The 57,671-nt window shown below is 72.0% G+C and carries 33 protein-coding genes (2 of these 33 only partly in view); 15 read left to right on the top strand and 18 right to left on the bottom strand.

Going from position 1 to position 57,671, the window contains the following annotated elements; translation table 11 throughout:
* Nucleotides 1-958, top strand: partial view of a lysophospholipid acyltransferase family protein gene (locus OG622_RS21110; protein WP_371578101.1) — the 3' portion only. 122 nt of this gene lie to the left of the window's left edge; only the last 958 of its 1,080 coding nucleotides appear in the window; its start codon lies beyond the left edge, outside the window; the stop codon is at nt 956-958.
* A gap of 150 nt (nt 959-1,108) precedes the next feature.
* Here the strand turns inward: OG622_RS21110 and OG622_RS21105 are convergent, their stop codons facing one another.
* From OG622_RS21105 to OG622_RS21095, 3 genes are all read right to left on the bottom strand, one after another.
* Complete coding sequence (locus OG622_RS21105) at nt 1,109-2,341, bottom strand: DUF5667 domain-containing protein (protein ID WP_371578099.1); 1,233 nt, start codon at nt 2,339-2,341, stop codon at nt 1,109-1,111.
* Nucleotides 2,342-2,628: 287 nt separating this feature from the next.
* Nucleotides 2,629-3,405: an ECF subfamily RNA polymerase sigma factor, BldN family gene (locus OG622_RS21100; RefSeq protein ID WP_371578098.1), complete on the bottom strand. Its 777-nt coding sequence runs from the start codon at nt 3,403-3,405 to the stop codon at nt 2,629-2,631.
* Between the two features lie 385 nt (nt 3,406-3,790).
* Complete coding sequence (locus OG622_RS21095) at nt 3,791-4,729, bottom strand: HAD family hydrolase (protein ID WP_371578096.1); 939 nt, start codon at nt 4,727-4,729, stop codon at nt 3,791-3,793.
* A gap of 197 nt (nt 4,730-4,926) precedes the next feature.
* Between OG622_RS21095 and OG622_RS21090 the strand changes: the two genes are divergently transcribed.
* From OG622_RS21090 to OG622_RS21065, 6 genes are all read left to right on the top strand, one after another.
* A complete protein-coding gene (locus OG622_RS21090; RefSeq protein WP_371578094.1) occupies nt 4,927-5,214 on the top strand; it encodes a glutaredoxin family protein in 288 nt (95 codons plus the stop codon).
* Nucleotides 5,215-5,531: 317 nt separating this feature from the next.
* On the top strand, nt 5,532-6,299 hold the full coding sequence (locus OG622_RS21085; protein WP_371578093.1) for a redox-sensing transcriptional repressor Rex: 768 nt from the start codon (nt 5,532-5,534) through the stop codon (nt 6,297-6,299).
* A complete protein-coding gene (locus OG622_RS21080) occupies nt 6,296-8,059 on the top strand; it encodes a glutamyl-tRNA reductase (RefSeq protein ID WP_371578092.1) in 1,764 nt (587 codons plus the stop codon). Before OG622_RS21085 ends, OG622_RS21080 begins: the two co-directional genes overlap by 4 nt.
* Nucleotides 8,056-9,024 carry a hydroxymethylbilane synthase gene (gene hemC / locus OG622_RS21075; protein WP_371578090.1) on the top strand — a complete coding sequence of 323 codons (969 nt, stop codon included), beginning with the start codon at nt 8,056-8,058 and terminating at the stop codon, nt 9,022-9,024. Before OG622_RS21080 ends, hemC begins: the two co-directional genes overlap by 4 nt.
* Nucleotides 9,021-10,772 carry a uroporphyrinogen-III synthase gene (locus OG622_RS21070; protein WP_371578088.1) on the top strand — a complete coding sequence of 584 codons (1,752 nt, stop codon included), beginning with the start codon at nt 9,021-9,023 and terminating at the stop codon, nt 10,770-10,772. The genes hemC and OG622_RS21070 overlap by 4 nt, the downstream gene beginning before the upstream one ends.
* A 440-nt stretch (nt 10,773-11,212) precedes the next feature.
* The gene (locus OG622_RS21065; RefSeq protein WP_371578086.1) at nt 11,213-11,644 is read left to right on the top strand and encodes a hypothetical protein; all 432 of its coding nucleotides are present in this window, start codon (nt 11,213-11,215) and stop codon (nt 11,642-11,644) included.
* 5 nt (nt 11,645-11,649) lie between these two features.
* Here the strand turns inward: OG622_RS21065 and OG622_RS21060 are convergent, their stop codons facing one another.
* Nucleotides 11,650-11,925: a hypothetical protein gene (locus tag OG622_RS21060; RefSeq protein WP_371578084.1), complete on the bottom strand. Its 276-nt coding sequence runs from the start codon at nt 11,923-11,925 to the stop codon at nt 11,650-11,652.
* 866 nt (nt 11,926-12,791) lie between these two features.
* On the opposite strand from OG622_RS21060, the gene OG622_RS21055 reads away from it, so the two are divergent.
* The 3 genes from OG622_RS21055 to hemB all read left to right on the top strand — a co-directional run bounded on the left by OG622_RS21055 (nt 12,792) and on the right by hemB (nt 15,324).
* Nucleotides 12,792-13,907: a helix-turn-helix domain-containing protein gene (locus tag OG622_RS21055; protein WP_371578083.1), complete on the top strand. Its 1,116-nt coding sequence runs from the start codon at nt 12,792-12,794 to the stop codon at nt 13,905-13,907.
* On the top strand, nt 13,904-14,254 hold the full coding sequence (locus OG622_RS21050; RefSeq protein WP_371578081.1) for a hypothetical protein: 351 nt from the start codon (nt 13,904-13,906) through the stop codon (nt 14,252-14,254). Before OG622_RS21055 ends, OG622_RS21050 begins: the two co-directional genes overlap by 4 nt.
* A gap of 77 nt (nt 14,255-14,331) precedes the next feature.
* A complete protein-coding gene (gene hemB, locus OG622_RS21045) occupies nt 14,332-15,324 on the top strand; it encodes a porphobilinogen synthase (protein WP_371578079.1) in 993 nt (330 codons plus the stop codon).
* Between the two features lie 67 nt (nt 15,325-15,391).
* On the opposite strand, the gene OG622_RS21040 is transcribed toward hemB, so the two are convergent.
* A complete protein-coding gene (locus OG622_RS21040; RefSeq protein WP_371578078.1) occupies nt 15,392-16,153 on the bottom strand; it encodes a DUF4232 domain-containing protein in 762 nt (253 codons plus the stop codon).
* 248 nt (nt 16,154-16,401) lie between these two features.
* Here OG622_RS21040 and OG622_RS21035 point away from each other — a divergent pair, with 248 nt between their 5' ends.
* The 4 genes from OG622_RS21035 (at nt 16,402) to OG622_RS21020 (ending at nt 20,536) form a co-directional block, all read left to right on the top strand.
* Nucleotides 16,402-17,892: a helix-turn-helix domain-containing protein gene (locus OG622_RS21035; RefSeq protein WP_371578076.1), complete on the top strand. Its 1,491-nt coding sequence runs from the start codon at nt 16,402-16,404 to the stop codon at nt 17,890-17,892.
* Nucleotides 17,893-17,976: 84 nt separating this feature from the next.
* The gene (locus OG622_RS21030; RefSeq protein WP_371578075.1) at nt 17,977-18,333 is read left to right on the top strand and encodes a DUF805 domain-containing protein; all 357 of its coding nucleotides are present in this window, start codon (nt 17,977-17,979) and stop codon (nt 18,331-18,333) included.
* Nucleotides 18,334-18,400: 67 nt separating this feature from the next.
* A complete protein-coding gene (locus tag OG622_RS21025; RefSeq protein WP_371578073.1) occupies nt 18,401-19,303 on the top strand; it encodes an SAM-dependent methyltransferase in 903 nt (300 codons plus the stop codon).
* Between the two features lie 642 nt (nt 19,304-19,945).
* The gene (locus tag OG622_RS21020; protein ID WP_371584164.1) at nt 19,946-20,536 is read left to right on the top strand and encodes a TetR/AcrR family transcriptional regulator; all 591 of its coding nucleotides are present in this window, start codon (nt 19,946-19,948) and stop codon (nt 20,534-20,536) included.
* 68 nt (nt 20,537-20,604) lie between these two features.
* Here the strand turns inward: OG622_RS21020 and OG622_RS21015 are convergent, their stop codons facing one another.
* From OG622_RS21015 to OG622_RS21005, 3 genes are read right to left on the bottom strand one after another with little or no spacing between them, the layout of a single operon-like run.
* Nucleotides 20,605-21,225, bottom strand: a complete 621-nt coding sequence (locus OG622_RS21015; protein ID WP_371578071.1) for a hypothetical protein — start codon at nt 21,223-21,225, stop codon at nt 20,605-20,607.
* 48 nt (nt 21,226-21,273) lie between these two features.
* Nucleotides 21,274-21,648 (bottom strand): VOC family protein, encoded by a 375-nt coding sequence (locus OG622_RS21010; RefSeq protein WP_371578069.1) that lies wholly within the window; start codon nt 21,646-21,648, stop codon nt 21,274-21,276.
* 43 nt (nt 21,649-21,691) lie between these two features.
* The gene (locus OG622_RS21005) at nt 21,692-22,486 is read right to left on the bottom strand and encodes a 4'-phosphopantetheinyl transferase superfamily protein (RefSeq protein ID WP_371578067.1); all 795 of its coding nucleotides are present in this window, start codon (nt 22,484-22,486) and stop codon (nt 21,692-21,694) included.
* A gap of 109 nt (nt 22,487-22,595) precedes the next feature.
* On the opposite strand from OG622_RS21005, the gene OG622_RS21000 reads away from it, so the two are divergent.
* A complete protein-coding gene (locus OG622_RS21000; protein WP_371578066.1) occupies nt 22,596-23,030 on the top strand; it encodes a VOC family protein in 435 nt (144 codons plus the stop codon).
* A 21-nt stretch (nt 23,031-23,051) separates the two neighbouring features.
* Here OG622_RS21000 and OG622_RS20995 read toward each other — a convergent pair whose 3' ends face one another.
* From OG622_RS20995 to OG622_RS20950, 10 genes are all read right to left on the bottom strand, one after another.
* Nucleotides 23,052-24,623, bottom strand: a complete 1,572-nt coding sequence (locus OG622_RS20995) for an MFS transporter (protein ID WP_371578064.1) — start codon at nt 24,621-24,623, stop codon at nt 23,052-23,054.
* Nucleotides 24,620-25,465, bottom strand: coding sequence for a thioesterase II family protein (locus tag OG622_RS20990; protein ID WP_371578063.1), 846 nt, complete (start codon nt 25,463-25,465; stop codon nt 24,620-24,622). Before OG622_RS20990 ends, OG622_RS20995 begins: the two co-directional genes overlap by 4 nt.
* A complete protein-coding gene (locus OG622_RS20985) occupies nt 25,458-26,606 on the bottom strand; it encodes a class II histone deacetylase (protein ID WP_371578062.1) in 1,149 nt (382 codons plus the stop codon). Before OG622_RS20985 ends, OG622_RS20990 begins: the two co-directional genes overlap by 8 nt.
* On the bottom strand, nt 26,603-26,911 hold the full coding sequence (locus tag OG622_RS20980) for a hypothetical protein (RefSeq protein ID WP_371578060.1): 309 nt from the start codon (nt 26,909-26,911) through the stop codon (nt 26,603-26,605). The genes OG622_RS20985 and OG622_RS20980 overlap by 4 nt, the downstream gene beginning before the upstream one ends.
* Before the next feature lie 77 nt (nt 26,912-26,988).
* Nucleotides 26,989-30,867, bottom strand: coding sequence for an aminotransferase class I/II-fold pyridoxal phosphate-dependent enzyme (locus OG622_RS20975; RefSeq protein ID WP_371578059.1), 3,879 nt, complete (start codon nt 30,865-30,867; stop codon nt 26,989-26,991).
* Nucleotides 30,864-31,985, bottom strand: a complete 1,122-nt coding sequence (locus OG622_RS20970) for a DNA alkylation repair protein (RefSeq protein WP_371578057.1) — start codon at nt 31,983-31,985, stop codon at nt 30,864-30,866. The genes OG622_RS20975 and OG622_RS20970 overlap by 4 nt, the downstream gene beginning before the upstream one ends.
* Nucleotides 31,978-38,385 (bottom strand): beta-ketoacyl synthase N-terminal-like domain-containing protein, encoded by a 6,408-nt coding sequence (locus tag OG622_RS20965; protein ID WP_371578055.1) that lies wholly within the window; start codon nt 38,383-38,385, stop codon nt 31,978-31,980. The genes OG622_RS20970 and OG622_RS20965 overlap by 8 nt, the downstream gene beginning before the upstream one ends.
* Nucleotides 38,386-38,411: 26 nt before the next feature.
* On the bottom strand, nt 38,412-47,564 hold the full coding sequence (locus OG622_RS20960) for an SDR family NAD(P)-dependent oxidoreductase (protein WP_371578053.1): 9,153 nt from the start codon (nt 47,562-47,564) through the stop codon (nt 38,412-38,414).
* The gene (locus OG622_RS20955) at nt 47,561-56,938 is read right to left on the bottom strand and encodes an amino acid adenylation domain-containing protein (protein WP_371578051.1); all 9,378 of its coding nucleotides are present in this window, start codon (nt 56,936-56,938) and stop codon (nt 47,561-47,563) included. The genes OG622_RS20960 and OG622_RS20955 overlap by 4 nt, the downstream gene beginning before the upstream one ends.
* Nucleotides 56,935-57,671, bottom strand: the 3' portion of a protein-coding gene (locus tag OG622_RS20950) for an SRPBCC family protein (protein ID WP_371578049.1). The gene runs 472 nt beyond the window's last position; 737 of the gene's 1,209 nt are visible here — the last part of the coding sequence; its start codon lies beyond the right edge, outside the window — the gene reads right to left on this strand; the stop codon is at nt 56,935-56,937. Before OG622_RS20950 ends, OG622_RS20955 begins: the two co-directional genes overlap by 4 nt.

Genomic DNA, 57,671 nt, shown 5'->3' with positions numbered 1-57,671 from the left:
CGTCCGTGAATCCGGCGAGGTCCAGGCCCTCCCCGGACGGCCGACCAGCACCGATGATGTCCCTGTGACACCTGAGAAGCCGGAGCCGCCCCAGGAGGCCGCCGAGGCAGAAGACAGCGGCGGCCTGGAGCGCCGGATCGCGGGCGGTCTCGCGTTCCTGCGCAAGCGGCTCACCGGGGACTACGAGGTCGACGACTTCGGCTACGACGCCGAGCTCACCGATCAGGTGCTGATGTCCCTGCTGCGGCCCGTGTACGAGAATTACTTCCGGGTCGAGGTGAAGGGCATCGAGAACATCCCGACGGACGGCGGCGCCCTGATCGTCTCCAACCACTCCGGGACGCTGCCGCTGGACGGCCTGATGATGCAGGTCGCCGTCCACGACAACCATCCCGCCGGGCGGCATCTGCGGCTGCTCGCGGCGGACCTGGTCTTCATGCTGCCGGTGGTCAACCAGCTGGCCCGCAAGCTCGGCCACACCCTCGCGTGTGCGGAGGACGCCTCACGGCTGCTGGAGCAGGGCGAGCTGGTCGGGGTCATGCCGGAGGGCTTCAAGGGTCTCGGCAAGCCCTTCGGTGACCGCTACAAGCTGCAGCGCTTCGGCCGTGGTGGCTTCGTCTCCACCGCTCTGCGCTCCGGTACGCCGATCATCCCGTGCTCGATCGTGGGCGCGGAGGAGATCTACCCGATGATCGGGAACTCGAAGACGATCGCCCGGTTGCTCGGCTTCCCGTACTTCCCGATCACACCGACGTTCCCGTGGCTCGGCCCGCTGGGCGGGGTGCCGCTGCCGACGAAGTGGACGATCCAGTTCGGCGAGCCGATCCCGACGGACGGCTATCCGCCGGAGGCCGCCGAGGACCCGATGCTGATGTTCAACCTGACGGATCAGGTACGCGAGCAGATCCAGCACACCCTGTACAAGCTGCTGGTGCAGCGGCGGTCTGTGTTCTTCTAGCCGGTTTTCCAGCCGGTTTTCCAGGCTGTCTTACGGTCTGTCTTCCGGTTTGTTTTTAGGGGATTGGCTGTTGTACGACGGTGGGGGCGCCCTTCTTGGAGAAGGGCGCCCCCACCGTCGTACGGGGTAGGTGCAGTAGGTCTTGTAGGGCTAGTTCGAGGCGTCGTCGTCGATGCCCAGGCCCGGGAGGAGGCCCGGGAGGAGGGGCGGGAGGGTGACGTCGGGCTGTTCGGCCGGGGTGGACCTGCCGGTGGACGGGGTGGTGCTGGTGGTGTCTTCCTGGGGTGGGTCGAGGAGGCCGCCGGTGGTGCCGCCGACGAGGCCTTCGCCGCCGCTGTCCGAGGTGGACGGCCTGGGCTTGCCGGCGGTGTCCTCGTCGGCTCCGGCGGTGCCGCCGGTGGTGCTCGGGGCCGGGTGGCCGGGGTCGGTGGTGCCGGGTGTGCCGGGGTCCGCGGAGTGTTGTCCGCCGTCGCCGCCCTGGGTGGGGGGCTGCGGCAGGAGAGACGAGTGCGGGGCGACCTCGTCGTCTATGGCGTCGAAGACCGACGAGACCTGCTGACTCACGTCCCCGAGCTGCACGGGCAGCCGGTCGCGGAGCGCGCCCCAGGCCTCACGGTGGGAGCGGGAGAAGGCCGAGAGAGCCTGGATGGGGCCCAGGGACTCCGGATCCCGCTCGAAGGCCTCGTGGAGCAGGCGGTGGCCCTCGGAGGCGTCGTGCCGCATCCCGGTGAGGGCGCGGCGGATCTCGCCGAGGGACTCGTGGTCGAGCTGTCCGCCCCGGCCGCGCTCCATGAGGCGGCGGGCCTCGCTGAGCCGGGTGGACGCCTGGTCCAGATAGAGCCGGCCCCGGTCGTCGCTGTCGTCGGCCAGGGTGAGCTTCACGTCCTCGATGCCGCGCTTGAGGCCGTAGAGCGAGTCACCGGGCAGGGCGTCCGAGCTGGCGGCGGCCACACCGCCGAAGGCGCTCGCGGCCACCCCGACGCTGAGCCCGCCCGCGGCGAGGCCCTTCGTCAGGCGCGACCGTGGTCGCAACTTGCCCAGCGGACTTGCCCGGTGCGCACCTCGCGCCCTGCCCGATCGCTGTTCGGGTACCGAAGGGTCCGACGCCTCGCGCCCCGGCAGCGTGCCGTCCCGCAGCATGGCTTCCATCGCGGCCACCAACTGGGCGCGATGGACGACCTTGACCTCGGGGTCGAGCACTGGCTTGGGCAGCTCGTCGAGACCGGTGGTGAGGGCCAGCATGCGGCCCTGCTCGGTCCCTCGCGCTGCCGGGGCCGGTGCCGATCCCTCGGGCCGCTCGGCCGCCGTGCCCTGGTCTGACAGCTCTTCCAGGGCCTGGGCGAAGGCGTTCGCCCGCCGGTGCGCCGATACGTTCGCGATCACTGGCGGCACCTCCTCTCGTCATGACGGTCGACTCCCCAGGGGGTCCTGAGGGTTGCACGTCCCTGACCGGGTCACACGATCGAGTGATCGGTGTCGGCCAGGCGCGACCACAGGGAGCCTGTATCCCGCACAACGAGCGGTGTGGCACTTGGGTTACGGACGGCGGATGATCGGGCGAGGAAGTCAACGGACTTCGACGGAGGGTGAGTTGAGCATCGCGGAGCGTGTGTGTGATCGGCCCGCTCGGCGTGGTGTCGCTCAGCGGTGGTCGTCCTGGTCGGCGGGGTTCAGCGGACGTCGTCCGGGAGGAGGCGCGCCAGGGTGCGGACCGCGCGGTACTGAAGGGTCTTGATCGCGCCCTCGTTCTTGCCCATGACGCGGGCGGTCTCGGCGACGGAGAGACCCTGGAGGAAGCGGAGGGTGACGCACTCCTGCTGCTGGGGATTGAGGCGGCGTACGGCCTCCAGGAGGGCGGCATTGGAGAGGGACTCCAGGACGGAGTCCTCGGGGGAGCGCTCGACCTCGTTGGCGTCGAGCATTTCGCCGGTGGTGACCTCCAGACGGAAACGGCTGGACTTGAAGTGGTCGGCCACCAGGTTGCGGGCGATCGTGACCAGCCAGGCGCCGAAGTCGCGGCCCTGCCAGGTGAACGTGCCGATCCGGCGCAGGGCGCGCAGGAACGTCTCGCTGGTGAGGTCCTCGGCGGTAGCCTTGCCGCCGACGCGGTAGTAGATGTAGCGGTAGACGGTGTCGCTGTACTGGTTGTACAGGCGACCGAACGCGTCGGCCTCGCCGGACTGGGCGCGTTCGACGAGGTCCATCATGCGGGCGCTGTCGCTGTCCGCGGCGGGACGGCGGGTGGTTGTGGCGGTGGATCCCGAACGGCCTCGTCTCCCCACCGCCGCGCTGCCGTCGGCCAGTGCGTAGCACGGACCGACGGGCGCGGCGGAGGTGGCGAGGGCGGGGACGGCGTACGCGGTGGGGACGAAGCCGCGCAACAGTTGGTTGACCGTCGCGCGCAGCGTAGCCAGGCCCGAGGCGTCAACCCCGACTTGTGGGTACACGGGACTCCCAGAGGCAGAGCTTCCATCACGTGCAGTGCGGAACCTTTCACCCGTCGTAGCGACGGAGGGGCACCGGTTTGCGTTTGAGGAGAATAACGCTTCGTGCAGGCACTGCTACACCCAGTTGCTCAAATCATCGATTACGTCGCTTCTGTTACTGATTGACGGCTGCTCAAGTACCGGTCTGTGATCGGTTGTTGATCGATTGAGTTCGTGTTCCGTCTGGGTGTGGGGCGTGTTGTGGTCGGGTGCGGACGGCGTGACTGAGAGGGGTGGAGTGGGGGTAGGACGGCTGGAATGCGGGGCTGCGGGGCCGGACGCACGAACGCCGGAGGGGCTGGTTTCCCAGCCCCTCCGGCGTTCGAAAAACGACAGACAGTTCAGTTCAGCGGCGACGGCGGTGCAGAGCGATCGCGGCCGCCGTGCCGCCGGCCACCGCGCCCACGCCCGCCGCCGCGGGGAGGCCGACCTTGGCGGCCTTGCGGGCGGTGCGGTAGTCGCGCAGACGCCAGTCCATGTCGCGGGCGTGCCTGCGGAGTTTGCTGTCGGGGTTGATGGCGTACGGGTGCCCCACGAGCGACAGCATCGGGATGTCGTTGTGCGAGTCGCTGTACGCGGCGCAGCGGGAGAGGTCGAGGCCCTCCGCGGCGGCCAGGGCGCGTACGGCCTCGGCCTTCGCGGGGCCGTGCAGCGGCTCGCCGACCAGCTTGCCGGTGTACACGCCGTCGACGGACTCGGCGACCGTGCCCAGGGCGCCGGTCAGGCCGAGGCGGCGGGCGATCACCTGGGCGATCTCCACGGGCGCGGCCGTGACGAGCCAGACCTTCTGGCCGGCGTCGAGGTGGGCCTGGGCCAGGGCGCGGGTGCCCGGCCAGATGCGCTCGGCCATGTACTCGTCGTAGATCTCCTCGCCGATGATCGTCAGTTCGGCGACGCGGTGGCCCTGGACGATGGAGAGCGCGGAGTTCTGGGCTTCCTGCATGTGCTCGGGGTCCTCGGAGCCGGCCAGCCTGAACCACGCCTGCTGCCAGGCGAATCGGGCCAGGTCGCGGGTCTCGAAGAACTTCCGCTTGTACAGGCCGCGGCCGAAGTGGAAGAGCGAGGCGCCCTGCATGACGGTGTTGTCGAGGTCGAAGAACGCGGCGGCCCTGTCGTCGCCGAGGACCGGGAATTCCGGTTCCTGGACGGCGGTGTCGGGCGCGGGGGAGATGTCCTCCAACTCCTGGGAGGACTTGCGCGCTGCCTCCGCAGAGGCCTCGCCTGCCAAAACGCTCCGCGCCGTGGCGGAGCGCCTACGGGGAGTGAGCCATCCGAGAGCGGCCATGTCGTGAGCATAGCCAGTCTGTTCGGTGCTTCCGGAGCCGAGAGGTTTGCGGGCTGTGAACTCTCCGCGACCGAGCCGTTAAAGAAGTGATGGGGACGGCGTGTCCCGGTGCGGAACAGGGAGGAACCGGTGGGGAAAAGGGCAGGTCGTGCGCTCCCTGGTGAGGAAGAGGTGTGGACATCCGGTGCGGAGCGACAATGGCCGGCATGAGTGCCATGTTCCGGCGGACGCCGAAGAATTCCGGTGAGCGGCTCGTCACACTGATCGGAAAGCCCGGGTGCCATCTGTGCGACGACGCGGAGGCGGTGATCGGGAAGGTCTGCGGTGAGCTGGGCGTTCCCTGGGAGAAGAAGGACATCACCGAGGACGCCGAACTCCACCAGCAGTACTGGGAGCAGATTCCGGTGGTGCTGGTGGACGGTGCTCAGCACACCTTCTGGCGGGTGAATGAGGAGCGCCTTCGCAAAGCCCTCGCACAGAGGTGACGATGATGTGACCTGACCGGCCAGTCCAAGTGGTCCCGGAAGTCGCTTAGGATCGATGGGCTGGTTGGTCTCGGGGGCGGGATTCGTGAGGAGAGTGTGCGGTTTTGCCCCCGTCGTGCAAGGCGTCCGGTGAGGAACGAAGGTGCGTGTGTGCCGGTTCCGTACGCGTGCGTCGCGTGTGCGTGACCCCGGTCACGTTGGCCGGGCAAATCGGACACCATCTTTGTGCACGCGTTCACAAAGACATAGCCTGCTGTCGACGGGGCGGTCTGGGGACGCACGACCGCCCGCAGCCCCGCTCTACCCGCAGGAGCACCGTGGCAACTGGCCGAACTCACCGACCGGCGACCCGTAGCCGAGGGATTCCCGAGGCCACCGTCGCCAGGCTTCCGTTGTACCTCCGTGCCCTGACCGGGCTGTCCGAGCGTTCGGTACCCACCGTGTCATCCGAGGAACTCGCGGCCGCCGCCGGGGTCAACTCCGCGAAGCTGCGCAAGGACTTCTCGTACCTCGGTTCCTATGGGACGCGGGGTGTGGGGTACGACGTCGAGTATCTCGTCTACCAGATCTCGCGTGAGCTGGGGCTGACCCAGGACTGGCCGGTAGTGATCGTCGGTATCGGTAATCTCGGTGCCGCGCTGGCCAATTACGGCGGTTTCGCTTCCCGCGGCTTCCGGGTGGCCGCGTTGATTGACGCCGATCCGACGATGGCGGGAAAGCCGGTCGCGGGAATTCCGGTGCAGCACACTGACGGGCTGGAAAAGATCATCGACGACAACGGCGTGTCGATCGGTGTGATCGCCACCCCCGCCGGCGCCGCCCAGCAGGTGTGCGACCGGCTGGTCGCCGCCGGAATCACGTCGATCCTGAACTTCGCGCCCACCGTCCTCTCCGTGCCGGACGGGGTCGACGTGCGCAAGGTGGACCTCTCCATCGAGCTGCAGATCCTCGCGTTCCACGAGCAGCGCAAGGCCGGCGAGGAGGCCGCGGCCGAGGCCGAGGCCGCTGCCGCGGTCGTACCGCCGACTCCCGAGGAGTCCGGGAAAGGGCCCGACGGGGATGTCCCCGCCGTGATGCCGGCATGAGTCTTCTGGTCGTCGGACTGAGTCACCGCAGCGCTCCGGTGAGCGTGCTGGAGCGGGCCGCGCTCTCCCTGGACGCGCAGATCAAGCTGCTCCAGGACACGGTCGCCGCCGAGCCGACCGCCGAGGCCGCGGTCCTCGCCACCTGCAACCGCATCGAGCTGTACGCGGACGTGGACAAGTTCCATGCGGGCGTCGCCGAGTTGTCCACGCTGCTCGCCCAGCACAGCGGGGTGGGGCTCGACGAGATCACTCCGTATCTGTACGTGCACTACGAGGACCGGGCCGTCCACCATCTGTTCTCCGTGGCCTGCGGGCTCGACTCGATGGTCGTCGGTGAGGGGCAGATCCTCGGGCAGATCAAGGACGCGCTGGCCCGTGCGCAGGAGCTGAACACCGCCGGGCGGCTGCTGAACGACCTGTTCCAGCAGAGCCTGAGGGTCGGCAAGCGGGCGCACTCCGAGACCGGGATCGACCGGGCCGGACAGTCGCTGGTGACCTTCGGCCTGGAGCAGTTCACCACCGGTGCGGACGTCGAGGGCTGGGCCCGGGGCAAACGGGCCGTGGTGATCGGCGCGGGTTCCATGTCCTCGCTGGCCGCCGCGACCCTCGCGCGCGCGGGTGTGCGTGAGATCGTGATCGCCAACCGGACGCCCGACCGGGCCGAGCGGCTCGCGCAGATCCTGACCGAGCAGGGCGAAACGGACGTGCTGGCCCGCGCGGTACCGATGGAATCGGTGCCGGCCGAGCTGACACGTGCCGATGTCGTCGTCTCCTGTACGGGCGCCACAGGCCTGGTCCTGACCGCCGAGATGGTCGCGGCGGCCGTGCGGGGCCGGGTCCCCGAGGGCGCACCCGCCGGACCGGAAAGTCGCACGGACACGCGCGGCGACGTACGGCCGGTCCTGCCGCCGACCTCCATCGGCAGCGACGACGACTGTCCCCTCGACCTCCCCGCCGCGCAGGGCGGCGGCTTCTCCGTGCTCGGAGAGGCCGCGGTGGCCGGGATGGACGCGGCCACGCTGGAGCAGCACGCGGCCTGGGTGGACAACGCGACCGTGGACCGGCGCGCGAAGAGCCGTACGCCGGAGCGCGAGACTCCGCGTACGCCCGCAGCCGACGCCGAGCTGATCGCCGCGCTCGTCGCGGCCGTGGCTGTCACCGGGCGGATCACCGAACTGCGCCGGCCCGAGCCCGTCGTCGAGGTCCCACGGCCCGCGCCCGTACTGGCGCTGCTGGACCTGGCGATGCCTCGGGACATCGACGCGGCCGCGCACCGGCTGGCCGGGGTACGGCTGGTCGACATCGAGTCGCTCGCCGAGGTCTCCGCCGACGCGCCGATGGCCTCCGACGTCGACCTGGTGCGGAGGATCGTTTCGGACGAGGTGGCCGCCTTCGGCGACGCTCAGCGCGCCGCGCACATCACACCCACCGTCGTGGCGCTGCGCGCCATGGCCGCCGATGTCGTCGCGAGCGAGATCGCCCGCCTGGAGGGCCGGTTGCCGGGTCTGGACGACAAGCACCGCGGCGAGATCAACCAGACTGTGCGGCGCGTCGTCGACAAGCTGCTGCACGCGCCGACCGTACGGGTCAAGCAGCTCGCGGCCGAACCCGGCGGCGCCGGGTACGCGGACGCGCTGCGGACCCTGTTCGACCTGGACCAGGAGACGGTCGCCGCCGTGTCCCGGGCCGAGGACAGCGACCAGCAGGCAGCCGGCGACAAGTACTTCGAAGCGGACGCCGAGAACCGAGGGCGATCATGAGTGAGCCGCACAACAGAGCCCTGAGGCTCGGGACCAGGCGAAGCAGACTCGCCATGGCCCAGTCCGGGCAGGTGGCGGACGCGGTCCGCCGGCTGACCGGGCGGCCCGTCGAACTCGTGGAGATCACGTCGTACGGCGACGTCTCCCGCGAGCAGTTGGCGCAGATCGGCGGCACTGGCGTGTTCGTCGCCGCGCTGCGCGAGGCGCTGCTGCGCGGCGAGGTCGACTTCGCCGTGCACTCCCTGAAGGACCTGCCGACCGCGTACCCGGACGACCTGGTGCTGGCCGCCGTGCCGGTGCGCGCGGATGCGCGGGACGTGCTGGTGGCCCGGGACGGACTGACGTTCGAGCAGCTCCCCGAGGGCGCCCGGGTCGGTACCGGTTCGCCGCGGCGGATGTCCCAGCTGAACGCGTACGCGCGCAGCCACGGGCTCACGATCGAGATGGTGCCGATCCGAGGGAACGTCGATACGCGGATCGGATACGTACGGAAGGGTGAGCTGGACGCCGTCGTCCTGGCCGCCGCCGGACTGAGCCGGATCGGACGGATCGACGAAGCGACCGACTTCCTCTCGGTCGACACTGTTTTGCCCGCCCCCGGCCAGGGGGCACTGGCGATCGAATGCGCCGCAGACAATGCGGACCTGATCGCCGCGCTCGCCGGACTCGACGACCCGTACACTCGGGCCGCCGTGACCGCCGAGCGGTCCCTGCTCGCCGCCCTGGAGGCCGGTTGCAGCGCACCTGTGGGTGCGCTCGCCGACCTGCTGGCCGACGGGCAGATTGTCAAGGAGATGCGCCTGCGCGGCGTCGTCGGCACGACCGACGGCTCGACGCTGGTGCAGCTGTCCACCACCGGTCCCGTGCCCGAGACGTACGACCAAGCAATGGCGCTCGGCCGTGAACTCGCCGCCGAGATGCTCGCTAAGGGCGCGGCCGGTCTGATGGGGGAGCGAGCACATTGAGCCCCACCACCCTTCCCGCCGGTCCGGACCACGGTCACGTCACCTTCCTCGGTGCCGGACCCGGGGATCCGGGACTGCTGACCCTACGCGCCGTCGAAGCACTGGCGAACGCGGACGTTCTCATCGCCGAGCACGATGTGCTCGACGTGGTGCGTACGCACGCCCGCGCCGGCGTCGCCCTACTGGACACCGATTCGAGCCCGCCGTCGGCTCTCACTGCGGCGTCCTCTGCCTCTTCCGCGGCTACTTCAGCGGATACGTTCTCGGGCACAGGCACGCCTCAGCTGACGGTTGTTGACGGCACGTCAACAACCGTTGGTGCACCCGCTGTGCGGGATGCGGCACATCTTGTCATGGAGGCCGCGAGGGGCGGCAAGCGGGTCGTGCGTGCGGTGTCCGGGGACCCCGGGCTCGACACGTACGCCACCGAGGAGATGCTGGCGTGCGTCGCCGCGGGCGTGCCGTTCGAGGTGGTGCCCGGTGTGGCCGCCGCCGTGGGCGTGCCCGCGTACGCCGGTGTGCCGCTGCGGGACGCGCAGGGCGCGGACGTGCGGTTCGTCGACGCGCGCACGGCGTCCGACCGGTGCTGGGCGGAGGTCGGGGCGTCGGACGGGACCGTCGTCGTCTCGGCGTCGCTGGAGACCGTGGCCGCCGCCGCCGGTGAACTGGTCGCGGCGGGCCGCAAGCCCGATACGCCGATGACCGTGACGGTCGCCGGTACGACGACCCGGCAGCGGACCTGGGCCGCGACGCTCGGCACGATCGCGCAGACGCTGAAGCAGGCGAAGGTGCTGCCCTCCCCGGAGGGAAGCCGGCCGGTGATAGCCGTGGTCGGCGAGCGTTCCGCCGCGGCCCAGCGCGACCAGTTGTCGTGGTTCGAGAACAAGCCGCTCTTCGGGTGGCGGGTCCTCGTGCCGAGGACGAAGGAGCAGGCCGCCTCGCTCTCCGACCAACTGCGCTCGTACGGGGCCGTTCCGCACGAGGTGCCGACGATCGCGGTCGAGCCGCCGCGGACGCCGCAGCAGATGGAGCGGGCCGTGAAGGGGCTCGTGACGGGGCGCTACGAGTGGATCGCCTTCACGAGCGTCAACGCCGTCAAGGCGGTGCGGGAGAAGTTCGAGGAGTACGGGCTCGACGCGCGGGCCTTCGCCGGGATCAAGGTCGCGGCGGTCGGTGAGCAGACGGCCCAAGCGTTGGTGGCCTTCGGCGTGAAGCCGGATCTGGTGCCGAGCGGCGAGCAGTCGGCCGCGGGGTTGCTGGAGGACTGGCCGCCGTACGATCCGGTCTTCGACCCGATCGACCGGGTGTTCCTGCCTCGGGCCGACATCGCCACGGAGACGCTGGTCGCCGGGCTGATCGAGCTCGGGTGGGAGGTCGACGACGTCACCGCGTACCGGACCGTGCGGGCTTCGCCGCCGCCGGCCGAGACCCGGGAGGCGATCAAGGGGGGCGGGTTCGACGCCGTTCTCTTCACGTCGTCCTCCACCGTGCGGAACCTGGTGGGAATCGCCGGGAAGCCGCACAACGTGACCGTGATCGCCTGTATCGGGCCCGCCACCGCGAAGACCGCGGAGGAGCACGGGCTCCGGGTGGACGTGATGGCTCCCGAGCCGTCCGTGCACAAGCTGGCCGAGGCGTTGGCGGACTTCGGATTGCGGCGCAGGGCTGCCGCCGTGGAGGCCGGGGACCCGGTGACTCGGCCGAGTGAGCGGCGGCCGGGGGCGCGGCGGCGGCGGACGACGACCTGAGGTGGGTGTGGGGGCGGCGGTTCCTGAGGTTCGCCGCCCCTGGCTCTCTTTGCCGATCTGATTCAGCGCTCCAGGCCCACCTCAAGCGACTTCGTCCAGCGCCCCCGCCCGGGCGGGGGCCGCTCCCAGCTCGTGGAGACCGAGCGCTTCATGGCGTACACGGACGACGAAGTGGGCGCCCGTGACAAGGCGAACCCAGGCATCACCTGGCTCCGCGACCCGAGCCTCAACGAACCGTCCCCGTCCTCACCGTCATGATCCGCGCCACCCGCTGACCGCGCCCACCCATGGCGCTTCCGGCATTCGGCCAGGGGTACGAGTTCCGCCCTTGGCTGTGGCAGGCAGTGGCGCAGTTCCCCGCCGAACGTGGCTACGGGCTGTTGTCCGACCCCCTTGTGAAAGCTTGGCCACCGGGGTGCCGTACTCCCTACGCTTCATCCATGCGGAGCGTGTTCGTGTTTCCGGCGGGGGAGAGGGATGAGACCGTAGCCCTGCTCGACGGGTGTCTGCCCCGGCAGGGTGATCAGTGGTGCCCGGACGGCAATCTCTACATCGAGATCGACGACGAGCAGACCGGCCGCCTCTTCTCCGACTGGGAGCCCGAACATGTGGTGATCGTTGAAGCGGCCGTCGGGTACCACCCCACGTGGGTCGTGAGCATCGACATCTCCGGGCGGATCGACGGCACTGCGGAGGTGCGCCAAGTGGTCGCGCTGCTGCTGAGGCGAGGAGGAGTCGCGGTCGACGACTACTCCGCCCACGCGTGGATGCTCCAGGAGATCGAGTCCGGTGCAGTGGTCGATGGGCTGCGTTTCTTCGACTACCTCAGCTACCACAAGCGGAAGTACGGGGGGCCTGGAGACACCGTGTAGGGCTGTCAGCGGCGGGAGTCGGAAGGGATCTGCTCCAACACCGTCCAGCTCCACTCGCGACCGTCGGCCACGCTCGTGGTCTCGGCGGTGATCCGCCAACCGGACATCCAGCCGCCACGACCATGGTTGCGTGCCAGGCATGAGCAGGTGCACTCGTGGCCCAAGGCGTTCATGCACCGGTGGTTGCACTTCTCCGAGCTGTTGTACTCGCGGCCGAGAACCATACGGCTGTGCCGTTTGACGAGTGAGCCCGCGAGTTCGATGAAGTGGCGTGTTGCCACTGACCAGGATTCACCAGTCGGATTCCACTCGGGCCGTGCCCGACCGTGGACATGGCGGTACACGAACTCCTCATGTTTCTGCCAGCCTTGCTCAGGGATCCAGTATCCGAGGCGGCCACGGGCAGGCAAGGTGATGACCGGGGCTCCCTCGGCGTCACCCCACAGCGGTATCCAGGACGGCCTGGGTACCGGCACCTCCCGAATGGTGCTGACTGGCCGGGGAGGGCGCCGGGTGATGACGGACGGGGTCGGCCGGTGCAGCAACTCGTTCGGGGAGCCGGGCTGGTAGCGGTGCTTGCCGGACTCGGGGCACTGCCCTCGCCGGTCGGCACGGGCATGGGGGTAGACCTTCCCTGTACGCCTGTCGATCTGCATGGGGCCGCCGCACAGTCGGCACCGTCCGTTCGCTGCGTAGGAAGACGGCGACACGGCTTTCCTTTCATGTGGGCCCGTCAGGCATGTGGATCAGTGGCAGTTCTCACCTGCCCTGAAACGGACCGTACTGGGCGAAGTCGCGTCCCGCGGCTCCCAGTTCACGGGGAGCCGTTCTGGTCGTACTCGCCGACTGACCGAGGCGCCTTGTCCCGAAGCGTCTCGTCCCGGAGCCCGGAAACACGGGTCCCGGTCGGTCGTGCGTCGGGGCTGCGGGCGGTAAAGGAGTAAGAACTCTTGGGAAAGAACCCTCCAAACCAATCCAAACCCGGTGTTCGTCACTCGGGGGAGTGAACTCTCCCAAGTCGGCTGGCGCGGTGGTGGTTTGGGCGTGCAGGCTCGGCTGAGACAACCGCAGACATGCGACGGCCCCCGCCGGGATTGCACTCCCAGTGCGAGGGCCTGACCACCGAGGAGAAGTAGGAGCTTCCCTCATGGCTGAGACCAAGCCTAGCGGCGCCGTGCGCCCGCACCCCCATATTCGGCAAAGCACCACCCCTTCCGGGGTCACCCACGTCAGGGAGTACCAGCCCGATCGGTTCACGATCATCGGCAACCATCTCGCCCAGCATCGGGAGCTGTCCCTGACCGCCATCGGGCTCGGCACCCACATCCTCTCGCTGCCCCAGGGCGCCTCCGCGGATATCCGTAGCCTCTCCGATCGATTCACCGAAGGCCGGGACCGGATCGCCTTCGCGCTGCGGGAGTTGGAGGCGCACGGCTACGTCGAGCGGGTGCGGGAGCGGGTCGACGGTGGGCGGGTGGTCACGCGGACGTACGCGTACAACGCTCCGGCGCTCACGCGTGCCCGTGGGGTGGTGGGGGAGGGACCGGTCGCTGTCGCGGCTCCCGTCGCCGTTCCTGTCGCCGCCTCGGTGGACCCCGTGCCCGTACGGCCGATGGCTGAGGTGGAGCCCGTCGAGGACGTGTCGGTCGAGGAGGAGCTTGTCGAGGGTGATTCCGGCGCCGTAGATCCCGTCGTACCGCCCGCAGCAGATCCCGTCGTTCCGCCCGTGGCAGAAGCCGCCGTCGCCGAGTCGTCTGAAAGCGGTGAGCACCACGACAAGGCTGTCGCCCTGCTTGTGGGACTGCGCCGTACCGATGACCGGTTCACGCTTTCGCAGAAGGATGTAAGCCGTCTCACTCCGGCCGTCATCGCCTGGTTCGACAACGGGGCCGGCAGGACGGCGGTGCACCACGCCATGACGGCCGACGTTCCCGTGCCGCTCAAGAATCCGGCACGGTTCCTCGCCTACCGGCTGAGGGAACTGCTGCCACCGCCGCTGCCGGTCTTGCCGGGAGTGTCCGAGGGGTGGGCCGTGGAGGGCGAACCGGCCCTGGCGTACCGGATGGTGGACTGCGCGGGCGGCTGCAATCGGGCCTTCCGCAGGCCCGAGGGGACCTGGTGCCGAGATTGCCGCGCCGATCGCGACCGCCGTACCGCCGGAGCCGTGGGGCGGCAGGACCCGAATCCGTCCGTACCGCCTGAGCCGCCTGAGCTCGATGCGGGGCGGACCGATCCACCCGGCTTCCCGAGGAGTGCCGCATGACCGACCACACCATCCACGCCACCTATGCGCAGGTGTACAACACCCTGCGCGATGCGTCGGCCACCCTGGAGTACCTGAAGAAGGAAGGGGTGGCGGAAGGCGTGGAACCTCATGCCGGGGCCGCCATGTGGGGTGTCCGGTTCGCCATCGCCGTCCTCTGTCCGCTGCTGCCCTGCCAGCCGGAGCCGCCCGTCGACTACGACCCGCAGAAGTTGCTGGATCTGGCGGCACACTGGCGGGACGCCGCGTTCGATCTCGGTGAGTTCGCGCCTGAGCCCGTGCTGAGGGTCGTCAAGGGAGAGGAAGGGGCCGCCCACGCTCCAGGCAGTGGAGTCCAGGGGGCGTAGGGCGGGTGCGGGGCCGCCGACGGGCCGCCGACGGGCCGTCGGCAAAGGGGCAGGCAGGGCGGGCGTAGCGTAGGTGTATGTCGAAGTACGGATCGTTTCCCGGTACGCGGCCCCGCCGGCTTCGTACGACGCCTGTGATGCGGCGGATGGTGGCCGAGACGCGGCTGCATCCCGCGGACTTCATCCTGCCCGCGTTCGTGCGGGAGGGCGTGAGTGAGCCGGTGCCGATCACGGCGATGCCGGGGGTCGTGCAGCACACGCGGGACAGTCTGAAGAAGGCCGCCGTGGAGGCCGTGGAGGCCGGGGTCTCCGGGATCATGCTGTTCGGGGTGCCGGAGGACGAGAAGAAGGACGCGCTCGGGACCCCCGGGACCGATCCGGACGGGATCCTGCAGGTCGCCCTCCGCGATGTGCGGGCCGAGGTCGGCGACGAGTTGCTCGTGATGTCCGATCTTTGTCTGGATGAGACGACTGATCACGGGCACTGTGGGGTGCTTGACGAGCAGGGGCGGGTCGACAACGACGCGACCCTTGAGCGGTACGCCGAGATGGCCCAGGTCCAGGCCGACGCCGGTGCCCATGTGGTCGGACCCAGCGGGATGATGGACGGGCAGATCGGCGTCGTTCGTGATGCTCTTGATCAGATCGGGCGCGAGGATGTCGCTGTTCTGGCTTACACCGCCAAGTACGCGTCCGCGTTCTACGGGCCCTTCCGGGAGGCTGTCGCCTCGTCGCTGAAGGGGGACCGGAAGACCTACCAGCAGGACCCCGCCAATGCGCGGGAGTCGCTGCGGGAGGTCGCCCTCGATCTGCAGGAGGGCGCCGACATGGTGATGGTCAAGCCGGCCGGGCCCTACCTGGACATCCTCGCGCGGGTCGCGGACGCCGTGGACGTGCCGGTCGTCGCGTACCAGATCTCCGGGGAGTACTCGATGGTCGAGGCCGCCGCGGAGAAGGGGTGGATCGACCGGGACCGGGCGATCCTGGAGACGCTGACGGGGATCAAGCGGGCGGGCGCGCAGAACATCCTCACGTACTGGGCCGTCGAGGCGGCTCGCATGCTGCGCTGAGGTTCCCCTCCGGCCCAGTACGTACGGTGCGGTGCGCCCCCGGTTCGGTACCGGTTCGCCGCGCGGCTCAGTACACGAGGGCGTCCGCCGCAGTCGACTGCCAGTAGGTGACGGCGACGGAGTTGTCGACGTAGACGCCGTTGGCAGGGAGGGCGGGGGAGGCGGGGGCGCCGGCGTCGCTGCCGGACTTTCGGCCCTGGAAGCGGACGACGACCTTCTTCTCCGTCGTGCCCTCGCCGCCGCTGCCGTCGGCCATGGAGAGCAGGACGCCCGCGTAGCCGGACTCGCCAGGGGCCAGGGTCACGACCGCCTGCGGCTGGGACTCCTCGATCACGCGCGGCGCCGACTGGGCCTCGCCGAAGCGAACCGTGGGGTTGTAGTAGAGGTCGCAGTACTTCGAGCCGGTGTTCTTGACGGTGATCAGCAGGTGGTTGATCGGGCGGGCCACCGGCTTCGCGGTGACGGTGGTGTTGGAGCCGTTGCAGGTGACGCGGTTGGCGGGGTCCCAGGGGTCACTGGAGGCGGTGCTGCCGCTGGTGCCCGTGCCCGTGCCGGTCTTCGAGGAAGCCTGGTCGGTCGTGGAACCGGTGGTCGTGGAACCGGTGGTCGTGGAACCGGTGCTCGTGGAACCGGTGCTCGTGGAGCCCCCGGTGGTCGTGCCCGGGGTGCCGGTGGTCTGCGAGGTCGAGGCGGAGCCGCTGCCCGCGCCCTCGTCCCTGGTGCCCGTGCCGCTGTCGCACGCCGTCAGAGCGAGGGCGGCGAGGGCGACTCCGGTCGCGGCGAGCAGACGGGCGGGGCGGGTGGAGCGGGCGGTGCGGAACGTGCGCATGACGAATCCCTTTCGGACAAAGCAAGTTGAGAAGGCTGAGAACAAGTGGTCGAAGCCGTGCCGCTCGACCGGTGTGCCGGGAGCGGCGTGCTTGGATGACCAAAGCTTGTGGGGTGATCCGTCCCGGCCGCCACAAACGACGGACGATCCGGGACGCTGGAACGCTCGCACCAGCTTTGACCTGCGAAAACATCCCTGCCCTGGAATGCGGAACGGGACGTGCGGGACCTGAGAAGACGGAGGAAGACGTGTCGGGGAGCGGTACCGCGAACGGCCTGGGGGCTGATTTCGCCGAGCTGCTGCGGGAGTTGAAGGAGCGCTCCGGGCTGAGTTACGGGGTGCTCGCCAAGCGGCTCCACATGAGTACGTCGACGCTTCACCGGTACTGCAACGGGGATGCCGTACCGACGGACTACGCCCCAGTCGAGCGGCTGGCCCGTCTCTGCAAGGCGACCCCGGAGGAGCTGGTCGAGCTCCACCGGGCATGGGTGCTCGCGGACGCGGTGCGGCGGAACAAGGGGGGTGATTCCGTCGGGGCGGCGGCGGGGGGAGCCGTGCCGGGTGCGGCGACTGGGCGGGGTAAGGCCGTTGAGCGGGGGACGGCCTCGGGTGCGGGGGCTCCGGACGCGGTGGCTGTGGAGGTGCCGGCCGTGGGTTCGTCGATCGAGTCGGGTACGGCCTCGGAGGACAGCGCGGTTCCTGAGACGGTGATCGGGGGCGGGGGTTCCGGTGGGGCGGGGGAGCGGGCGCCGGCTCGACGGCGTACACGGGTCGCGCTCATCGCCGGGCTGGCCGTGGCCGCCGTGCTCGGTGCGGTCACGCTCGCCGTGAGTCTGCCGTCCAGCGGGGACGAGGACGGGGCCGGCTCACGGTGGGCCGGGGACGTGTCCCTGGGGGAGGAGGCTGCGGGGGAGAAGACGGGAGACCAAGGCTCATCCGCACCGTCCGGTGCATCCCCTTCCGTCTCCGCGAGCGAGTCGGCTGACAAGGGCAAGGGAGAGAAGGGCAAAGGAGAGAAGGGGACCGGGGCCTCTGCCATCGCCACCCCGACCAGCCCTGGCGGGGCTGGCGGGGGCGGCGAGGGCGGCGAGGACACCTCCCTCCCGGCGCCGCTGTCCGTGAAGGTCGAGCCGTACACCTGGGAGAGCCCCTGCGCCCAGCGGTATCTGGCCGACCGGCCGCAGACGAAGGTGGGGCCGCCGCCGCTGGAGCAGGACGCGGCGGCCTGGGTGTCGTCGGAGGGGGCCGTGTCGTCGGGGCAGCAGTTCCTGACGCTCACCGTGCAGGGCACCGGCGAGGAGACCGTGGTCGTACGGAGCCTCAAGGTCCGCATGGTCGACAAGCAGTCGCCTCTCGCCTGGAACGACTTCGCCATGGGCTATCCCGGCGTCGGCTGCGGGGCCGGCGTCCCGACCCGGTCCTTCACGATCGCCCTCGACGCCGCGCGCCCCGATGTGCAGCCCAAGGCGGGCAGCAGGAACTTCCCGTACTCCGTCAGCGAGTCCGACCCGGAGGTGTACTACATCACCGCCGACGCGTCGGCGTACTACGTCCGTTGGTACCTGGAGCTGAAGTGGACCAGCGGCTCCCGCAGCGGCACGCTGATCGTGAACGACAACGGCCTGCCGTTCCGCACGAGCGGCAACAACGGGCGTCCGGCTTACGAGTATCCGCTCGGCGGGCCGAAGTGGGTCCAGGAGGGGACGACGCTGGGTGAGAGCGAGGAGAGCGGTAACTGATTGACGAGTTCTCGTCAATCAACATAGGTTCTGCGCCTGCCCCGATCCTCGGGGCAGGCGCGTGCCGTTTTTCGGGGGGACATCATGAACTGGTTCGTCGAGGTGCTCAAGAAGTACGTGGTCTTCAGCGGGCGGGCGCGCCGCCAGGAGTACTGGATGTTCACGCTGATCGCCTCGCTCATCTATCTCGGGCTCGTCGTCCTCGGCCTGGTCATGGACACGGAGGTGCCCGAACTCGTCTTCGTCGCCGCCATCTTCCTGCCGTCCCTGGCGGTCAGCGTCCGGCGGCTGCACGACATCGGTCGCAGCGGCTGGTGGGTCCTCATCGGGATCGTTCCCTGTGTCGGCACCATCGTCACGATCATCTTCATGGCCACCGAGGGCAAGCGGGACGCGAACCGGTACGGCCCCGATCCGAAGGGGTATCCGGCCCATCTCTGACGTGGCAACTCCCGTGGGGGGTTAGGTTGTTGGTCATTGAATGACTCGACTCTCCAGGGAGAGCTTCATGGCCGGTGACGCGCTCAGCCAGGACCCCGCCGAACTGCGGAAGAGGATCGACAGCAGCAAGGCGCACCCGGCGCGTGTCTACGACGTCTTCCTCGGCGGCAAGGACAACTACCCCGTGGACCGGGAGGCCGCCGGTGCCGCGCTGGCGGCCAATCCGCGCGGCTATCTCGACGTCCGGCACAACCGGGACTTCATGCGCCGCGCGGTGACCACGCTCACCCAGGACGAGGGCATCCGGCAGTTCCTCGACATCGGCACCGGGCTGCCGACTGCCGAGAACGTCCACCAGATCGCGCAGGAGATCGTCGCCGATTCCCGGGTCGTGTACGTCGACAACGACCCGGTGGTCCTCGCCCACGCGCGCGCGTTGCTCACGAGCGGGCCCGAGGGCGCCACGGACTACATCGACGCCGACTTCAAGTCACCGGAGCGGATTCTCGAAGCCGCCGCGAAGACAATCGACTTCGACCGGCCGATCGCGCTGTGCCTGGTGGCGCTCCTGCACTTCGTGGAGGACGACGAGGCGTACCCCGTCGTGCGGGAGCTGGTGGACGCGCTGCCCGCCGGGAGCCGGCTGGTCCTCAGCCATCTGACCGAGGACCTCAATCCGGCGAAGATCCGTGCGGTTCAGGAGACCTACACCAAGCGGGGGTTCACCTTCGTGCTGCGGTCCAAGGACGAGGTCGCGCGCTTCTTCGAGCAGAGCGGCCTCGTGGTGGACGAGCCCGGGGTGGTGCCGGCGCACCACTGGCGGTTCGAGGACGGTGCGCCGGTTCCTCCGGCGGTGGAGCCGCAGGTGTTGGCCGGGATGGACGACATCGAGAAGGTTCGGTATCGGGACATCAATGATGTGACCGACGCGGACATCAATGTGTATGCGGCGACGGGGCGTAAGGGCTAGAGGGGCGGACGGCCGGGCACGCGGACGTCGGAGGCCGGATACGGGGCGGCCCTGCCGGGCGGGACGTGCCGACCGGTTCGACGAGGAGCCTGCGCACGACCTCCTCCGATCAGCCGCCGACATCGCCGAGGCACTCGAATCCTCCGGCGGATCTCCCGCCGGCGTTCTTCGGGCACAGCCTGGGCGCTCCCATCGTCCTGGAGGCGGCACGGTGGCCATCCGCGCTGCGACACCGGGGCATCCACATCGAGCACCTGTTCGCTTCGGGCTCTCGTGACGCCCCGCTGCCCACCGGCCTCGTCGCCGAGGAGGACCCCGACCGGCTGCTCGACGAATCTGGTCAGAATGGGCGGCACCGACGCGTAGACGGCGGCCGACCCGGTCTTCCAGGAGGTGTTCCTGCCCTATCTGATCGCCGACTGCCTTATGTTCCACGACAACGCCGTGGCGCCCGAGCCACTGCTCACATGCCTGGTCACCACCATCGTCGGCGACCAGGGCGACGACGCGGACCGCCGCCCGTGGAGCGCGCTGAGCACCCTGCCCGTCCAGGAGGCCGGCGTTGCCCCCGCTGTCGTCGCAAGGAGTACCGCGGACTCCCGGGTTGACGTACCTTCAGTACGTGAAGGGCGGGGGGAGAGGATGACTCAAGGGGTTCGGGCTCAGCAGCGGGAGCGGACTCGGCAGGCGTTGGTGCGGGAGAGCAGACGGTTGTTCTCCACACTGGGGTACGCGGCCGTGGGGCTGTCGGAGATCGTACGGGCGGCAGGGGTCACCAAGGGGGCGCTGTACCACCACTTCGCCAGCAAGGCCGAGTTGTTCCGGGCCGTGCTGGAGCAGGTGCAGCAGGAGGTGGCCGACCGGATCGCCGAGACGGCGGACGCCCGGGAGGGCACGTGGGACCAACTCGTCTCCGGATGCCAGGCGTTCCTCACCGTGTCCACGGATCCGGTGATCCAGCGCATCATGCTGGTCGACGGTCCCGCGGTCCTCGGGTGGAGCGAGTGGCGGGCCATGAACGAGACGACCTCGGGGCAGCATCTGGCGCAGGTGCTCGAGGAGTTGATCGGCAAGGGGACGATCGTCGCGCAGCCGGTCGAGCCGCTCACCCATCTGCTGTCGGGCGCGATGAACGAGGCGGCGCTGTGGCTGGCAGCTTCGACGAACCCCCGCGATCTGGACGACACCCAGACCGCGCTGGTGGCGATGCTGGACGCCCTTCGGGTCGAGTGACGGCAAGGGCGCCCCGCCGAATGCGGGGCGCCCTTGCCGTCTGTCGTACCGCTCAGCCTGCGGCCTGCTCAGCGGGCGAGTTCGTCGGTTCGCGCGGAGGGGCGGCCGGCGCCGCGTGCGCAGGTGTAGCAGCCGCCTTGGCCGCGGCGGATGTTGTTGAGCGTGGGGGTACCGATGTGACCGCATGTCACGCAACGGCACCGCCACCGGTCGCGCACCCGGCCGGGGAAGGGTTCCAGCGGTTCCATGCCGATCACGCGCATCTCCGCCTCGGCGGTCTCGCGGTCCACCGGTACCCGGCCCGCGCAGGCGCGGCAGCCGCCCTTTCCGGCGCGGATTCCGAAGAGCCGGGGGTGGACGGTACGGCCGCAGACGATGTGCCGGCAGGACCATCTCACCCTGGACCCCGGGTAGGGCTCCAGCGGTTCGAAGCCGGCGGCACGCATGTCCGCCTCGGCCTGCTCCCGGCCGGCCGCCCGTCGCCGTTCCCCGGCGGCGAGGCGTCCGCAGTGACGGCATCCCCCGCTCGCGCCGACGCGCACCGAGGTGAAGGTGGGCGCGACCTGGTGCGCGTTCTTGACGCAGCGGCTGTTCCAGGCCACGTTCGCCCCGGGATAGGGCTCCAGTGGTTCGAGTCCCGCGGCGCGCATGACCGCGACCGCCTCACCGGCGTCGATTCTTCCGGGCATGACTGCCTTCCCCCTCTTGGCTGTCGATCTCGCGTGCGCGCCGATGGGTCATTTCGGTGTGACGACGCGGATCTGTACTCCGTTCGGATCGGTGACGACCAAGTCGTTCCCTGTGGAACCTCCGGTGTCGAGGGATCGCCCTGCGGCGGATTCGCCGCAGGCGGCAATGCGTTCCAGCTCCCGTTCCCCGCCCTCCACTTCGAGGGTGAAGCGGATCACGCGTACCGGCCGGCGCTGTGCTTCCGGGAGGGCCGTGTGCGTGTGGTCGAGAAGGGCGAGTTCGCAGGGCGTCAGCCCGGGCCGGCCGAGACCGACGTACCAATCCGCCTGGTGAGTGACCTTGTAACCGAACAGCTTGGTGTAGAACTCGCGGGACTCCTCGAGGCGTGAGGTGCAGATCACCGGACAGAGGCTGGTCAGCATGGAGCGCCATCTCCAGTCACGTACCGAAGGTATGCGAAGGAACTTAGTGACATACCATCGGTATGTCAACATGGTTGCCACCGGCGCAGTTCACCGTTCGTCCGTGCAAGTCGCCCTGGAAAGCGGACCAGTTCAGTCGGCGTGGCGCGGCGGGCACGGGGGTGCCCGACGGGACGGCCAGGGCCGCGGCATGGGTGGTGTTCTGCGGGCCGCAGGACAGGTTCCGGACGGTCCAGCCCGTCGGGCGCGCGGGCGTCCCGGGCCCCGCGCGGTCCCCCAGCCAGTCCCGCTCCAGTCCGCGTGCGAACCCGGTCCCGAGAGCCTTCAGATAGGCCTCCTTGCGCGCCCAGAGCCGGCAGAACCGCAAGGACCGCTCCTCCTCGGGGACCGCCAGCAGCTCGCGCCGCTCCTCCGGATGCAGGCGCTCCAGGCACGACTCGACGGTCCTGCGGCCGGGTACCCGCTCGGCGTCCACCCCCAGGGGCACGCGGGCGATCGCGACGAGGGACAGGCCCGGGGAATGGGAGAGCGAGAAACGCAGGCCCGCCTCGCGATCGAGGAGTACGGGTCGGCCGTGCGGGCCGCCGCAGCGCGCGCACTGCTCACGTCCGTACAGGACGTCGATGGGGTGGCATTCGAGATGCGCGGCCAGCAGCAGACGGAGTGCCGTGTGCGCCGCGAGGTAGCGGGAACGGTCCGGTTCCCGACGGAAGGAGCGGGCCTTGCGCCGCTCTGCCGGGTCCAGCAGGGCAAGGCTGAGCGCCTCGTCCCACGGTGGAGGAAGCCGCACGGCCCAGACCTGCGGATGCTCCGGTTCCCTCGGTCCCTCCACCGTCATGTACCCCCGCTTTCGCACCCGGCGGACGTGACGACGGGTGGCGCTCCTCGTTGACACGACGAACGCCACCCGCTCGGACGCCCCGCGCCCACCTCGGAAAGGTGCCCCGATGACGTCCTCCGTCATGACCGGCTTCTACCCGGTGATCTGCACCCCGCTGCTCCGGGAGTCCGTGAAGTTCTACACCGGTCTGCTCGGATTCGAGACGACCTTCGAGAACGACTGGTACGTCAGCCTCCGGCGGCACGAGCCGCCGTACTACGAACTCGCCCTGGTCGACGCCACCCACGAAACGATCCCCCCGGCGTTCCGCCGCCCCGCCCAGGGCGTCCTGCTCAACTTCGAGGTGACCGACGTCGACGCCGAGTACGCCCGGCTCGTGGACGACCTCGGCCTGAAACCCGAACTGCCGCTGCGCAGTGAGGACTTCGGGCAGCGGCACTTCATCGTCGCCGCCCCCGACGGCGTACTCATCGACGTCATCACGCCCATCGCGCCCACCGACGAGTACGCCGCCGCCTACACGGATCGCCCCGGCGCCTGAGGGCGGACAGGCGCTCCCGGGTCAGGAGGCGGTCTGCCGCGCGGGCGCGGCAGGGCCCTCGGCGGACTCCCCGGCCGGCTCCTCGGCCGCTCCCGTGGGAGGGAACTTGATGACGACCGCCACGAGCACGGCCGTCCCGAGCGCCACCAGCGCCCCGATGACTCCGATGACGTTCATGCCGTCGGTGAAGGCGGCCCGGCCCGAGTCGGCGAACGCCGCGGCCACGTCCGACGACAGGCCCTTCGCCGCCTCCAGCGCCCCGGCGAGCGTGTCACCCGCACCGTCCGGGACCTGGGCGGGAACGTCCACGCCGCTGCGGTACACAGCGGTACCGACACTGCCGAGGATCGCCACGCCGAGCGCCATGCCCAGCTCGGTGCTCGTCTCCGAGATGGCCGCGGCGGACCCGGCCTGCTCGGGCGGCGCCGATCCGACCACGATGTCGGTGCCCAGCGCGATGAGCGGGCCGCCGCCGGCGTACACGAAGGCGAAGCCGGTCACGACCTGTGCGATCCCGGAGGTGCTGTCCGCGAGGGCCAGCATGACGTGGCCCAGCGCCGACACGAACAGGCCGACGGCGACGACGTACGCGGGCCGGAACCTGCTCGCGGCGATCGGGGACACGACGGCCGTCACGATCAACGCGAAGGCGGCGGGCAGCAGGTAGAGGCCGGCCTTCATCGGCGACAGCCCGCCCACCAGCTGCAGATACTGCGTCACGAACAGATAGGTGCCGCCCGCGACCAGCATGCTCAGCAGCAGCGTCACCAGGGACGTACGGAAGGCGGGATTGCCGAACAGGCGGAAGTCCAGCAGCGGACTCTCCAGGGTGCGCTGCCGGCGGACGAACACGGCACTCACGACCAGGCCCGCGACGAGGGCCAGCAGCGGCAGCGCGGACACCCCGTCGTTGGCGATCTCCTTCAGGCCGTAGATCACCGGCAGGATCGCCGCCAGGGACAGCGCCACGCTGACCAGGTCGACCCGGCCGGCCTGCTCGTCGCGGTACTCCGGCAGCAGTAAGGGGCCCGCCACCAGCAGCAGCGCCATGACGGGCACGCCGAGCAGGAAGACCGACCCCCACCAGAAGTACTCCAGCATGGCACCCCCGACCACCGGGCCGAGTGCGATGCCGACGGAGAACATGGTGACCCAGACGGCGATGGCCACCCCTCGCTGCCGTGCGTCGCGGAACATGTTGCTGATCAGTGCCAGCGTGGAGGGCATCAGGGTGGCGCCGGTGATGCCGAGAGCCGCGCGCGCCGCGATCAGCGCGGCCGGGCTGTCGGCGTAGGCGGCGGCCACCGAGGCGACACCGAAGGCGGCGGCGCCGATCAGCAGCAGCTTCCGGCGGCCGACGCGGTCGCCCAGCGTGCCCATGGTCACCAGGAAGCCGGCGATCAGGAAGCCGTAGATGTCGATGATCCACAACATCTGGGAGGCCGAGGGGTCCAGGCCCTCACTGATGTGCGGAACCGCCAGGTGCAGCACGCTCACGTCGATCGACAGCAGCAGCGTGGGAAGCGCCAGCACGGCCAGGCCCAGCCACTCCCGTGGTCCGGCCTGGTGGGGGGTATCGGTGATGGTGCTCAACTTGTCTCCTTCAAGGGGTACTTCGGATCGCCGCCCGGAACGGGTGCCGGGAGGCAGGGCGGACCAGGGACATGGCCCTCGTCCGGGACGCCCGCATGCGGTGCGCCGGGACGGCCGGCCACCAGGCGGTGGACGACGGCCGCGGCGTGCGCGGGCTCGTAGAGGTAGAAATGACCGCCGGTGAACATCAGCCGACTGAAACCGCCGCTCGTCTCCAGGGACCACAGGTGCAGCCGTTCGGCGACGACGACGGGATCGTCGACGGCCCCGAGCGCCAGGATGGGCACGCCGGTGCCCGACAGCGGCCGCTCGTACCGCTCCATCGCCTCCAGGTCCGCGCGAATGGCGCGCAGCGACGGCTGGACGAGATCGGCCCGGTTCATCAGCTGGGGCGTCATACCGCCGATGTCCAGCAGGTGTTCCAGCAGTTCGGCGTCGCTTCTCAGGTGGGCGAAGGGCGGCTCGTCGGGGAAGCACGGGGGCTGACGTGCCGAGACGGCCAGCAAGCCCGGTGCGAGCCCCTTCTGCTCCATCAGCCGCGTGAGTTCGTACGCCAGCACGCTGCCGAAGCTGTGGCCGACGACCGCGTACGGCAGCTCGGGCAGGTCCGCGAGGTCCCGGGCGAGCGCGTCGACGAGGGGCTCGACGCGGGTCAGGGGCCGTTCCTTGATACGGGCGCCCCGGCCCGGCAGTTGGGCGACGACAAGTTCGACATCCGCGGGCAGGAGCTGCCACCAGGAGCGGAACGCGGAGGGCCACCCGCCGGCGTGCGGGAAGGCCACAACACGGAACCGGGGCGCCGGGCGGGCGCCGGCGCCGACGGTCATCCACCAGTTACCCATCGGCTGCTCCCCGTCCCGGGCAGGTGTCGGTCACGTGGGGGGCCAGCAGCGGGTGACGGGCCTCCAGGTGCTCGATCACCCGGCTCTGGTGGCGTTGCAGACGCTGGCCCGGCAGATGGTCCAGGGAGTGCAGGAACGGGTCCTGCGGGGCGGGCAGGCCGGCGATCGCGCTCGCCGTGCCCAGGACGAGCATCGGCTGGTACCAGGCCGAGTAGCCGCCCTCGTGGACGAAGACGATCCGGCCCCCGGTCAGTTCGTCGGCCAGCCGGCACATCGCCGACGTCATGGCGTGGAACGTCCGGCTGGTGCACATCATGCGGCCCATCGGGTCGTGGCCGCTCGCGTCGACGCCCGCCGCGACCAGGATCAGATCGGGTCCGAACGCACGGGCCGCGGGTTCCACGACCCGACCGACGACGGCGAGATAGGCGTCGTGCCCCGTCCCCGGGGGCAGCGGCACGTTGAGCGTGCTGCCCTTGCCTGCGCCCGTACCCGTCTCCATGACGAGGCCGGACGCCGCCGGGAAGAGCCCGTCCTGGTGGATCGACACGTACAGCACGTCGGGGTCGTCGTAGAACACCCGCTGGATGCCGTTGCCGTGGTGCACGTCCCAGTCCAGGATCAGCACCCGGCCCACCCCGCGGCGCTGCGCGGCCCGCGCGGCGACGGCCACGTTGTTGTAGAGGCACAGGGCCATGGCCCGGTCGGGTTCCGCGTGGTGGCCGGGCGGGCGGACCAGGCAGTAGGCCCGCCGGAACCGCCCGTCCAGGACCTGCTCGACGGCCTGTACCGAGGCGCCCGCGGCGAGCCTCGCGGCCTGTGCGCTGTGGTAGTTGACGTGCGCGTACACACCGGCGTCACCCCCGCCGGACGCCGACACCGCCTCGACGCGCTCGATGTGCTCCGGCACGTGCACCAGCAGCAGGTCCTCGTCCGAGGCGGGCGCCGGCGTGACGCGGGTGTACCGGTCCATCACGCCCGACAACTGGACCAGTCCCTCGGCCCGGCGCAGATCGGGGTCGACCGCGAACTGGCGGAGCGGTTCGACGCCCGGACCCACCGGCACGTACCCCGAGCCGGGCCCGGGGTCGTGCCAGAAGCACATCTCGTGGCTGAACCACGCGAGGTCGGACGTGTTCACCAGGCGGACACACCCAGTGAGGCCCGGCTGACGCCAGAGACCTTCTCGATGTACTGGAGGTAGTACTCCCGCTCCTCGTCCGGGGTGCGCTTGGCGCGGAACGTGGAGTCCAGCAGGTCCAGCACCTCACCGGTCTCGCCGGAGGTGAGCCGCCGCTCTCCGGCCCCCTCCTCGACGGAGCGGATACGCGCCGCCGGCTCCACCACGCCCTTGGTGTGCTCGTCCCGGTCGGTGCCGTGGCTGCGGGTCGAGGCGATGGTCTTCAGTACCGCCGAGAAGAACGCCGTCTGGTCGAAGTCCGTCATGTCCATTCCCCCTTGGTCGTCGTGTGGTCGTGCGACGTGCCGTGGTGCCCTACCGTCGTGTCGTGTCGGTTCCGTGGTCAGGTGATGAGGCCGCAGGCCCGGCCGGCCTTCTCCAGCGTCGCGACGGCGGTGTCCAGGTCGGCCTCCGAGTGGCTGAGGTTGACGATCGTCCGCAGCCTCGGCAGCGTCCGCGGCACCGCCGGGTAGACGATCGGCTGGACGAACAGCCCGTCGAGCTGACACGCGCGGGCCATGGCACCCGCCTGCTCGGCGCTGCGGCAGATGATCGGCACGACCGGTGTCTCACCGGTGAGCGTGTCGAAGCCCAGAGCCCGCAGCTGCTCCCGGTAACGGGCGGTCCGGGCCCGCAGTTCGCGGGGCAGTTCCGGTGCCGCGTCGATCACCTCGATCGCCGCCCTGGCCGCCGCCACCTGGGCCGGTGTCGCGGCGGCGGAGAACATCCAGCCCCGCGCGTTGTTCTTCAGCGCGAAGACGAGGTCGCTCGATCCGGCGATGTAACCGCCCGCGCTGGGCACGGTCTTGGACAGCGTGCCCATCTTCACGTCGACGCGGGCCGGGTCGATGCCGAAGTGCTCGGTGATGCCGCGTCCGGTACGGCCGAGCACACCGAGGCTGTGCGCCTCGTCCACCATGAGCGGGGCGTCGTACCGCTCGCACAGCTCGACGATGCCCGGCAGGTCGGCCACGTCGCCGTCCATGCTGAAGACGGCGTCGGTGACCACCAGCCGTCCCGCGTCCCCCGCCTTCTTCAGGGCGCGCTCCAGGTCGGCGAGGTCGTTGTGCGCGTACGTGAGGACCTTGGCGCCCGACAGCCGGTAGCCGTCGAGGATGCTGGCGTGGTTGTAGACGTCGCCGATGATGACGTCGCCGGGGCCGACCAGCGCGCCCACCGTGGCCAGGTTCGTCATGTAGCCGCTGGAGAAGACGACGGCGTCCTCGGTGCCCAGGAACCGGGCGAGGGTGAGCTCCAGTTCGCGGTGCAGATGGAGGGTGCCCGCGAGGAGCCGTACGCCGTGGGCGCCGGTCCCGTGCCTCTCCACGGCACGCAGCGCCTGCTGCTCGATGTAGCCGTGTCCGATGAGGCCGAGGTAGCTGTACGAGGCGAAGTTGAGGAACCAGCGGCCGTCGAACTTGATGCGGGCGCCCCGGGCCTCCTCGATGACGGGCTCGTAGAAGTACTCGTCCTTGGCGACGACCACGCGGTCCTCCACGGACAGGGCGTCGATGCGCCGGTCCAGGAAGGTGCCGTCGGGCCTGCTGGAGAGGCGGCCGGGGAGGGTGCGTCGGGGGGTGCGGGCGGTGGGGCGGGGTGCCTCGGGGGCCGGCGCGGTCCGGGATGTGGTCGCCCTGGGAATCGGCGCGTTCGTGGGGTGTGCTGTGCGCCGGCCCGCCGGGAGGGGGCGGGTGGGTGCCGGGCTGTCCTCGGGGCGGGCGGCGGGTTCCGGGGCGCGGAAGCGGTCCCAGTCGGGGACGAAGGAGTCGGCCGTGCTCGGGCGCGCGGCGGCGGGCGCCGGCCGTTCCCTCTCGGCGGCGGGAGGGACGGGAGCCGGAGCCGCAGGGGTCGGAGCCGCGAGGGCCTGGGCCGGCGTGGTCGTAGGGGCCGGCAGTTGGAGGTGGTCGGCGAGCGCGCCGACCGTGCTGTGCTCGAAGAAGACCATCGGGTCGACCTCGAAGCCGTCAGTGGACAGGGACGCGGCCAGCTCGACCGCCATCATCGAATCGAGGCCCAGCTCCAGCAGATCGTCCTCGGGCGCCACATCGTCGACGTGCAGGACGTTCGTCAGAGCCGTGGTCAGGGACAGCCACAGCCCGCGTTCCGGTGTCACGGCGGTCATGGGTTCTTCCTTCGCGTCGACGGCGGCGGACAGGACGTAGTGGGCGGGTGGGCGGCCGAGGACGGTGCGCAGCAGGGCGACTCCGCTGTCCGCCGTGAGGACCGGGACGCCGTGCGCGGCGGCCTTCGGGGCGATGCCCTCGCCCATGCCGACGTTCCACAGCCCCCAGCCGAGGCTGAACCAGGGCTCGCCGTCGGCGCGTCTGCGGGCCGCGTAGCCGTCCAGGTAGGCGTTGGCCGCCGCGTAGGAGCTCTGCCCGAGGTTGGCGCGTACGGAGGCGACGGACGAGAAGAGGGCGACGAAGTCCGGGGGGCCGCTGCGGGCGATCAGCTCGGCGATCGCGTGCACCCCGCCGGTCTTGGGGCCGAGGACGTCCTCGACCTGCTCCGGCGTCAGGTTTCGGGCCAGGCCGTCGCGCAGCACGCCGGCGGCGTGGAACACGCCGTCGTAGCGTTCGGCGCCGTCGAGCACCTCCGGGAGACGACGGACGTCCGCGGCCACGGTGTCCAGTTCGCAGAGGGCACCGAGCCGGTCGAGCCGCGCCCGCGTCTCCCCCGCGTCCGGGACGGTCCGGCCCACGAGGGTCAGACGGGCACAGCCTTCGGCCGCCAGGAACTCCGCGACCCGCAGACCGATGCCGCCCATGCCGCCGGTGATGAGGAAGCGTCCGTCACGGAACCGGGGAACCCGCGCGCCGCTGCCGGACGGCTGTTCCGGTGCGCGCCCGCTCGGCTCCAGGTCGGGCCGGTACCAGCCGCCCGCGCGGCGGGCGAGTTCCGGCTCGGCCTGTCCGAGTACGTCCTCCAGCGCGGTCGCCGTGAGCGCGGCACCGGCCTCCAGGTCCACCAGACGGACGGTGGAGCGGGGGTGTTCCACGCGCAGGGTGCGGCCGAGTCCCCACAGAGAGGTCATGAAGGGGTCGACGCTCTCCTCGCCCGCGACCTGGTGGGCCCCGGCGGTGACGATCAGCAGATCGGGCATCGGCGGATGTGCCGCGAGCCGCCGTACCAGGGTGAACACACCCTGCAGGGCCTCCCTCACCCGCTCCTCGCCCGCCGGGCCGCGCGGTGCGGCGTACAGCACCGCGCCCACGGGCGTCCCGTCGAGCACGTCCGCGAGGCGCTCCTCGGTCAGCTCCTCCGTCGTCAGACGGACGACGGTCCGGCCCTCCGGCCCCGGTAGCGGCTGCGACGAGATGAGCAGCAGAGGGGCTTCGGACGCCCGGGGGACGACGGCCGGTTCGGTGCCGCGCCAGACGACGGTCTCGATCGAGCCGTTCGCCGACCGGGCCGGCCTGGCCCGCTCACCCACCGCTCCGGGGGGCCGAGGTGCGGCCGGTGACTTGAGGGTGATGCGGTCCAGTTCGAGCAGCACCTCGCCCTGCTGGTTGCAGACGGTGGCCCTCCCCCGTACGGCGCCGCCCCGGGACCCTGCCGACGCGTCCCGCTCGACGAGGGCGAGGACCGTGCCGGAGATCCGCCGGCGGGCCACGAGCCGGCCCACGTACCACGGCAGGCACGCCCCGGCGGCTCCGTCGTCGAGCATGCCCAGGGCCTGGAAGACGCTGTCGAGCAGGGGTGGCGGCACGAACCGGGTCCCGTGCAGGTCGTCGTCCGCGCGCAGGACCACCAGCATCCGGTCCTGCCCCCGGTACGCGGACCGGATCGTCCGGTACGCGGGCCCGTACGTGATGCCGCTGGCCCGCCGCCACGCGGCCACGTCCGTCAACGGGACGGACCGCGTGCAGTCGGCCCGCAGCCCGGTCAGGTCGACGTAGTGGGGCGGCGGCAGGGGGACGCCACTGGCGTGCGCCGTGCTGTGTTCGAGCGGCACGCCGCCCCCGTCGGCCGGGTGCGAACGCAGCGAGTACCGCCCGTCGTCGGCCGTGACCACGCTCAGGTCGACGCCGGGCCCGGTCACCCGCAGCGGTGCGCGGAAGGTGACGTTCTCCAGCGTCCACACGCGGTCGGGCCGTCGGGTGTCGCAGGCGGTCAGCAGGGCGTCGATCTGGGCGGCGGCCGGGACGACGGGGGTGTCACCGATCCGGTGGTCGAGGACCAGCGGATCGGTGGCGGCGAGGTGGACCCGGGTGCCGCTCATGTGCGTAGGCCGAACCGCTCGGTGGCCTTGACCAGGCCGTTCACCTGAATGTCGACCGCGTGCTCGCCCGCGTAGTACCGGCGGGTCTGCACCTCCCTGAGGGTGTGGCCCTTCCGCACGACCCGCCGTTCGCCGGCGGCGAGTTCGAGGGTCGTCAGCTTGAAGACCTTGGGGATGCTGCGGCCGTTCTTGCGCACGTGGTGGACCACGTAGTCGACGGTGACGCTGTGGACCCGGTCGTCGGCGTTCTCGACGGTGAAGTCGATGACGACAGTGTCCCCGACGGCCACCGCACCGGGCGTGACGCGCAGGTCGGTCACCTGGACGAGTTCGCCGCCCGTGGCCCCGAGAATGGCCAGGGCCTGCTGGTCGCCCTTCTTCACGAGGGTGCGCAGGGCGTGCTTCACGATCCAGTTCGTCTCGGGGGTGGGACTCTCCTCCAGCCAACGCAGCGCGGTGGCGAGCGCGAGGCCGGGGGTGTCCTTGGAGATGTCGTTGAGGTTGTTGGCGACGGACTTGCGCACGTACTCGGAGGGGTCGCTGCGCAGGGGTTCGAGGATCTCCAGAAGGGGTTGCGGGTCCTTCACGAAGACGTCGAGGGTGCGGGCCCAGGGCAGGCGGGGGCGGATTCCCTCGCTGGCGAGGCGCCGTACGTTGTGGCTCGGGCTGGTCGCCCACTCCGCGACGCGCTTCATGGTCATCGTGTAGTGGTGCTCGACGAAGGGCCTGATGGCGTACTCGCCGGTGTGGCGCCGGGTGATCTCCTCGATGGCGTCCAGGGACACCTCGGGGTGGTCCCGGCCGTACTCCTCCACGAACCTGGCCACCGGCATCAGGAACCAGCTGGTGTTGAACATGCCCTCGCCCTCGGCGAGTTCGTCGCCGAGGATCGACACGAGCACGGCCACGGCCGCCGGGTAGTCCTCGGGGAGCCGGGTGCGCAGGCCCTCGGTCAGGACGAGGACGCGGTCCTTGAGTTCCTTGTCGGGGATGCGCTGTTCGACTTCGGCGGCGTAACCCTCGACGTCGAACTCGGCGTGGACGGCGCGGACCTTGCCGCCGATGAGGCGCGCGGCCTCACCGTTGAAGTGTCGCTTCAGTCCGTATTCGCTAGCCATGGTGCTCGGGCCTTTTCGTCTCGTGCGGATGGGTGCTGTCGGTGGTCGTGGTGTCGGGGCCCGGTGCGGCGGGCGTGCCGGGTGTGATCCAGAACCGGCGGCGCCGGAAGGGGTAGCCGGGGACGGTGGTGACGCTCTGGTGTTTGCCGTGGTGAAGGCCGGTCCAGTTCAGGTCCGTGCCGGTGTGGTTGTGGTGGGCCGTCAGCGCGGCGTGGAACTGCGGCTGGTCCTCACGGCCCCGCCGGAGGGTGGTGATCCATGCGCAGTCGAGGTCGGGGCGCTCCTCGGTGAGCGTGGCGCGGGCGAGCGGGACCAGCTGCGGATGCGGACCGATCTCCCAGACGGTGTGGGGGTCAGTCTCGGCCAGTGTGGTGACGGCCTGGCTGAAGCGGACGGCGCGGCGGATCGCCCGGGCCCAGTACCCGGGGTCGGTGGCGGTGACGTCGCTGTGCCAGGTGCCGGTGAGGGTGCCGGCGAAGGGGATCGAGGGCGGTGCGAGCGGGGTGGCGGCCACGGCGTCCGCGAAGGGGGCGAGGGCCGGTTCCATCACCGCCGAGTGGAAGGCGTGGCTGACCGTCAGGGGCTGTACGCGGGCGGAGATTTCCCGGCGGAAGCGGGCCATCACCTCTTCCGGGCCGCTGACGGTGTGGACGCGCGGCGCGTTGTGGGCGGCGATCTCCAGGCCGGGGTACGCCGCCAGTTCGGCCATCAGAGTGTGCGCGTCGGTGTGGACGACGGCCATCGTTCCGGTGGCGGGCTGGGCCTGCATCAGCTCGCCGCGCAGCGCGGTCAGCCGCAGCAGGTCGGGCAGGGCGAGGACCCCGGCCGCCCAGGCCGCGGTCAGTTCGCCCAGACTGTGCCCGGCGACGGCGTCGGGCCGGACCCCGGCCGCCCGCAGGGACGCCACCAGGGCGACCTGGACGCTGACGATGCCGATCTGCGCGTACCGGGTCTGGTCCAGCAGGTGCCGGGCGTCGCCGTACAGCAGGTCCGGCAGGGGCACGTCGGTCCAGGGGGTGAGCAGGTCGGCGCATTCCTGGAGCGCGTCGCGGAAGTGCGGCTCGGTGGCCCTCAGCCCCTGGCCCATACCGGCGTACTGCGAGCCCTGCCCGGTGAAGAGGAAGGCGGTGGTCGTCGTCGTACGGGTATGCCGGGTCGGGGGTGTGGTGGCCGAGGCGACCTCCGCGAACCGGGCGGCCAGTTCGCCGGCCGTGGTGCCGTGCACCGCGGTGCGGTACCGGTGGGCGGTCCGTGCGGTGTTGACGGTACGGGCGAAGTCGCCGAGCCGGTCCTCGGCGGTGCCGGCCAACTGGTCGGCGTAGGCTCCGGCCAGGTCGCGCAGGGTGGCCTCGTCCGCCGCGCCGACTCGCACGATGTGGCTGTCCTGCGGGAGAGGGGTGTCCCGGGGCACCGCCGGTGGCTCTTCGACGATGACGTGGGCGTTGACACCGCCCATGCCGAACGCGCTGATCGCGGCCCGCCGGGGATGACCGCCACGCGGCCACGCCTGCGGACGGTCGGCGAGGTAGAAGGGCGTCTCCTCGAATCGGATGTGGTCGTTGGGGCGGGTCACGTGCAGCGTCGGCGGGATCACCTCGTGCTCCATCGCCAGCAACGCCTTCACCAGACCCGCCAGGCCGGCCGCCGGCTCCAGATGGCCGATGTTCGACTTCAACGACCCGATCGCGCAGAACTGCGCCCGATCGGTGTGCTCGCGCCAGGCCCGGGTCAGCCCGTCGATCTCGATGGGGTCGCCGAGGCTCGTCCCCGTGCCGTGCGCCTCCAGCAACCCGACCGTCTCCGGTGAGATCTCCGCGTCCTTCAGCGCCGCGGTGATGACGTCCCGTTGTGCGCGGGGGCTCGGGGCGGAGTAACGGGTGGTACGGCCGCCGTGGTTCACGGCCGCGCCCTTGACGAGGCCCCGGATCCGGTCGCCGTCCCGCCTGGCGTCGTCGTGACGCCGCAGGACGACGGCGACCGCGCCCTCACCGGGGACGAAGCCGTCGCCGGTGCTGTCGAAGGCACGGCAGCGGTGCCGTGGTGACAGGGCCATCAGATCGCCCATGGAGCGGAAGTACTCGGGGCTGATGGCGGCGTGCACGGCTCCGATCACCGCCGTGTCGATGTCCCCGGCGCGCAGGTGCTGCAGGGCCGTGTGCACGGCCACCAGCGAGGACGAGCAGAGGGTGTTGACGAGTGCGCTCGGGCCGTGCCAGTCCATCAGGTAGGACAGCCGGTTCGCGATCATCGCCTCCAGGCCCAGGCCCCGGCCGTCGGGTACGCCGTGGCGGGCGCGCTCCTCGTGGTAGTGGTCGTGGCTGTACGCGATCCACAGACCGGTACGGCTGCGCTCGGCCCGCTCGCCCGCCCGTCCCCCGTCCTCCAGGGCCTCCCAGATCGTTTCGTACACGATCCTCGCCTGGGGGTCGATCAGGGGCGCTTCCCGGGGTGAGATCCGGAACGGGCCCGGGTCGAACTCGTCCACGGCCTCCAGGAACGAAGCGTGCGGGGCGGGTCCGTGCGGCGGCCGGCTCCAGCGGCCGTCGGGCAGCGCGCGTACGGTGTCCCGTCCTTCGCGCAGGAGGCCCGCGAAGTCGGTGAGGGTGCGTGCGGTGGGGAGACGGACCGCCGCGCCGACGACGGCGATGTCTCGGGAGCGGGGGGTGGCGGGTGTGGGCACGGACGCGGGGGAGCGGTTGGGGGTGGGGTGGAGGTCGGGCGCGGGTACGGGGTCGGGTGTGGGTGAGGCGGGGGTCGCGGGCCTTGTGGTGTGCGGGCGGGGCGCCGGGGTCGGGTCGGCCGGTGTTCGGGGTGCGGTGGTCGGCTCGTCGGCCGCGGGAGGCCCGGCGGGTGCGGACGTCTCGTCGGCCGGGCGGGGCGACGGGACCAGTGCGGCGGCCCGGTCCGGGGCCTCGGTCAGGACGAACTCGGCGAACCGGCGGGGTGTGGGGTGCTCGAAGAAGACCGTCGGGTAGAGGGACAGCCCGAACTCCTGGGAGATCCGCTCACTCAGCGACACCAGACCGACCGAGTCGAACCCCGCGGACAGGAACTCCGTGTCGGCGTCGTCCGCGGAGGTGCCCGTCAGCTCCAGGAACCAGTCGAGCACCCGCCCGGGCATCCTCGGCCGGTCGCCGCGCGTCGCGGGGGCGGGGCGGGTGGGAGGCAGGGCGGTGGTGTCGCGGGGCGCGGTCAGGGCCGTACCGCCGGCGACGGTGTCCGCCGTACCGGCGGGCGCCGCCGCGGCCGTGTCTCCGGCCGCCACCGCTGTCGTACCGTCGGCCGCTGTCGCCGTACCGGCGGGCTCCACCGCAGCCGCACGGCCGGGTGCCTCGGCCGCCGTGGCCGAGGGCGCCTCCGTCCGGGCCGGCGGCGGTGCCGCCGCGGTGGGCCGCGCCGTCGCCCCCTCCCCGCTGAACGCCTCCTGCGGCACCCGCTTGGACGACATGTCGCCGAAGACCAGCAGCGGCAGGCCCGCCGCGTCGGTCACCGTCTGGGTGACACGGCAGGCCTCCTCGTTCCAGAAAGCGATCTCCGTGCGGACGTAGGCGGCGTCGTCCAGCGGGCCGTGGACGTCCACCCGGCCCGCCGAGAGCGGAATGAACGCGGACGCCTCGGCGGCACCGAACACCGGGTTGTCCGGGGCGATCGCGGCGATGGTGACGCTGTCGAGCAGGCCCGGAAACAGCTGGACGCCGGGCGGGTTCATCTCCCACTGGCGCCGCCCCTCGATCCGGGCGAGCGTGCCGCCGTCCGGGAGGCCCGCCACCCAGGAGATGTTCCGGTAGTAGCGGCCGTGGTGGTAGCCGATCCGCCGCAACCACCGGTAGAGACCCGATCCGGCGTGCACGTCCGCGCAGGAACCGATCAGTGAGGCGATGGGTACGGGGGCCGGCCGGGCGGCGGGCTCGCGCAGCAGCCGGCCGGTGACGAAGGGGTCGCCGTTCCGGTCGTCCTCCACCGTGAACAGCCCCCGCGCGTCGACGCGGCACACCACGCGGCACGCACCGGACGGGATCAGCGGGCGGTGGAACAGCAGGTCCCGTACGCCGTGGAAGGGTTCGCCGCGCAGCGCGGCACCCTCGCGCAGGAACTCGAACCACGCCACGCCCGGCAGCATGATCCTGCGGTACACGGCGTGCTGTGCGAGGGGGGCCTCACCCGGCCCGAAGACCCGAGCGAAGACGTATCCGGCGGCTCCCTCGTCCCGTACGAGCTCCGCGGGCGTGCCGGGTTCGGGCGAGCGCCGGGGCTCGCGCAGGTCGAGGGCCCGGCCGCCCGGCTGGGCCGACGGCAGCAGACGCTTGCGCCACGCCCTGTCCCCTTGGCGGGCGGCCCAGTCGATGTCCCGGCCCGCCGCGAAGAGGTCGGCGGTGATCGCGGCGAGCACCTCGGCCACGTCCCGGCCGTCGTGCGCCCGGGCCAGGAGGGCACACAGGTCGGCGTCGGCGGTGGGTTCGTGCGCGGCCTCGGGGGCCGGGTCACCGTCGTGGCGCAGGACGTCCGCCAACGCCTCTTCGAGCGGTACGCGGCCCCAGGCGAAGTCCCGGATCGCCGCCCACCCCGGGGGCAGGTCCACCGCGCTGTCCGGCAGCCCCGCGTCGCGCAGCGCCACCGTGAGGGCGACGCCCCCGCTGATGCGCAGCAGTTCGCCGGTGAAGTCCGCCAGGCGCGCTCCGGTCGCCGTCTCGAAGCGGCCGATGATCTCGTGCACGGGAGGCACCGAGCGGTCGAGGGCGACGAGCCAGGCAGGCGCTGCCTCGTCCTCCCGGGGACGAACGCGTACGGCGAGCCGGCCGGGCGCGGCGGTGTCGGCGGCGTCGTACCGCAGGAGCCATGCGCGCAGGGCGGACGTCAGCTCCGTGGCGTCGGCCCCGGAGACGGCCACCCGCTCGGTGCGGTGCGGACGGGCCAGCCGCGCGGTGGCGCACACGTCGTCGAGGTCGTCGGTCACGGTGGGCAGGAACTCGGTCCACTGCGCGACCAGTTCCCGCAGCGCGTACGGGGTGTCGGCCGACAGGGGTAGGAGGTGGACCGCGTGAGGCTGCCCGCCGGTGTGGTTCCGCGCGCGCGGAACCGGGGGGACGGCTTCGGCGACGACGTGCGCGTTCGTCCCGCCGAAGCCGAAGCCACTCACCGCGGCCCGTCGCACGGGCGTCTCGGGCCAGGGTCCGTGCGTGGCGGGGAGGTGGAAGGGGCTGTCGGCCAGGCCGAGGCGGGGGTTGGGCTCCTCGACGGTGAGCGCCGGGACGATGCCGTCGCGCAGCATGACCAGCACCTTGGCCAGTCCCGCCAGGCCCGACGCCGAGTGCAGATGACCGATGCGGCGCTTGAGGGAACCGAGTGCCACGGAGTTGCGGGGCACGCCGAGCCGGCCGAACACCTCGGTGAGCGCCCGCGCCTCGATCGGGTCGCCGATGGCGGTGCCGGTGCCGTGGGCCTCGACGTACTGGACGGTCGCCGGGTCGATCCGCTCGTACACCTTGCCCAGCAGTTCGACCTGGGCCTCCACGTTCGGCGAGGTGACGCCCATGGTGCGGCCGTCGTTGTTGACGGCGGTCGCGGCGATGCCGCCGAGAACCGGATCGCCGTCGGCCAGTGCCGCCTTCATCGGCTTCAGGACCAGGGCGACGGCTCCCTCGCCGGGTACGTAGCCGTCGGCCCTGCGGTCGAAGGTCCGGCACAGGCCGTCCGGGGACAGGGCTCCGGTGCGGGAGAGCAGGACGAAGGTGAGCGGGTCGATCAGCAGGTCGACCGCGCCGACGACGGCCAGCTCACAGGCTCCCGCCGTCAGGCTCTGGCAGGCCAGCCAGACGGCGGACAGGGAGGACGAGCACGCGGTGTCGACGACGAGGCTCGGGCCCGACAGGTCGAACCGGTCGGACAGCCAGGCCGCCATGAAGTTCTGCGACCGGCCCCAGAGGGAGGCGGCCCGCGGCTCCTCGGCGGGGCCGGGTGCCGGGGCGCCGACCGGACGCCGAGCGCCGTCGGGGCCCGGGCCACGTCCGTGGTCGAACCCGTAGCCGTTCATACGGGCGCCGACGAACACGCCCGCGTCGAGCCGCCGACGCGTCCCCAGGTAGCCGGAGTCCTCCAGGGCCCGGGCGCCGACCTCCAGCATCACGCGCTGCTGCGGGTCGAGGAGGACGGCGTCCTCGGCGGTCATGCCGAACGCCGCGTGGTCGAAGGAGAACGGGTCCAGCAGGAAGGCGCCACGGTGATGCGTGCCCTGGTGGGCGCCGTCCCCGAGGTACAGCTCACGGTGCCAGCGGCTCGGCGGGACCTCGTCGACCTCGACCCCGTCGTGCCTCAGCAGGGTCCCGAAGTCCGTGACGTCCTCGGCCCCCGGGAGCCGTACCGCCATGCCGATCACGGCGATACGGCTGTCGGGCTCGCTCACAGCGGTCCTTTCGTTCGGCTCCGTCGTCATGGCGTCACCGGTCCCCGGTCGCGGGTGAGCAGCGGATGCAGCAGGGCGCTCAGGGCCGAGGCGCGCTGGTCGTCGGAGGCCACGGGTCGGCCGGGCGACGCGTCCTGGTCGGGGGCGGCGGTCCGGCCCGACGTGGCCGTGGCGAGAGCGGCCGCGATGTCGTCGGCCGTAGGGGCCCGCATGAACAGGGACGGGTCGACGGTGAGGCCGCCACGCTGCTCAAGGGCGGTGGTCAGCTCGGCGATGACCAGGGAGTCCAGCGCCAGCGCCTGGAGCGGGCGGTCGCCCGGGTCCTCCCCCAGTACGTGCACGAAGGCGTCCCGCACATGACCGCGCATCTCCTCGCGGTCCCGTTCATTGGTCGCCGGGGCGGGGATCACGGTACGGATCTCGGTGGCCGCGCCGTACGCCCCGGACCGCGCCGCGCCCTGCGCCGATGCGGCGGGAACGTCGGGCCCCGTGGGCGTGGGCGGGGATGCGGGCGTGGGTGCGGTGCCGGGGAAGACGACCGCGCCTCCCGACCGCAGGTGGTCGAGGAACGCGTCCGCCGCCTCATGGGTGCCGATGGAGTGCGCGGCGGAGTAGGACGCGTCCGCCTCCATGCCGGTGCCCGTCCAGTTGGGCCACGCGTGCGCGGTGACCGTGGTGGCGATGCCGTTCTCGCGTTCGGCCAGCGCCAGTTGGTAGGCGTTGGCCAGGCTGTAGTCGACCAGGCCGCGGCCGGCCCGGGCCCGTGTGCCCGCGATCGAGGACACCAGGACCGCGAAGTCGGCGCCCTGCGCCCGAGCCAGGCGTACGGCGTTCAGTGAGCCGGGGATCTTCGGGGCGACCACCTTCGTGGCGTCGCTCCAGGGCCGGCGGTGCATCGCGCCGAACGGGTTGACCCCGCCGGAGCAGTGCACGACACCGAGCAGACGGCCCCAGCGCGCCCCGAACTCCCGTGCCACGACGGCCAGAGCCGACGCGTCGGACACGTCACAGGGCAGGTACGCCACCTCGGCCCGCCCCGACAGCTCCCGCAGCGGTTCGGAGAGGGTCTCGTCGATCACGGACCGCCCGACCACGCCGACGCGACGCGCTCCCCGGTCGACGAGCCGCCGGACCAACTGCCGTCCGACCGCGCCGAGTCCGCCGGTCACCAGGTAGTACCCGTCCCCGGACGGCTCGTACGACGGGCCGGGCGGGGCGGTGACGGTGTGCGGCACGTACCTGATGCCGTGGCGGTAGGCCGCGAAGGTGCCGGAGAGCGGGTCCGTGCCCGGATCGGCGTCGGGGCCCTGGGGCAGCGCCGCGTACTCGGCGGCGATCTGGCGGGCCCGCGCATCCGCCGGGTCCGCCGGGTCCAGGTCGACGACGGCGGAGTACTTCCGGCTCTCCGCACAGGCCGCCCGTACGGCCATGGCCATGGCGGCGGCCTCCGGGCGGAGCCGTCCGCGTTCCGCCGCGTGCACGGCCGCGCTGTGGTGTCCCGCCCAGAGCAGCCGCCCGTGGGCGGGCAACGCCGCTATGAGGGAGCCGAGTTCGGACCAGAACGCACTCAGGTCGTACGGCTCGGCGTCCTGCGGGTTCGGAGTGTCCACGACGACGACCGTGTCCGTGCTCGGACGGGTCGGCCCCGTCTGAGCTGTCTGCCCGGTCCGGTCCGTCTCCTCGACGACCGCGCCCCGGTCGCGGAGAGCGGAGGTGAGCGCGTCCCGCAGGACGGGGTCCGTGGTGACGAGGCGCACCGATGTGTGCCGCGACGAGAACGAGGGGGCGGGAGGCGGCAGTTCGCCGGTGCGCCACTCGGTCCGGAGGGCTTCGGCTCGGTGCCCTGCCTGTGCTTCCCCCTTGGCCTCGTGCATGTGCCAGTGCTTCTGCGCGGCGAACGGATACGTCGGCAGGTCCGTGACCCGTGCTCCGGGTGCGGAGAGCGCCGCCCAGTCGACGTGCGCGTATCCGGCTCGCACCAAGGCGGCGACGGCGGTGTGGCGGGACGGTTCCCCGGCCGGATCCCTGTCTCCCCGGGCCTGTTCCCGGGCCTGTTCAGTGGTCAGGCCGCTGTCGGCGCGGGCGATCGGCACACTGCCGCCGGCGACCGCGCGCAGCGCCGTCGCCAGCGCGGCGGCCGTGCGCCCGCTGACGGCCGTCTGGAACTCCAGGGGCGAGCGGCCGACGTTGGCCGTGTGGCAGAGGTCGGCGGTCTCCCAGTCGTCGCGCGCCGCGTCGAAGCGGTCCGCGTAGGCGGTGGCGAGGGCGCGCACGGCGGCCTCGTCGACGCCGGTCACCCGCACCAGATGGCTTCCGGGGGCCGCCCCGGCGCGGACCGGCGCCGCCGGTGGCTCTTCGACGACGACATGGGCGTTGACACCGCCCATACCGAACGCGCTGACCGCTGCCCGCCGCGGACGGCCGTCACGCGGCCAGGCCCGCGCACCGTCGGCGAGGTAGAAGGGTGTGTCCTCGAAACGGATGTGGTCATTGGGACGCGTGACATGCAGCGTCGGCGGGATCACCCCGTGCTCCATCGCCAGCAGCACCTTCACCAGACCCGCCAGGCCGGCGGCCGGCTCCAGATGACCGATGTTCGACTTCAACGACCCGATCGCACAGAACTGCGCCCGATCGGTGTGCTCCCGCCAGGCCCGGGTCAGCCCCTCGACCTCGATCGGATCACCGAGTCCCGTCCCCGTACCGTGTGCCTCCAGCAACCCGACCGTCTCCGGCGAGACGCCCGCGTCCCGCAGCGCCCCGGCGATGACGTCCCCTTGCGCGCGAGCGCTCGGCACCGTCAACCCGCTGGTGCGGCCCCCGTGGTTGACCGCGCTCCCCCGGATCACACCGCGCACCCGGTCCCCGTCCCGCAGGGCGGCCGTCAACGGCTTCACCACCATCGACACCACCCCCTCACCCGGCACGAATCCGTCCGCCGCCGCGTCGAAGGCACGCGACGCACCCGAAGGTGACAGAGCCCGCAGATTCCTCATGGCCACGTAGTGCAACGGCGACATGCCGACCCGGACACCTGCGACGATGGCCTGTTCGCACTCGCCGTTCCTGATGCTGCGCACCGCCGTGTGCAGGGCCACCAGCGACGACGAGCAGAGCGTGTCGACCGTCATGCTCGGACCACGCAGGTCGAGGAAGTGGCTGAGCCGGTTCGCGAGGAAGGCGTTGTGGTTGCCGAGACCGCTGTGGGCGTCCAGTTCCGGCGCGATGTTGTAGTCGCGGTAGTGCTGGTAGCTGGCGCCCACGAACACACCCGTGGACGACGAGAGTCGACGTGGCGGCAGGCCGGCCGACTCGCATGCCTCCCAGGTCGTCCGCAGCAGCCAGCGGGCCTGGGGGTCGAGCACCTCGGCCTGCTTGGGGAAGAAGTCGAAGAAGCGGGCGTCGAACTCCTCCACGTTGCCGAGGAAGCCACCGACGTCGGACTGGGTGCCCCGCGCGTACGTTCCCCAGCGGTGGGCGGGCGCGGGGCCGATCTCCGTGTCTCCCCGGGTCAGCAGCGACCACAACTCGGTCGGGTTCCGGGCCCCGGGCAGGGCGAGGGCGAGGCCGATGACGGCCATGTCCTTCGGGTCGGGCGTGGGTTCGGCGGTGACGGCGGGTGTGGTGAGGGTGACGGTCCGCCCCGGCGCGCCGGTCTGCTCGGCGACCCGTGCGGCCAGGGCGCGGCAGTCCGCCGCGTCCAGGACGTCCGTGGGGCTCAGCCGCACGCCGTGGGTCTCCTCGATGTCGGCCGCGATGGCCGTTGCGAGCATGGAGTCGAGTCCGGCGGAGGACAGCGAGGTCGTCGGGGTGACGCTCGGATCGTGCAGAGTGTTCCGCACGAGGGCGAGCACCGAGGCCTGGATCGCGGTCCCGGGGGCGGGCGAGGACGCGGTCACGACCGGCCGGGGCGCGTCCCGCCGCGGCTCCTCAGCCACGTCGGACGCGTCTTTCCCCGTCACCGTCCGGTACTCCACGTCCTCAAGACGCACCAGCACCCTGCCGTCCGCGGCCAGCAGGGTGGCGTGGCCGCGCCGTACCCCGTCCGGTGCGGTGTCGTCGGCGTCGAGCAGCACGTAGGCCGTCCGCGCCGGATCGTCCCGCCGTACGAGCCGCCCGATGGACACCGGCAGATACGTCGCCGACGCCGCGGCCGGGTCGGCCAGGGTCAGTACGGCCATGCTCTGCAGCGCGGCGTCGAGGGCGACCACGGCCCTCTCCAGGTCGTCGCCGGTGGAGCCGTCGACCCGGGCGAGCACGCGGGCCGGCCCGAAGCGCACGTCCGCGAGGGAGCGCAGGGGGGCGGCGAAGTCCATGCCCTTGGCCGCGAACCAGGCGTACAGGCCCCTGGGGTCCAGTGTTCGGTCGAGCCCCGCGCGCAGGGTGTCGATGTCATGGGCGCCGGGCGGGTCGCCGAGCGCCTCGTCCGGGCGGCCCGTTTCGAGACGGGCGACGATGCGGTCGCCGTACCGGAACGTGACCGGTCCCGTGCGGGCGGGATCGTCCAGGTCGCTGGTGAGGGTGTGGAGTCCGGTGCCCCTGCCCACGAACGCGATCCGCCGCAGGACGTCGGCGCTCCCGAGTGCCAGGGCCGCCGTCAGCGCCCCAGGCAGCGTCGCCTCACCGAACACGCGGTGGGCGCGGGACAGCCGGTGGACGGTCGCGGTCATGTCGTCCGTGCCCTCGTCCGTGCCCTCGTCCGTGCCCTCGTCCGTGTCCTCCGTGCTCGTGGCGTCCGTCCGGAAGGGGTAGGGCGGCAGAGCGACCCGTCGCGCGGGCGTCCCCTCGTACACCTGGTGCCAGTCGACGGTTCCGCCGCCGACGTGGAAGAAGGCCAGCCCGGTGCTCAACCGGTCGTCCGAGACGCGCAGTTGGGCCGCGAGCCGTTCGGGGGTGTGCGATGTGAAGGGGGCCATGCGGACGGCGAGCGCGGCGTCGGCCGTACGGGCACCGCTCTCCAGGACCGTCCCGTCGCGCAGGACGGCACCCTGGGCCGCGTCACCCCTGCGGACGACGTGCGCCAGTCCGGCCGACAGGGTCTCGGCCGTGGAGCCGAGGATCGCGACGCGGTACCGCAGGTGGTCGCGCCCCACGGCGGCCGAGCGGCACAGCGCGCTCGCGGCCGACGGCTCGGCCCGCAGCAGCCGTCGCAGGTCCGCCGCGCGCCGGGCCAGTGCCTGCGGCGTGTGCGCGGACAGCAGCAGGAGGTGTTCGCCCAGGGAGGATGGTGCGGGGGTGTTCTCGGCGGGTGGTGCGGCGGGGTACTCCTCCACGACGATGTGCGCGTTGGTGCCGCCCATACCGAAGGCGCTGATACCCGCACGACGTGGCCCGTCGGAGCGCCACGGCCGGGGTTCCGTCGGGATCACGAAGGGCCCGCCGGTGAGGTCGAGGTGCGCGCCGGGGCTCTCGTAGCCCGCGAGGGGCGGGATCTCCCCGTGCCGAAGGCACAGGAGGACCTTGACCAGTCCGGCGAGTCCGGCGGCCGGTTCCAGATGGCCGATGTTGGCCTTCACCGAGCCGATGTGCACCGGCGTACGGCGGTCCGTGTCGTCGCCGAACACATCGGTGAGCGCGGCGATCTCGACCGGGTCGCCGAGCCGGGTCGCCGTGCCGTGGCTCTCGATCAGGGAGATGTCCGCCGGGGCCGTCCCGGCGTCGTCGAGGGCGGCGCGGATGACGGCGGTCTGGGCCTCGCTGCGGGGCACGGGCAGGGCGCTGCCCCGGCCGCCGTGGTTGACGGCCGCGCCCCGGATCACACCCCAGATCCGGTCACCGTCGCGCTCGGCGTCCGCACGACGCTTGAGCATGACGGCGACCGCTCCCTCACCGGGGACGAAGCCGTCGGCGCGGTTGTCGAAGGGGTGCGGCAGGGTCTGCGACAGGGCCCCGAGCTGGCTGAGGCTGCGGTAGTACCACGGGGTGAGTCCGACGTGGCAGCCCGCCACGATCGCGGCGGCGCACGTTCCGGCGCGCAGCGCGGCGACCGCCTGCTGGACGGCGACGAGGGAGGAGGAGCAGAAGGTGTCGACGGTCTGCGAAGGGCCCGTCAGATCGAGCGCGTAGGAGACGCGGTTGGCCAGTACGGCGTTCAGGGAGCCGAGCGCGGTGTGCGGTCCGACGCTGTCCAGGCCCTGGGCGTCGCGGTGGTGGGTGTAGGTGGCGCCGACGAAGACGCCGATGTCGCGGCGGCCGACGAGACCGCTCTCGTCGCGTACCGCCCAGGCGTGTTCGAGCAGCAGCTTCTGTTGGGCGTCCATCTCCTCGGCCTCACGCACGGAGATGCCGAAGAACGACGGATCGAAGCGGTCGATGTCGTCGAGGAAGGCGCCGGTGCGGCAGTAGGTGCCCGTCATATGAGGGCCGCGTTCCTCGAAGTGCGCGTCGATGTCCCAGCGTTCGGCCGGGATCTCGGTGAACGCGTGCCCGCCGGAGCGCAGCAGTGGCCACAGACCGGTGACGTCGAGTGCTCCGGGCAGGTCGCCGGAGACTGCGACCACGGCCACGTCCGTGTCCCGCCCGGTGTCCGCCCCCCGGGGAAGGGCGGCGGCAGGAGCGGCCTCCGGCTCGGGCTCCCGCACGTCCTGTGCCGCCTGTGCCGCCGACGCCGCCGATTCGGCGGTCTTCCCGGCGGCCGGCGCCGGCACCGCGCCTGCCGCGCCGTACCGGTCCGTCAACGCCCGTGCCAGTTCGGTGAAGTCGCCGTGTTCCAGGAAGAGGGTGGCCGGGAGGTGCAGGTCCCAGCGGCGGGACAGCTCCTCCGACAGCTCGACGCTCATGATGGAACTCATGCCGTAGTCGGCCAGAGGGGTACGGCGGTCGAAGGAGGCGACGCCCAGCCGTTCGCCGAGGAAGCGCTCCAGCTCGTCCTCCACCCGCTCCCGGCCCTCGCCGGCGTGTACGCCGCCCGAGCCGTCGTGGTCCGGGCGGTTCGGGGTCCGCGTGACCGTGGTGGCGTGCCGGTCGCCGGTGTCGGGCCGGGACTCCGTGGTGTCTGGCCCGGGCTCCGTGCCGTCGGGGTGGGCGACGACCACTTGGCGGGCGTCCCCGCCCAGGACGGCGATCAACGCGTCCAGGGCCTCGGTCGTCCCCAGCGGCCGGACGCCCCGGCGCCGGAGCTGGTCCGCGACAGCCGTTCCCATGCCGACCTCGCCCCACAGGCCCCAGTCGACGCTGAGCCAGGGCGCGCCGTGCGCGTGGGCGAAGGCGTCCAGGTAGGCGTTGGCGGCGGCGTATCCGCCCTGGCCGAGGTTGCCGAAGGCGCCGGAGACGGAGGCGAAGAGGACGGCGAAGTCGAGGTCCGTTCCGGCGACGGCGGCGGCGAGTTCGCGGACGCCGTCGGCCTTGGGACGCATGACCGCGTTGATGTCCTCGGCGGTGGTGGACCGGATGAGCCCGTCCTTGAGCGTGCCCGCCGCGTGGACCACGCCGTGCAGGTCGCCGTATTCGCCCCGGACACGTTCCACGACGGCCCGCAGCTCACCGGGGGCGGTGATGTCGGCGGCGTACGACACGACGGCGCAGCCCGCCGCTTCGATCCCGGCCAGTGGGGACCGGTCGGTGCCCGCCGTGCCGCTCCGGCTGACGAGCGCGACGAGTCCGGCTCCCTCCTCGGCGAACCGGCGGGCCACCTCCAGGCCCAGCCCCCCGTGTCCGCCGAGGACGAGATAGCGGCCGCCCCGCCTGATGGGCCGGCTCGCCGGGCGGGCCCGCACGTCGAACAGATCGAACAGTCGGACGGGCTCGTGGCGGACGCCGTGTCGGTGGGCGACCTCCGTGGGGCCCTCGCCGAGTTCCGCCGTGAGCGCGTCGGCGGCGGTGGTGTCGTCGAGGTCGATGAGCCGGGGGCGCAGGCCGGGGTACTCGATGGCCGCCGTCCGCACGAGACCCCACAGGGCCGCGCGTGCGGGCACGGGCGTGTCGTCGTCCGCCACCGGCTGGGCGTGCCGGGTCACCACGAGGAAGCGGGAGTTGCGCTGCCGCTCGCCGAGCGTCTTCAGGGCGGCGAAGCACCCGTGAAGTCCGGCGCGGAGTTCGGAGTCCTCCGTGCCGTCGTCGGCCGCTTCGGTGGCGTTCCACAGGTGCACGACTCCCGCCACCGGGTCGCCGACGTCCTCCCACAGCCGCCGGAATCCGTCCTCGTCGGCGTGCGGCAGGACGAGGTGGTCGCGGTCCCGCGCCGGGTGCGCCGGGGACGCGCCGAGGCCGGCCTCCACCACGCGGGCGCCCTCGGCGCGCAGCTGCCGGGCGGTGTGCTCGCCCAGGGCGTCGCCGTGGTGGAGGACGACCCAGGTGCCTTGGGCGGGCTCGCGTTCCGGGCCGGGCGCGGGCCGCCAGTGGATGCGGGAGAGCGGCTGGGCGGTCCGCTCCGACGGCTCGGTGCCCGGCGCCATCGCGGCCGTACGGCGCATGCGGACACCGTCGAACTCCGCGGCGACCTCGCCCGACGGTCCGAGGAGCACGGCGTCGGCCGTCGAGTAGGCGCCCTCGACCCCGGTCCGGCGGACCAGGACGGTGGCCCCGGACGACAGGGCCGACAGATCGGTGTGGACGGCGACGCGGGCCACGCCGATCGGCAGCATGGGCCGGGGCGCGGTCGCGCCCGGTAGGTCCTGGAGCGCGCAGCTCACGACCTGGAGTACGCCGTCCGTCAGCAGGGGGTGGGCGAACCACGGCATGGGTTCGGCGTCGCTGCGCAGGGCGGCTCGGGCGGTGCCGTCGCCGACGGTGAGCTCCCGGACCGTGCGGAAGTCCGGTCCGTACCACAGTCCGGCGCGCGACCAGCTGTCGTACAGGTCGTCCGCGGTGATCGTGCGTGTGCCGGTCACCCGGGGGACGGCCCCGGGCGTCGAGCCGTCCGGGAGCCGTCGGCCGCGGCCGGTGGACAGCTGTTTGCGTTCCCCGGCCACGACGGTGCTCAGTTCGAAGCGGACGTCCGGGTCGTGGGCGACGTCGAGCCGAACGGCCGCCGTCGCGTCGTCGGCGACGGTGAGGGGCCTGAGGAAGGCCACGTCGGTGAGCTCCAGCGGAGTGAACGGCCCGAGCATGGCGACGCCGACCATCGCCATCTCCAACTGCACCGCGGCGGGCAGCAGTCCGGTGCCCGCGGCGCGGTGCTGGGCGATGAAGGGTTCGTGTCCCGCGAAGGTCTTCTCGTAGGTCTCGGCTCGGTGCGTCACTGTCCCTCGCTCCGGTGCTCGTAGTGGCGGTCGAACAGCGGGTGGCTGACGGCTTTCGTCACGGCGCGGCGGCGAGCGGGGGGCGCGGCCAGCGGCTCTCGGTGGAACGGATAAGTGGGGATGGTGGTCGTGCGGTGCCGCTTGCCCTCGTGGAGCGCGCTCCAGGTCAGGTCGGCGCCCGTGCGGTTGTGGTGGGCGGCCAGGGCCGTGTGGAGCCGGCCCTGTTCCTCGCGCCCGCGGTGGAGGGTGGTGAGCCAGACGGGGTGCGGCTCGGTGAGGGTCGTACGGGCCAGGGGCGTGAGATGGGGGTGGGGCCCGATCTCCCAGACGGCCTGCGGCACGGCCTCGGCGAGCACGGTCAGGGCCTGGGCGAAGCGGACGGGCCGGCGAATGGCCTCGGCCCAGTGCGCGGCGTCGACGGCGGAGTCGGGGGTGTGCCAGGTCCCGGTCAGGGTGGAGACGAACGGGATGCTGGGCGGCTTGAGGGCGGTGGCGGCCACGGCCTCGGCGAAGGGTGCGACGGCCGGTTCCATGTCGGCGGAGTGGAAGGCGTGGCTGACCGGGAGGAGCTGGGTCCGGTGCGGGGTCTCCTCGCGGAACCGGGCGAGCGCGTCGGCGGGGCCGGTGACGGTGTGGACCTGGGGCGCGTTGTAGGCGCCGATCTCCAGGGTGGGGTGGGCCCGCAGTGCGGCGGTGAGTGTGTCGGTGTCGGTGTGGACGACGGCCATGGCGCCGGTCGAGGGCTGGTCCTCCATGAGCCGTCCGCGCAGGGCGGTGAGACGGAGCAGGTCGGGCAGGGAGAGCACGTGGGCGGACCAGGCGGCGGTCAGCTCACCGAGGCTGTGCCCGGCGACGGCGTCGGGGCGCACCCCGGCCGCTTCCAGGTACCGGACCAGCGCCACCTCGACGCTGACGATGGCGGGTTGCGCGTATCGGGTCCGGTCCAGCAGATGCCGGGCGTCGCCCCACAGCAGGTCGAGCAACGGGACGTCGGTGCAGGGGGCCAGGAGGTCGGCGCACTCGTGCAGCGCGTCGCGGAAGTGCGGTTCCGTGGTGTACAGGTCCCGGCCCATACCGGGGTACTGGGAGCCCTGGCCGGTGAAGAGGAAGACCGTGGTGGCGGGCTTGCCGGTGTCCCGGACGACGGGGGTACGGCCGGCCGCGACGTCGGTGAGACGGTCGGCCAGTTCCCTGGGCGTGGCCCCCTGCACGGCGACGCGGTGGCGCTGGGCGGCGCGGCCGGTGTTGGCGGTGAAGGCGAGGTGACCCAGCCGGTCCTCGGCCGTGCGGGCGACCTGGTCGGCGTAGACACCGGCGAGGGCGCGCACGGCGGCCTCGTCGGCGCCGGTGACCCGTACGAGATGGCTGTCCTGGGCCAGGTCCGCGGGTGCGGGCGTGTCCGGTGCCTCTTCGACGATGATGTGCGCGTTGACGCCGCCCATGCCGAAGGCGCTCACCGCCGCGCGGCGCGGTCCACCCGTACGCTGCCACTCCACGGGCCGGTCGGCGAGGTAGAACGGGGTTCCCTCGAAGCGGATGTGGTCGTTCGGCCGTGTCACGTTCACCGTCGGCGGGACGACCCCGTGTTCCAGCGCCAGCAGGACCTTCACCAGTCCCGCGAGGCCCGCCGCGGGTTCCAGGTGGCCGATGTTGCTCTTCAGGGAGCCCAGCGCGCAGAACTGCGACCGCGCCGTGAAGCGGCGCCACGCGCGGGTCAGCCCCTCCACCTCGATCGGATCGCCCAGTCCCGTGCCCGTGCCGTGGGCCTCGACCAGACCGATCGACTCCGGTGACACCCCGGCGTCCGCCAGGGCCGCGGCCACGACCTCCTGCTGTCCCCCACCGCTGGGAACCGTCAGACCACTCGTCCGGCCGCCGTGGTTGACCGCGGTTCCCCGGATCACCCCGCGCACCCGGTCCCCGTCGCGCAGCGCCGCCGCCAGGGGCTTCACCACGACCGACACGACCCCCTCGCCCGGCACGAACCCGTCCGCACCGGCGTCGAAGGCACGTGACCTGCCGGTGGGCGAGAACGACCTGAGGCGTGAGCCGAGCTGGAAGTACTGGGGCGACATCCCCAGGTGCACACCGGCGACGATCGCCTGCTCGCACTCCCCGTTGCGGATGCTGCGCACCGCCGTGTGCAGGGCCACCAGCGACGACGAGCAGAGCGTGTCCACCGTCATGCTGGGGCCGTGCAGGTCGAGAAAGTAGCTGAGCCGGTTGGCGAGGATCGCGTTGTGGTTGCCGAGGCCGGCCGCGGTCTGGACGACGTCGTCGACGACCACGTCGCGGTAGTGCTGGTAGCTGGCGCCCACGAACACGCCCGTGGAGCGGTCCGGCTTCCCCGCCAGCCCGGCGTCCTCCAGGGCGCGCCAGGCCGACTGGATCAGATGCCGCTGCTGCGGGTCGATCCACTGTGCCTCGGCGGGTGACAGCCGGAAGAAGCCGGGGTCGAAGTCGGTCAGCCCGTCGACGAAGCCTGCCCGCCTGAGGTACACGGTGCCGGGAGTGCCGTCGGTGCCGTAGTAGGCGTCGATGTCCCAGCGGGAGGCGGGTACTTCGCTGAGGCAGTCGTCACCGTCGAGCAGGACCCGCCACAGTTCGTCGGTGTCGGCGGCGTTCGGGAAGACGCCGTCGACACCGATGACGGCGATGTCGTGGCGTTCGGAGGCGGCCGTGCCGGTGGCGGGCGCCGCGTGGGTGACGAACGGCTGCGCCACGGGGGCGGGTCGCTCGTCCCGCGCAGCCACGTGCGGGGCGTCGTCCAGCTCGGCGGTGTACGTGGCGTGTGTGGTGTCGCCCGGGTCCACGGTGTACGTGCTGTCTTCCGGCCCGGTGGGGGACGCGGTGTCGCCGGGGACGGAGGTGACGCCGTACTCCTCGCGGAGCTCGGCGGCGAGCCGGTCCACCGATCCGGTTTCGAGGACGAGGGTCACGGGGATGTCGACGCCCAGCTTGGCGCGGATGTCCTGGGCCAGCGCGACGGCGAGCACGGAGTCGAGCCCCTGCTCCTGCAAGGGGCGGTCCGGTTCGAGGTCGTCGATGCCCGTCTCCAGGGCGTCGGCCACCCAACGGGCCAGGGCGGCACCGAGACCGTCACTCCGTCCGGGACGGAGGGGCACCGGACGGTGACCGTTGCGCTCGGCGGCCGGGGCGGCGAGCAGGCCCGAACCGGCGTCGGCGTCCCGGGCCGTGACGGGTCGCGGGGCCCCGGCCGACGGCGTGCTCGACAGCCGCTTCCAGGTGATGCCACGGGCTTCCAGCACCGGCCCGTCGCCGTCGAGAATCACCAGACTGGCGGTCAGCAGACCGGAGTCGGGACCGGTCTCCCTGTCACGCCGGGCGTACACACGGGCCGTGGCCGGGATACGGCCGAGGACCGTGAGCCGTTCGACGGTGAACGGCACGTACAGGCCCCGCGCACCGCACGCGGTGAGAGCGACCTGGAAGGCGCCGTCGAGGAGCCGTGCGTCGACCGCGCCGTCGGGTGCGGCTTCGGCGCGGAGCACGCCCGTCGCCCGGCCGGGTGCGGTGGAGAGGGCGGCGACGGTCCGGTAGGCGGAGCCGTAGGCGAGTCCGTCGCGCTCGAACGCGCGGTAGAGCGCGTCGAGTTCGACGGTGGTGAAGTCGTCGCCGGACGGCGGGACGGGGAGTACCGGCTGTTCCGGCGGGGTCAGTTCGGCGGTGCAGACGAGGGCGCCGTCGCCGTCGCGGAACGTGACCCGTGCTCCGTCACGTTCGGCCGACAGGGTCGCGGGCGTCTCGACGGCCTTGCGGAACGTCACGTCGCGCAGGCCGAACCGTTCACCGCCGACCAACTCGGCCACCTTGCCGGGGTAGGCGGCACCGGGCAGGGTCGGCCTGCCGAGGACCACGTGTTCGGCGGCCTCGGGGAGCCGCGCCCACGAGTCGGTCGTACGGCCGCTCGCGACGGCCTCGCCCGGCTCCGGGGCCGTCGGCCGCGGCTGCCCGGTCGGCTCCAGCCAGAGGTACTTCTCGTCGTGCGGTGCGGTCGGGAAGCGTACGCCCGCCCGGCCGGGCCCGGTGGAGAGGTCCGCGCCGGCGGCGAACCGCCGGGCCGCCTCCCTCAGTTCCTCCCGGCCCGCCCCGTCCTGGACCATGGCCTTCTCCGCGCGCCCGGTGCCGTCGGCCACTCCCGGGTGGAGGGAGCGGACTTCGTCCACGCCGGCCAGGAACAGCCGCAGCTTGTCGTCGAGTTGTTCGAGGCTGTCGACGACGCAGGCGAGGCGATGTGCCGCCGCCGGCCGCCTGCGGCTCGCCTCGCTCAGCGACGCGAGGGACGGGCAGTACGGGGAGCGCAGCATCAGCACGAGGCGGTGCGCCAGGGTGCGCAGCGCCGCGTCCGATGCCGCCGACAGGGTCAGCAGCCGGGGCAGCCGGTCATGGTCCGCCGCGTCCTGGGTGTCCTTCGCGACGGGGGGCGCGGCCTCGACCACCACATGGGCGTTCGCGCCGCCGAAGCCGAAACTGCTGACGCCCGCGATCCTCGGTCCGTCCCAGGGCAACGGCCGGTCGGCGACGAACAGCGGCGAGGCCGCGAAGTCGAACGCCTTGTTCGGGGTGGTGAGGTTGAGGGACGGCGGGATGGTGCCGGCCTGGAGGGCGAGGATCGTCTTGATGAGTCCGGCGATGCCGGCGGCCGGCTCCAGATGGCCGATGTTCGTCTTCACCGAACCCACGGCGACCGGATGCGTGGCCTCCTCGCCGAGGACCGCGTGCAGCGCTTCGAGTTCGATGAGGTCACCGAGCTGTGTACCGGTGCCGTGCGCCTCGATGTAGCCGATGTCGCCGGGGGTGACGCCGGAGGCCGCCAGTGCCTTGCGCAGTACGGCCGCCTGGGCCGGCCTGCTGGGCGCGGTGAGGAACCCGGCGCTGCCGCCGGTGTGGTTGACGGCGGTGCCTCGGATCACGGCGAGGACCGGGTCCCCGTCGCGCCGGGCGTCCGCGAGCCGCTTCAGTACGACGACACCGCAGCCCTCTCCGCGGACGTAACCGTCGGCCCCTTCGTCGAAGGCCCGGCACACGCCCTGGGGGGACAGCATGCCGTTGCGTGCGAAGGAACGTGTCTTGTCCGGTGTCAGGACCAGGTTGGCCGCGCCCACGACGGCGGCGTCCACGTCCCCCGACCGCAGGTGCATGGCGGCCTGGTGCAGGGCGACGAGGGACGACGAGCACGCCGTGTCGACGGCCACGCTCGGTCCCGACCAGTCGAACACGTGCGACAGCCGGTTGGCGACCATGGAGATCGCGGTGCCCGTGGCGACGTGCGGGTCACCGTGGCCGATGCTCCGTGCCACCAGTTCGGGGAAGTCGCTCGCGATCGTGCCGATGAAGACACCGGTGTCGGCGCCGAGCGACACATGGTCGTGGCCGCCGCTCTCCAGCGCCTCGGCGGTCACGCTCAGCAGGACACGCTGCAGGGGGTCCAGACGCCGGGCCTCGCGGTCCGTGAGACCGAAGCGTCCGGGGTCGAAGTACTCGACTCCGTCGACCCAGCCCATCGGCACCTCGTCGGCCTCGCCCTCGGTCCACAGACGGGCCCAGCCCCGCCTGCCCTCCGGCGCTTCACCGACGCTGGAGACGCAGGCGGCCAGGTTGCGCCAGAACTCGTCCGGGGTGGCGGCGCCGGGGAACCGGCACGCCATCCCGACCACGGCCAGCGCACCGCCGTGGGCGTCCTCCCGCACGGGCCCCGGGTGTGCGGGTCCGGGGTGTGCGGGACCCGCCACGGCCGTCGAGGGCCTCGCTTCCGCCATCTCCACCGCCGTCTCCCGTCCGCGCTCGGCGGCCGGGTCGGAAGGGTGCGCCTCCAGTCGCGGCTGCGGATCCGGCTCTGGCTGCGGCTGCGGCTGCGGCTGCGGCTCAGCGATCCGCACCAGGCCGTCGGCGGCCAGCAGCCGGGACAGCTTGGCCGGGGTGCCGGTCGCGAAGACCGACGGAGCGGTGACCTCCACGCCCAGTTCGCGGCTGAGGCGTACGGCGGCGACGGTGACGTTGGCCGAGTCGCCGCCGAGGTCGAAGAAGTTGGCGTCCGCGGCGAAGGCGGGCTGTCCCACGGTGTCGGCGAAGACGCGCGCGACGAGCCCGGTCAGGGCCTCCGTGGTCAGGTCGGCGGTCGCGGCGGCGGAAGCCGGGGCGGCGGCCTCGGGTGCCGCCGCGGTGAGGGCCGCGTCGGCGCGCAGGACCGTGTCGCGGGTCGGCAGCGGCAGCCGGGCCCGCGCCACCTTGCCGTTGTCGGTCAGGGGCAGCGCGTCGAGCCGTACGTACGCGTCCGGCACCATGTACTCGGGCAGCGTGGCGCCGACGAACTCGTCCAGCCGGGCCTTCGTCGGGAGTCCGTCGCCGACCAGATAGGCGGTCAGACGCGGTTCGCCCCGGCCCTCGAAGCGGGCGGCGCCGACGACGGCCGCCGTGATCCCGGAGAACCGTTCCAGCACCTGCTCGATCTCGGCGGGCTCGATGCGGTTGCCCCGTACCTTGACCTGGGCGTCGGCACGGCCGAGCCATTCGACGGCGCCGTCCGTGTGGAGCCGTACCTCGTCACCGGTCCGGTAGAGGCGCACCCCGGTGGCGGGGTGGACGGTGAAGGCGTCCGCCGTGAGGTCGGACCGGTGGGCGTACCCGCGGGCGAGTCCGGCGCCGGAGATCCACAGCGAGCCCCTCGTACCGGGCGCGCACGGCTCCAGCCGCTCGTCCAGGACATGCAGCCGGAGGTTCGGCAGCGGCTCACCGAGCGGGACGAAGTCGCCCACGGAGGTGACACGGTGGGCGGAGGCCCAGATGGTGGCCTCGGTGGGGCCGTACAGGTTCCACAGAGCGCGGGCCGGGGCGTGCAGGCCCTCGGCGACGCTCCGTGGCAGGGCTTCGCCGCCCGAGAGGACGGTGAGCCCCGTCGGCGGGGTCCACCCGGTGGCCAGGAGGAGCCGCCACATGCTCGGTGTGGCCTGGGCGACGGTCACCTCGCCGGCCAGTTCGGCCAGGCGCCGCGGATCGCGTGCCGTCTCGCGGGAGGCGAGGACGACCGTGGCGCCGACGGTCAGCGGCAGGAGGAGTTCCAGCAGGGAGATGTCGAAGGCCACTGTCGTGTGGGCGAGTACGGCGTCCTCGGCAGAGGAGCCGAGCCGTTCCCCGATCCCGGTGAGGAAGTTGGCGAGAGCCCCGTGCTCGATCTCCACGCCCTTGGGGGCGCCCGTGGATCCGCTGGTGAACAGGAGGTACGCGAGGTCGTCCGCCTCGACTCGCGGCGGTACGGCCGGTGCCGACCCGTCCGCCTCCGGTACGCGCAGGGCCGTGCCCAGTGAGGCGCCGAGGTCGTCGGTGGTGGGGTCGGTGAGGATCAGGTCGCACCGCGCGACCTCGGTGTATCCGCGCAGGCGGTCCGTGGGGTAGGCCGGGTCGAGCGGGAGGAAGGCGGCGCCGGAGCGGAGGATGCCGAGGAGGACGGGGATCAGGTGGACGCCCCGTTCGACGAGGACACCGACCACCGATCCGGACTCGATGCCCTGGTCGTGCAGACGGGCGGCGATCGCGTCGGCCCAGGCGTCCAGGGCGGCGTAGTCGAGGGTGCGGGTGCCACTGCGGACGGCGGTGGCCGTGGGCCGTTCGGCGACCGCGGCGGCGAACAGGTCGAGCACGGTCGCGCTGCCGGGTGCCGTCGTCTCCGCCGTATCGGTCGTCCCCGCCGTATCGGCCATCTCGGGTGTATGAGCCGTATCGGCCGGATCAGCTGCCTCCTCGGCGTCCGGCCGGTTGGCGTCGGGATGGAGCGCGGGCCGCGCGCCGTCGCCGTGGAACAGGGCGGCCAGGGCGAGGTCCTCGACCCGCTCCGTGAACTCCAGCGCCTCGTCGCGGCCCATCGCGGTGTCACGGACGAAGACCGTCGGCGGGCCGTCCCGCAGGCACAGGAGTGCGATCTCGGTGTGCGGTTCGGCCGACGCCTCCTCCCCCGCGCCGCGTTCGAGGACCATGACATCGGTGAACGTCGGCTCCCCGGAGCCCAGAGGGCGTCCCGCGAGGCCGAGCCGGACCTCCAGGTCGGCGGCGTAGCCGTGCCGGGCGGCGGCCTCGTCGAGCTTGTCGCGCAGGGCGCCGGCGCTGTCGCCGTCGAACCGTACGGGGAGGCGCGCCGCGGCGATGCCATGGGTCTTCCCGGCCCGCGCGCGGGCGTCCGACGGCGACCAGGCGAAGTCGAAGGCCGGCTCGTCGGCGCGCTCGGCCACGACGCCGAGGAAGGCGTGGACGACGGCGATCGCCTCGTCGCGGGAACCGGGGACGAACGCCATCTCGTAGCGGCCGTAGTGCGCCGCGCCGGCGCTGAAGTCGTCGACGGGCAGCCGTGCCGGGCGCAGTTCCCGCAACCGGGCGCTCCACCACGGTTCGTGAGCCCGCAGCGGCTTCTGGGCGGCGGCGATGGCGGCGAGCCGTTCCTCGCCGACGGGCGGCAGGGGCGTGCCTTCGACGGCGCCGAGCCGCTGGGCGGCGGCCTGGCCGCTGAGGGAGCTGCCGTCGACGGCGGTGAAATCGCTGAGGACGAGGTCCGCGTCCGGGGCGGCGAGGGTCAGCGCCGACGTGGTCACCGACAGCACGGTGGTGTCCGTGCGGGGCTCGGCCCGGGGGATGAGCCTGATCTGCCGGGTGAGGACGGCGCCCTGTTCGGTGACGAGCGTGGGTATGCCGAGAGGGTTGGGGAAACTGCCGTGGTCCAGGGCCTTGGAGATACGGGCGGCCTCGGCGGCCGAGGTGCCGGAGTGGATGAGCCCGCCGGAGGCCATGCGGGCGGACCGCCGGTAGAACCGCCGTTCGCGGTCGCCGACGTCGACGCTGTCGGGCAGGGTGCCCGCCACGATGTGCGGGACGAGGTCCTTGAACAGCTCGATGCCGGTCTCGGCGGTCTCGTACGTCAGGGAGAGCGCGGTGGAGTGGTCACGGACCGGGAACCAGCGTTCGAGCAGGACGCCGCCGGCGTCCACGGCCTCCGTCATCCGGTGCCAGGTCGCCGCGTGCCGGGTCGCGCCCTCGTACAGGGCCCAGGCCGGGGCGTTGCTGCCGGAGTAGCGGGGGAGGGGGCCGTCGTGGAAGTTGACCGCGGCGACCTCGGGCAGGTCCAGGACGTCCGCGGTCAGGATGCGGAAGTTGACCATGCTGAACAGGTAGTCGAACTTCCGCTCGGAGAGCGTCGCCGTCAGGTCGCCGTGCGGGTCGAGCACGGGCACGGTGTGTTCGCCGGCCCACGCCACGGCGGCCGGGTCGTCGCTGAGTATGCCCTCGATTCGTACGCCCGCGTCGAGCAGTTGTGCGGCGCACTGGGTGAGGACCCGGGTTCCCCCGATGATGTAGCAGTTGGTCGTCATGCTCGCCCCTCCGCCGCGGGCTCGGCGGGGCGGGCGGGGTCGGTGTCGTCCGTGTCCTGCGCGGCGTCGGCGGTTCGGGCGGCGACCCAGCCGTCGATCTGGGAGACGACCTCTTCGTCGAGAGAGAGCTGACCGGGGGTCCACAGCGGGTTGGACAGACCGCGGTGGGTGCGCTCGCACATCTCCCAGTCCTCGTAGTTCGCCTTGTCCCACAGGGCGAACACGGCTTCGTGGGAGAAGTCGCTCTTGGCTGTCTCGGAGGGGTGGAACAGCCAGAAGTGCCGTACGAAACAGGTGGCGGGGCTCTCGGGCCAGACCCACTGCATCATCACGTAGTCGGCGGTGAACCCGAACAGCAGGTTGGGCAGGATGGTGATCCAGTTGATCCTCTGCCGGTCGGCGTCGGGCACGAGCGGCATGGGTGTGCGTCTGCTGTGGCCCGTCATGGACACGGAGTTGAAGCCGCCGCGGATGGATTGCCAGGCCCCGACGATGTCGCCTTCGAGGTCGTAGGTGCCCGCGTCGTCGAAGTCGGTGATGCGGTGCAGGTCCTTGTGCGCGGTCGGGAAGTGCAGGCTCTCGTTGACGTTGTGCGCGACGAGCTTCCAGTTCGAGGCGACCGGGTAGTCCTTGGCCTGGACGCACTCCAGGTCGGCGAGTTCGTAGACGCGTGCGAACTCCCCGAACTCCCCGAGGGCCTTGTCGAGGTCGGGGGCGTCGTCGGAGAAGGTGA

Origin of the sequence: Streptomyces sp. NBC_01314 (genome assembly GCF_041435215.1) — a bacterium.
Classification (GTDB): domain Bacteria; phylum Actinomycetota; class Actinomycetes; order Streptomycetales; family Streptomycetaceae; genus Streptomyces.
The sequence above is the reverse complement of the archived record's forward strand: the minus strand, read 5'-3'. Positions and strand labels throughout refer to the sequence as shown.

Bases quoted from the DNA above. Each gene is read 5' to 3' on its own strand.
- OG622_RS21025 (WP_371578073.1), top strand. From the start codon at position 18,401: ATGGCCGGTGACGCGCTCAGCCAGGACCCCGCCGAACTGCGGAAGAGG.
- OG622_RS21080 (WP_371578092.1), top strand. From the start codon at position 6,296: ATGAGTCTTCTGGTCGTCGGACTGAGTCACCGCAGCGCTCCGGTGAGC.
- OG622_RS20990 (WP_371578063.1), bottom strand. From the start codon at position 25,465: ATGGGTAACTGGTGGATGACCGTCGGCGCCGGCGCCCGCCCGGCGCCC.
- OG622_RS21005 (WP_371578067.1), bottom strand. From the start codon at position 22,486: ATGACGGTGGAGGGACCGAGGGAACCGGAGCATCCGCAGGTCTGGGCC.
- OG622_RS21030 (WP_371578075.1), top strand. From the start codon at position 17,977: ATGAACTGGTTCGTCGAGGTGCTCAAGAAGTACGTGGTCTTCAGCGGG.
- OG622_RS21090 (WP_371578094.1), top strand. From the start codon at position 4,927: ATGGCCGGCATGAGTGCCATGTTCCGGCGGACGCCGAAGAATTCCGGT.
- OG622_RS21040 (WP_371578078.1), bottom strand. From the start codon at position 16,153: ATGCGCACGTTCCGCACCGCCCGCTCCACCCGCCCCGCCCGTCTGCTC.
- OG622_RS20970 (WP_371578057.1), bottom strand. From the start codon at position 31,985: ATGGCTAGCGAATACGGACTGAAGCGACACTTCAACGGTGAGGCCGCG.
- OG622_RS20955 (WP_371578051.1), bottom strand. From the start codon at position 56,938: ATGACGACCAACTGCTACATCATCGGGGGAACCCGGGTCCTCACCCAG.
- hemB (WP_371578079.1), top strand. From the start codon at position 14,332: ATGTCGAAGTACGGATCGTTTCCCGGTACGCGGCCCCGCCGGCTTCGT.
- OG622_RS21000 (WP_371578066.1), top strand. From the start codon at position 22,596: ATGACGTCCTCCGTCATGACCGGCTTCTACCCGGTGATCTGCACCCCG.
- OG622_RS21015 (WP_371578071.1), bottom strand. From the start codon at position 21,225: ATGCCCGGAAGAATCGACGCCGGTGAGGCGGTCGCGGTCATGCGCGCC.
- OG622_RS21055 (WP_371578083.1), top strand. From the start codon at position 12,792: ATGGCTGAGACCAAGCCTAGCGGCGCCGTGCGCCCGCACCCCCATATT.
- OG622_RS20975 (WP_371578059.1), bottom strand. From the start codon at position 30,867: ATGAGCGGCACCCGGGTCCACCTCGCCGCCACCGATCCGCTGGTCCTC.
- OG622_RS21095 (WP_371578096.1), bottom strand. From the start codon at position 4,729: ATGGCCGCTCTCGGATGGCTCACTCCCCGTAGGCGCTCCGCCACGGCG.
- OG622_RS21050 (WP_371578081.1), top strand. From the start codon at position 13,904: ATGACCGACCACACCATCCACGCCACCTATGCGCAGGTGTACAACACC.
- OG622_RS21065 (WP_371578086.1), top strand. From the start codon at position 11,213: ATGCGGAGCGTGTTCGTGTTTCCGGCGGGGGAGAGGGATGAGACCGTA.
- OG622_RS21010 (WP_371578069.1), bottom strand. From the start codon at position 21,648: ATGCTGACCAGCCTCTGTCCGGTGATCTGCACCTCACGCCTCGAGGAG.
- OG622_RS21020 (WP_371584164.1), top strand. From the start codon at position 19,946: ATGACTCAAGGGGTTCGGGCTCAGCAGCGGGAGCGGACTCGGCAGGCG.
- OG622_RS20980 (WP_371578060.1), bottom strand. From the start codon at position 26,911: ATGACGGACTTCGACCAGACGGCGTTCTTCTCGGCGGTACTGAAGACC.
- hemC (WP_371578090.1), top strand. From the start codon at position 8,056: ATGAGTGAGCCGCACAACAGAGCCCTGAGGCTCGGGACCAGGCGAAGC.